Raw genomic sequence first — 56,084 nt, forward strand, 5'->3', positions numbered from 1 at the left:
GCTGGGAGGCGAGCCGGTGCAGGTGGTGCTGGCGACGTCGTCACCGGAGCTGCTGGAGCACGTGTCCCCGGAGGAGGTGCGAGTGTTCTCGCGAGAGCCGGAGGATGGCTCGGTGCGGGTGAGCGCCTCGCCGGAGGACGTGGCGGACTGGCGCCAGCGGCTGGCGATGATGTGAGCGGGCGCCCCTCCGTGTGACGGCTTTACTCGGAGGGCTCTTCGAGAGGCGCTTGCGGCTCCTCCCCCGCGGCGGCCATGGAGAAGGGGTAGAGCGCTCGGTGGTGGATATTGGGGTGATACACGGCGAGGTGGGGTTCCCCTGAGATGGTGATGACGGCCTGTTGGGGGGGCGCGGCCTCGTTTTCGAACCAAGCCTCGGCCTCCTGCTTCGTGGCGAAGGACGCCACGGGCGGGGGCAGCCCGTCTCGAATCCGAGCGCCAAGGAAGTACTCGAGAACGGGGTGGGGGAAGAGGCGGCGGTGCTTCAGCTCTCGGTTGTAGGAGAGCAGGTGGTATCGGTCCGCAATCAGGACGTAGGCCGACGAGGGTGGCTCAGGGAGTGCCTGCAACCAGGCTTCCGCCTCCTCGCGCGTGTCGAACGAAGCCACCACGCGCGGAGGGTCGTTGGAGGCGAGGTGCTGGCGATAGTCCTCGAAGGCGTAGAGCTGGCCCGTGGAGTCGATGAACAAGAGGGCATCGAAGAGGACATCCAGAAGCTCTTGTTGCTCCTCGGAGGGAGCCTTCGCCCGCAGCTCCGCGAGCAACTCCTTGGCCTTGGAGGTGAGCTTGCGAGAGTTCATCGCGGGCCCTCCGCGACAGGAACACCATGCTGGAGTTCCGGGGATGTCATCAGGATTACCGGCGCCAGGACAACGAGCCCCGCGCCTGCGGAGACGACCACGAAGGTCACCCCTGCGATGATGATGACACTTCCCACCAGAAGGCCCGCCCGGTGGCGCTTCAACCAGTCGATGGCCCCGTCCGTCGCCGTGAACTCCTGAGGGCGGAGCCGCTCCAACTCCAGACAGTCGTCATAGGCCTGTTGGCACTCTCCTCGGCAGAACTCGGATTTCCCGCCCCGCTTGCGTGGAGAGGTGAAACCCCCGTACCCAGGAGGAAGCGGGCGATCCATGCATTTGCGGTAACAGTCCTGGTTCTCCTGGTCACAATCCCTCGGCCGAGCTGTTACAGGCACGAACTGACCTACCTGGCTGTCGGGGTGGAGCTGGTAGGCGGAGAGTTCAAAGCTTTCGACGGGGTGCCACACGTGGGTGAGCTGGCCGTCCGGGTGCTCTTGGAGGATGAGCACGAATCGGGAAGGGCTGTCGAGGCTCGTTGAGGACAGGGAGACATGGCGGGTGGCGCTACACGAGGCGAGCAGTGCGCTCACGGTCGCCGCCACGAACTTCTGGAGCGTCATCTCCGGTCCTCGGGTGGGCAGTTGCGAGACGTGGACCGGAGTCACCATGACCGGCCAGTCCGGGGATGCTATCCCGCTCCGAAGCGAGGAGGCAGCCACCGCATGCACCGCAGGCAACACCAGGGTGAGGAGGTGCCGGGCAGGATGCATCCGACGGGCCTGGAGGCGGGCACGCAGGTGGAGGACTGGCGGCTGCTGGGAAGGCACGAGGCAGGCAGCTTCGGGGTGGTGTACCTGGCGGTGCGGGTGGGCGCGGAGGCAGCCGGTCCCTGCGCGCTGAAGCTGGCCCGAGCCCGGGGAGACGCGCGACTGAGCCGGGAGGTGGGGCTGCTGGGGCGGGTACGGCATCCGAACGTGCCTCGGCTCCAGGGACACGGCGAGTGGTACGGCTTTCCGTACGTGGTCACGGAATGGGTGGAAGGGGTGTCCCTGTCGAGGTGGACGCGGCTGTGCAACCCCTCGGGACGGCAGGTGACGCGGCTGCTGGCGAAGCTCGCGGGAGCGCTGGCGGCGGTACACGCGGTGGGCGGAGCGCACCGGGACATCAAGAGCGAGAACGTGTTGGTGCGCCTGGAAGACGGCGAGCCGATGCTGACGGACTTCGGAGCAGGCACCTGGGAGGGAGCCGCCCCGCTGACGGTGAACGGCCCTCCGGGGACGCCGCTGTACTACAGCCCGGAGCGGCTGCGCGCGCACCTGAACCTGCTCCCCCCGGGAGCACCCAGTGGCGCCGGACCGGCCGATGACGTGTATGGCCTGGGAGTAACGGCCTTCCGGCTGCTGACGGACACCTACCCCTTCACGGAGCTGGAAGAGGAGCAACGGACGCAGGAGCGGCTACGGGGTCGGCTGCCACGAGCACCGCACGAGGTGAACCCGGGAGTGCCAGTGGAGCTGAGCGCATGGGTGATGCGACTGCTGGCGGCGCGCCCCGAGGAACGCCCATCCATGTGGCAGGTAGCGGAAGCATTGTCGAAGGCACAGGAGAACACCCCGGAGCAGCCGCTCTTCGCCTGGGAGACGGACCCCGAGCGGTTGGGCCCGGGGCGGCGGCTGGCTTCCCGGATGGAGTACGAGCTGTTGCTGGTGCGAGCGCGGGCGGAGGAGAACCAGGCACGGGTGGCCGCTGAAATCGAGCGAGCCCAGGCGGAGCGGGAAGCACCGCCACCCTCCGAGCCCGAGTCACTGTCGCCCCCACACCCCAAGGAGCGCAAGGCGCGGTCTCGCCGTGCCCGTGCGCAGCAGTCGTGGCTCGCGGCGGTGGGGCTCGTCGTCCTCGCCCTCGGTGTGTGGTGGTCATCGGAGGTGCCGTCGCCAGCGCCAGCCGACGACAAGAGGGATGCGGGGACGGTGGGCCTGGGTGACACGCCACTTCCTGCTCCCTCGCGGGCGGTGTCGTCCGAGTCAGAGCGAAGCGGCATGGGCCTCGACATGCCGATGAAGCCGCTTCCCGGCCAGCGCGGGCCGCCCTGTCGGAAGCCTGCGGTCGAGATCTACGGTGGGTGTTGGGTCGCGATAGAGGAACAGTCCCCGCCGTGTAGTGACGATGCCTACGCCTGGAAGAACCGCTGCTACTGGCCCATTCGAGGCCCCCAGAAACCCGCGACCTCGGACCTTCCCGAAAGCCCAGGCGAACGTTGAGCGATGGCCTGAACTATCGGGAAGGGAGGTCCCACCGGGATGCCCACGCGGGGCGGTCGGGCAAACAAAACCTGTCTGACAACCAGACAGGTTCGGCGGGAGTGCCATGGGGCGGCACCGCTCAAGGCCCACGACTGACGCCCGATAAAACCTGTCTGACAACCAGACAGGTTTGGCGGGAGCGCCATGGGGCGGCACCGCTCGAGGCCCCTGACCGGTGCCCGATAAAACCTGTCTGACAACCAGACAGGTTCGGCGGGAGCGCCATGGGGCGGCACCGCTCGAGGCCCCTGACCGGTGCCTGACGCGGGTCGCCGGGAGGGCAGTGGCCGCGCGCCGGGCCCTACGCGTTGATGGCGACGGTAAGGGTCGCCACATAGCCACCGCTGACGCTGCCCGTGACGGTGGCCAGCTGCGAGTCCGAGCCATCGCTGAACACGTTGTCGTTGGACAGGGTGACCCGCTGCAGGTTGGTGACGCTGCTCTGGTAGCCGGTGGTGGCGTACACGGCGTCGCAGGCATCCTCGGGGAGGGCGAGCTGGGAGGTGGCCAGCTTGTTACCGGCGGAGGTGGCGGAGGCGAGGTTGGGGTAGACCTCGAAGTGGATGTGCGGCCAACGGCCCGAGTAGCAGGCGGGGAAGATGGTGGTGAAGGTCACCTGGCCATTGCTGTCGGTGGCCTGGACGCCGCGCAGGTAGTTCTGGTTGGTGACGCCGGAGGAGTAGAGCGAGTAGCGGCCCTCGCGGTCGCAGTGCCACAGGTAGACGGCATGGCCCGAGAGGGGCGTGCAGCCGTTCGAGCTGTCAACGAGCGTCAGGGTGACGGTCAGCGGGACACCCTCGGCGGTCCCGGTAGCAGAGCCGACGCTGGAGCGGATGTCGCTGCGAACGACGCCGCTCTGGGAGAGGACGTTGGGGCCGTTGGAGCCGTCACCGGGGTAGGGGCCGGCGGTCTCCTCGGGAATCCGGGAGCACGAACCGTCCCCGGGCTCGGAGGAATCGCCGTCGCAGTTGATCAAGGGCAGGAGACTGGCGCCGAGGGCGAGGCGAAGCAGGTCTCTGCGCTCGAGGGAAGCACGGAACAGCTTCAAATCCTGGGCAAGACCGCCATCCTCATGTTCGTCGTGCATGCGAGCTCTCTCTTTCGTTCGCCGAAGGCGATGCAGGGAGAGATTTGACCCGGAGCGCCTTGCGAAAGTCTGAAGCCACGTCGCGTCCACGGTCGGCAATGAACACGGGCATGGGGGAAATGCCGCCTCCAAGACGCCTCGGGTGCGGGCTTCAGCGTTACGCTCGCTTCATGAAGATCGCGAGGAGAGGGTGGCTGCTGCTGTGCATTCTGCTGACGGGATGCGCGGCAACCCAGCCCACGCTGCTGGTGGAGCATGAGGAGAGGGAGGAACGCGTCTCCTTCGACGAGACATGCGCGCGGGACTCGACGCTTCTGGCGCTTTGCGATGAGACCCAATGCGAGTTCCACGCATGCCGTGAGGTGATGAAGCAGCTCACGGCGGGCCAGGTGGTCCTGGCGCGCACGGGAGCAACAGGGCTGCCGGGTCCTGGAAGTTCAGCGCTGAGGTACTGGGGGAGTGCGCAATCACCGCCGAAGAATTCACAGCCGGTGTTCATCATCCCCTTGGGACCGAGAGCACCGTCACGGGAGTTGCCCAGCCAGGCGCGGCTGCTGGAAGAGCTGGAGGCGAAGCGGCGCAAGCCTTACGAGAGGCACCATGTCTTCCCTCAGGAGAAAGGGCTCAAGGCGTGGTTCATCTCCAAAGGAATCGACATCCACGAGTACACGCTGCTGTTGGAGTTGGAGGTGCATCGTCGCATCCATCAGGCACCTCCCCAGGGCGGACCGTGGAATGAGAGGTGGAGGAAGTACCAGCAAGCCAACTTCGGAGCATCGAAGCAGGAGATCCTGCGGTATGCAGGACAGCTTATCTACGAGTTCGAGCTGTGGGGTCCCGTCATTCCGTACCGGAAGAAGCTGATCCCATGAAGTTCTACTGGCTGTGCGACGTGGCGAGCCGACACTTCTCGGGCTGGTACGAGGCCACGCACAAGTGGAGCTTGCCAGGCGCGCATTGCCCGAAGTGTGACGCCATCTGGTCCACCCATGTGGATGCCTATCCCTCGGTTGACCTGTCCGTGCTACCCAACCCGGAGAAGTACGCAGCGAGGTTGGAAGAGGACTATGCTGAGTTCGAGCGCTTGCGCGAGCAGGTGCGCCCGCTAGTTCCAGAAGGAGTCCCGCTCTGGCCAGGGACCGAGTTCGGGCCCCTGGAGGGAGCCGCGAAGGGGGAGTTCAGCCCGCTGGTGCTGTGCTACCCGTGGACGCTGTTGATGAAGCGCGAGGCGGTGGAGCGCTTGCAGGCAGAGGGGCTGGCGGGCCTCAAGGGTTGCCGAACGGAGCTGCGCTTCCGAAAGAAGAACCCACCGGAGTTGCTGGAACTGGAGTTGAGCCCTCTGGGCCAACTGCACCCGGACTGTCTGCCGGAGGGGTGGCCTGGGCCATGTTCGAAGTGCGGCCGGAGCGGCTTCTCCCTCCCGGAAGCGCCCATCCTGGATGCGGCTTCGTTGTCCCGAGCCCCGGATCTCTTCCGACTGGCGGGCTTTCTGTCGTTGATCATCGGAACCGAGCGCTTCGTGGAGGCCGCGCGGCGCCTGGGCTACGAGAAGGACCTCGTCTTCCGCGAGCTGCCCCTGAAGTGAGTCGCCAAGGGCTCAGGGAAGGCCCAGGCGCGCTGGATGTGTGTAGACGTTGAACCGTCCGCCGCGCACGAACGTGGCCAGCGTCACCCCGGAGCGCTCGGCGAGATCAATCGCCAGGGAGCTGGCCGCCGAAACACTGGCCACCACGGGGATGCGCGCCACGGCCGCCTTCTGGACGATCTCGAAGCTGGCACGCCCGCTCACCACCAGCACCGCGGGCGGGCGTTCCGTCCGAGCCACCGTGCCGCTCACCGAGGCCCGCGAGGAGCGCACCGTCCCACCCAGCACCAGCGCGCCCACCACCTTGTCCACCGCGTTGTGCCGGCCCACATCCTCGGCGGAAGAGAGCATCTCCCCGCGCGCATCCAGCGCCACCGCCGCGTGGACTCCTCCCGTGCGAGCGAAGTTCCGCTGCACCTCCCGAAGCCGCTCGGTGGCGCGGGCCACCACCTCGGGAGCCAGCACGAGCCCCATCGCCACCGGAGAACACACCGCCATCAAGTCCTCCACGCTGCGCCGCCCGCACACGCCACAGGCGGCCGTGGTCAGCGTCCCGCGCCGCGCCGCGCTCACGCGCTCCACCTCCAGCACCAGCCCCGGCGCGGGCGTCACCTCGAGGATGTTGCCCCAGCCCTCCTCGCCGGGCCGGCCGCAGTACGCCACGCCGCCCAGGTCCTCCACCGAGCGGATGATGCCCTCGGAGAACAGGAACCCCACGGCCAGCTCACGGTCCTGTCCCGGAGTGCGCATGGTGATGGCCACCGTGTCCCCGCTCACGCGGATCTCCAGTGGCTCCTCCACTGCGACGGAGTCCTCCTCGGGCGCGGCGGCGGCTCCTTCCGAGAAGCGCCGAACCTGGCGTCGCGTGACGCCCTTGTCCTCACGGCTCATGGGCCTGCTCCCGCGCCAACTGGGCGATGAACACCGCGAGCCCCTGCACCTCGGCCGTGCGAAACCGCCGCAGTCCCTCGGGAGCCCCCTCCGGCAGCGCGGGCGCGTCGCTCACCACGGCGAGCACCTCCGGGCGAGAGGCGGCCAGCAGCGGGCCATGGCCCTCGCGCCACACCTCCAGCTTGGGCAAGGGTCCCTCCTTCCACCCCTCCACGAGCACCAGGTCCACGGAGTCCGCGAAGCGCGCGAGCAGCGGCAGCAGCGCGGAGTCGGGGGCCTCCTTCACGGTGAGCTGCACGCCGGCTGGAGTGGCGAACGCAACCAGCGCGGCGCCCGCGCGCTCGAAGCGGGCCGTGTCACTGCCCGAGCGGTGCAGCGGGTGCGGATCCGACGAGTGCTTCACCACGCCCACGCGAAGGCCGCGGGCGCGAAGCTCGGGCACGAGCCGCTCCACCAGCGTCGTCTTCCCGACGCCCGACCAGCCGACGACGCTCAGCGCGGGAGGAGCCTTCATTCCTCCACCGCCACGTAACGGGGCCGGTCGAACAGCTCCACCTCCACCTCGTCCCCGGCGGCGAAGTCCGCGCGGCCGGGAGGGAGCACGGCATGGCCCTCGGCGCCCACGTTCTGGAGGATCTGCCCCGCGCCCTGTGGACGCAAGCGGGCCCAAGGCAGCCCGCCGTCGTCGCGGTGCTCCAAGGTGGTGGTGATGAGATAGGTGAGCCCCGCCTGCTTGTGCCGCTCCTCCGAGAGGCGCGCCCGCACCCGGCGCCGCTCCTCCCGCACGCCCTGGAGCCCGAGCAGCAGCGGCCGGCCGAGCTGATCAAAGGCCACCGTGGCAGCGCCCGGATTGCCCGGGAGCACCACCACCGCCGTGTCGCCCAAGCGGGCCACGGCCACGGGCTTGCCGGGCTTGAGGGCCACGCCATCCACGAAGAAGCGAGCCCCCAGCTCCGAGAGCACCCGCTTCACGCGGTCCTTGTCCCCCACGGAGGCGCCGCCCGTGGTGAAGAGCACCTCCACGTGCGGAGCGAGCCGGGAGAACGCGGCCCGCAGCTCCGAGTCCTCGTCCCGAGCGCGCTCCAGGAACGCCACCGTGGCGCCCGCCTCCTGAGCCAGGGCGGCCACGAGCACGAGGTTGCTCTCGTGTACCTGGTGGGGCAGCGCGGGAGTGCCCGCGGAGACCAGCTCATCCCCGGTGGCGAGCACGGCCACCCGAGGCGCGGGCCGCACGAGCGCGGTGAGCGCCCCCTGGGACGCGAGCACTCCCAGCACGGCGGAGTCCACGCGCTGTCCGGCGGGGAAGAGGAAGGTGCCCTCGCGCACCTCCTCGCCCGCGCGGCGGATGTCATGGCCGGCAGGGACGTGGATGAACAGGAGGACATGGCCATCCGCCTCGGCGCGAGCGGCCTCCTGACGAACGACGGCATCGGCGCCGGGAGGAAGCGGAGCGCCGGTGAACACCCGCGCGGCCTCCCCGGGCTGGAGCGAGCGCGAGGGCAGCGCGCCGGCATAGACCGTCTCCACCACGCGCAGGCGCACGGGCCTGTCGCGGGTCGCGCCCTGGGTCTCCTCGGAGCGTACGGCCCACCCATCCATGGCGGAGTTGTCGCAGCCGGGCAGGGAGCGAGCGGCGCTCACCGGAGCGGCAAGGAAGCGGCCATGGGCGCGAAGCAACTCCACCGGCACGGGAGCCAGGGCGCGGACGGCGTCGAGCGCGGCCAGCCGCGCGGAGGAGAGCGAAGTGAGCGACATGAACTGGAGTGCCAAGCCTCCACCAAACGGGAGGGGCCGCGAAGCTACCGCAAGGAGGGAGCGGCGGGTGCTGGACAGAGCACATGCCGGCTGGAGACGATGCGGCATGCACCCTGCGACGGACGTCACACTGGCGGTGGTGGCGGGAGGGCAGGGCCGCCGGCTGTCCGGAGTCCCCAAGGGGTTGCTGACGCTCGAGGGGCGCACGGTGCTGGAGCGGCTGCTCCAGCTCTCCCCGCTGTTCGCGGAGGTGGTGCTGGTCTCCAACGCGCCCGAGCCCTACGCGCGCTTCCACCTGCGCACCGTCGCCGACGCCGTGCCGGGCAAGGGCGCGCCCGGAGGCGTCCACGCGGCGTTACAGGCCGCCCGCACCGAGTGGGTGCTGGCCGTGGCCTGCGACATGCCCTTCATCACCCCGGAGGCGCTTCAGGTCCTGCTGGAGGCCCGAGGCCCTCAGCTCGACGCCGTCTGCTTCACGGTGGCCGGCCGGGTGGAACCCCTGCTCGCGGTGTACCGCGCCGCACTGTCGGTCCCATGGGGCGAAGCCCTGCGCGAGGCGAACCCCTCGCTGCGAGCGCTGCTCTCCCAGTGCCGCGCCAGGCTCCTGCCCGAGGAGGCCCTGCGCGCGGTGGACCCGCACCTGCGCTCCCTGGTCAACGTGAACACCCCCGAGGACCTCGAGCGCCACGGCCTGGCGCTGCCCTGATCAGGTGGTGCAGTGCGCGGCGACGGTGGCGAACAGGTCGCCAATCTCGAAGGGCTTCTTGAGGATGCCCTGCGCGCCCGGGAGCGGCTGACGCCCACTGGCGGTGACGATGATGACGGGCACGGGGTTGAAGGCCGGGTGTTGCCGCAGGTGGCGCAGGAAGTCTTCCCCGCTCATCACCGGCATCATCAAATCCAGCAGCACCAGACACGGCGGGTGGATCTGCTCGAGCACCTCCAGCCCCTCCAGCCCATTGGAGGCGACGGCCACCTCGAAGCCCTCGCCTTCGAGGAGCTCGGCCATGGCCGCGCGGATGTCTTCGTCGTCTTCGACGATGAGGACGCTGCCTTTGAGGGGGGTGCCAGTGCTCACACGAGAATTGTAGGCAGCCTCTCGGGGATCGGGAGTGCGTGCGCGCGTGCTCTGTCGGATTCCAACCGCCCCACGGGTGTTTCACCGTGTCGACAAGCCGACGCTGGCTCCCACCGAGGCACGAGGCGTGGCATACAGTGCCATTGGCCCAAGCAGCGGGCAGCGGGCAGCCGGAGCGGAAGACTTCATGCGCGAGGGATGGGTTGCCGACGAATCGACGATCGGCGTGAAGAAGCAGAAGAGCAGCGAGCCGGTGGCTCGCCTCGTCCCGGCGCTGACCATCGTCTCGCACCCCATGTCTCAGCGGGTGGGGGAGCGGCTGCTGTTGGAGGCGGTGTTCGCGGGCCGCGAGGTGGCCGTCTCGCGAATCGAACCGGACTTCATGCGCCCGGACGCGGTGCTGGGCTCGCCGCTGGCCGACCCCTTCGTGAGCCGCAAGCCGCTGGTGTTCTCCTCCGGTGCGGGCGGAGGCGTACGGCTGGTGCCCGGAGAGAGCGGCCGGGTGACGCTGGCGGGCGAGCCGCTGCTGGAGCCCTGGGAGTTCTCCCCCGAGGACCTGGCGGTGGGCATTCCGCTGGAGCTGGCCGAGCGGGTGGTGGTGCTGCTGCACTGGGCGGCGCCCACGGCCAGTGACGCGGTGGACGCGCTGGGCATGGTGGGCACCAGCGTGGGGCTGATGCACGTGCGCCGCCACATCGAGCAGGTGGCGGACCTGAACGTGCCGGTGCTGATCCGCGGCGAGACGGGCTCGGGCAAGGAGCTGATCGCGCGGGCCATCCACCAGTGCGGGGCGCGGCGCAACAAGGTGTTCCTGAGCGTGAACCTGGGCGCCATCCCCAAGGAGCTGGCGGCCGCGGAGCTGTTCGGCGCCAGCAAGGGCTCCTACAGCGGCGCGGTGAAGGACCGCGAGGGCTTCTTCCGCGCCGCGCACGGCGGCACCCTGTTCCTGGACGAGGTGGGCGAGGCGCCTCCCGAGGTGCAGGTCATGCTGCTGCGGGTGCTGGAGACGGGGGAGATGTACCCGGTGGGCGAGCGCTCTCCGGTGGAGGTGGACGTGCGGCTGGTGGCCGCCACGGACGCGCACCTGGAGCAGCAAATCGAGGCGGGGCGCTTCAAGGCGCCGCTGCTGCACCGGCTGGCCGGTTATGAAATCAGCGTGCCGCCGCTGCGCGAGCGCCGCGAGGACATCGGCCTGCTCTTCCACCACTTCGCCCGCGAGGAGCTGGCCTCGCTCGGAGAGTCCTGGCGGCTCAAGCCGGAGGACCCATCGATTGAACCCTGGCTGCCCACCTCGCTGGCGGCGCGGCTGGTGCGCTTCACCTGGCCAGGCAACATCCGCCAGCTGCGCAACCTCACACGTCAGCTCATCATCGGCAGCCGAGGGCAGAGCCGGCTGCGGTTGGACCCCCGGCTGGAGAAGGAGCTGTCGGCCGCCATGGCCCCCCGGCCCGGCCGGCCCGTGGCGCTCCCCCCGGTGAAGGCCGTGCTGGAGCCGAAGCCCTCCGTGGAGACCACACCCACCCCGGCGCCCAAGGCCGCCACGCCACGACGCAAGGCGTCAGAGATCTCCGAGGCGGAGCTGCGCGAGGCCATGCGCCAGAGCGAGTGGGACCTCAAGGCCGCCGCGGACCGGCTGGGCATCCCCCGCTCCTCCATCTACGACTTGATCGAGAAGATGCCCACCATCCGCACCGCCGGGGACCTGAGCGTGGAGGAGATTACGCGCTGTCACCGCGAGTGCGGCGGAGACCTGGAGGCCATGGCCCAGCGCCTGGAGGTGTCCCGCCGGGCCTTGGGGCGCCGCATCAAGGAGCTGGGCCTGGAGCCCGACGCACCCTGATCCAACGGGAAGGCGTCCGTCGTGTCGAAACCGCCGTCCGACGCGTCGGAATCGCCGTCCGACGCGTCGAACCGACACAACCAGCCACGTGGGCTACCCGACGGACGTGAAATGGAGGAAAATTCCACCCACCCTCTACGTCTTGCCGTTGGTATCGCAGTTGCTTTGGAGGCGCTGCGGAACGGAGAGGCGCAGGGGGAGGCCCGACCCGATGAGGATCGGACTCAAAAAAGGGCGCCTGCTCCGCCCACTCACAGGAGAACGAAGATGGCCACCGACACCAGCACCACCAAGAAGGACACCACCCAGACGACCGGCAAGGGGGACGTGCCGACGACGAACGGAAAGGATCCTGAGGTGCCGGTGAGCCCCAACTAGGTCCGGCTTCCCGAGGCTCTGTTCGGGTACGGATTGGCGCCGCCACCGGGGGGGTAGCGCGGCGCCACCCCAGACAGAGCCGGGTCACCGAGCCTCCCCACCCGAACCGCCCTGTGGACTAGGGCTTCTTCAGGTGGGGGTTCTTCTCGAGGGCCCGAGTGAGGTCATCGGTCGCCTGCTGTCGCCACGCCTGTCGTGCTTCTTCGCGGGCTTCGAGGTCCGCGCGAGTCGTCCGCAGCTTCGCCCGAAGGAGCAGGGCGCGGGGCCAGTCGGGACAGTCCAGGAGAACCTCTTCGGCCCATGCGAGGCCGCGCTCCAGCTGGGGGGCTGGGGCGCGGCCCATTTCTTTTCTCCACCCCGCCCACGCCTGCTGCAGGGCGCCGCCGTCCAGGCGCGCCTCGAAGGACTCGGGCTCCAGCTCCAGCGCCTTCTCGAAGGCCTGCGCCGCCTTCTCGAAGTCCTCTTCCTTCGCCTGTCCCCGCTGCGCCTTCCACTGGGCCAGGGTGGCGCGCGCGCGGCCCAGCAGCAGCCACGCGCGGGCCTGCCGAGGGCTGCGCTTCAGCGACTGTTGAAGCACTTGCTCGGCGCGCTCCAGGTGGGCCCGGGGGTCCCTTCCGCGCTCCAGCTCGAAGTCGGCGAGCCGTGAGAAGAGCTCGGCCTGATCCGTGAGCAGGAACGCGTCATCGGGTGTGCGCCGCACGGCCTGCTCGAAGGCGATCAGCGCGGCGGCGGTGCTGGCGCGCGGCTCCTGTCCGGCGGCCTGCTGGTAGGTGGCGCGCCAGAGCTGGACCGTGCCCAGGTTGTTGTAGGCATAGGACACCTGCGGCGTGTTGCGGATGATCTCCTCGAAGGTGCCCTGGGCCTGATCGAGCAGGAGGTAGGGGGGCCTGCCCTCCTCCCAGGCCTGCTGGGCCTGGGCGAGCACGGCCTTGCCCAGCTCGTTGCGCAAGGGCGCGTGGAGGGGCTTGGTCTCGAGCCCGGCGTTCAGGAGCTGCACGGCCTGGCTCAGCAGGGGCGAGGCCTTGCCATCGCACCAGTGCAGCCGGGCCTGCTGCGCGAGCACACGGCCTCCGTAGAGGTTGGCCACCACGTGCTTGGGGTTGGCGCGCAGCACCTCCTGGAGCGCCGCCCAGGCCTGCTTCAAGTCCTCCTCCTGCTGGGCGCGGCGCTCGCGGACGGTGGCCGCCAGCGGGTAGGCGCTGCGGTGCAGCAAGGTGCGGCCGAGGTTGATCCACGCCTCGTGGTTGTAGGGGCTGCTCTCGGTGGCCGCCTTGAACGCGTCGATGGCGCGCTGGCGGTGCTCGGCGGAGCTCAGGCCCAGCTCATCCTCGTACTGGGCCCAGCTGGAGAGGATGAGGCCGAGCGTGACGTAGAACTCGTAGTCGCGCTGCGGCGCGGCGACGTGCTCCAGGGACTGCTCGGCCCGCAGGAGCTGCTCGCGCGGATCCTGGCTCTGGTTGAGGTGGTGGCGTGCCCACCAGAAGAAGATGGAGCTCTGCTCCAGGTAGACCTCGCGCGAGGTGTTCCCGTTCTGGAGCGCCTTGCCGACGGCGTCCAGGGCCGTCTGGATGGCGGGCTGGGGGTCCTCGCCGCGGCCCATCTGGTACTCGGCGAGCCGGCGGTGCAGGCGCGCCTCCAGCAGCAGCGAGGAGCGCTCCTCGGGCGAGGCCTTGAGGGCGCGCGCCAGGGCCTCCTTGCCGCGGGTGAAGGGAGGCATCACCTCGCCCTGGCTGTAGAGGCCCAGGACGATGGTGGTGTACTCGAGCTTGGCCAGGGACTGGTGGGTGGCGTGGACGCTCTCACCGATGGCGGCGGCGGCCTGGTAGGCGAGCCTTCCGGCCTCGAGGTCCTCCAGGGCGCCGGGCAGCTCGCCCTGGCTCCAGCGCCGGGCGGCGCGGGTGCGGAGGATGTCGCCGCGCAGCTGGGGCGCCTCGTAGAACCACGGGAAGCGATTGCCCAGCGCGTCCAGCCGCAGCAGGGCCTCCTCGAAGTGGTCCTCGTAGTAGGCGATGAGCGCCTCCACATACTCGGTGGAGTGGACGTCGGCGCCCTTGCTGCGGCGCAGCCAGACCAGGGCCGGGTCGCGGTAGCGGCGCTGGAGCTCCTGCTTGCGCTCCTCGCGCTGCTTGGGCGTGGTGTCGCGCGGGTTCTCGGCCTCCAGCAGCTGCTCCTGGTACTGGTGCCCCATGACGAGGGCCAGGGAGTAGGCGACGCGGGGGTCCTGGAAGCCGCTCTTCCAGGCGGCCTCGAGCAGCTCGTGGGCGCGGGCCTCCTCGCCGAGCGCGAGGTAGCCACGGGCCAGGGCGTAGTTGCCGGGGCCGGCGGCGAGTGGGCCTCCGGCGTCGCGGATCTCGGCCTCCAGCTCGGCCATGTGGGCGCGCAGGTTCTGGCGGTCCTCGCGCGTGTCGTGCAGGGGCGAGAGGGCGGAGTAGCGGGCCAGGGCCTCGATGGTTTCGACCTTCTCGGTGAAGCGGCGCGCCAGCTCCTCGCGCAGGCTGGCCTGGCGGTGGGTGTAGAGCGCGGAGCCGAGCGCCAGGGCCACGGCGAGCAGGGCCACGGCGGCGATGCCCACCACCACGCGGTGCTTGCGGGCCTTCTTGCGCAGCCGGTACCAGAGGCCGGTGGGGCGGGCCAGCACGGGCTCGCCGGCGAGGAAGCGGTCCAGGTCCTCGATGAGGGCGCGCGCCGAGTCGTAGCGGGCCGAGCGGTCCTTCTCCAGACACTTGAGGACGATGGCCTCCAGGTCCGGGGGGATGTTGGGGTTGAGGGCGCGCGGGTGGGGCGGCTCCAGCGAGGCGATGTTGCTGAGGATCTCCAGGCCGTTGTCCCCGGGGATGGGGGGCCTGCCGGTGAGCATGAAGTAGAGCGTGGCGCCCAGGCTGTAGACGTCGGCGCGGCGGTCGAGCTGGCCCACCTCGCCCCGGGCCTGCTCGGGGGCCATGTAGTGGGGCGTGCCCAGCACCGAGCCGGTGGCGGTGGCGCCCTTCTCGCCCCAGTCGTGGGCGAGGCCGAAGTCCATGACGTAGGGCTTGAAGCGCCCATCGTCGGTGCGCTCCACGAGGATGTTGGAGGGCTTGAGGTCGCGGTGGATGAGGCCCGCTTTGTGAGCGGCGTGGACACCCTCGCAGGCGTCGCGCAGCGCGAGCACCTTCTGCTCCACGGTGAGCTCGTCGGACAGCTGGCTCAGGGGCTGGCCGTCCACGTACTGCATGGCGATGTACGGGCGGCCCTGGACTTCGCCGACTTCGTACACCTGGCAGACGCGGTCGTGCTCGACGCGGGCCTGGGCGCGGGCCTCGGAGAGCAGGCGGCGCACGAGCTCGGCGTCATCGCCCCGGACGAACTTCAGGGCGACGTTGCGGCGCAGGCGCAAGTCATAGGCGAGGAACACCTGGCCCATGCCGCCCTGGCCCAGGAAGCGCAGGCCCTGGTAGCGGTCCCAGCCGGGCACGGGGAACTGCGGGTCGACCTTGTGGCGCTCGGAGAGGGTGAGTGCAGGCCCGAGGGTGGCGGCGCCATCCGCGGTGGCGCGGGGCACCAGCGTGGGCTCGACGTCGGCCTGGCGCAGCAGGGCCAGGGACTGCTCGGACACCTGGCCACGCGCCTGGAGGAGCTGGAGGGGGCTCTGGCCTGTGCGGCGCGACTCTTCGCGCAGGATGGCGGCCTCCTCTCGGGAGACGAGGCCCTCGGCCAGGGCCATGCGCAGCTCCGCCTCGTGTTCAGGAGACATCGTTAGAGGCGAGTCATAGCCGATGCAGGGCGCGCTTGCAGGGGGACGTGACGCGGTGCAGCGTCCCTACATACCTGGGGCGTTGAGTCGCACGGGGACGCGGCGGCGGCCGAAGCTACCCGGACGGGTATCGAAGCGGCCCGGCACCGGAGCGTGGCAGCTCGGGCAGGAGCCCTCGGCCGACACCCGGTACTTCAACAACTGGTACCAGTCGCGGACGATGAGCGCCTCGCCGCACCCGCCGCAGAAGGTGGTGTCGCCCTCGGTGTCGTGGACGTTGCCGGTGTAGACGTGGCGCAGCCCCGCCTTGCGGGCAAGCTCGCGTGCTCGGCGCAGCGTGGCGGGGGGCGTGGCGGGGATGTCCCGCATCTTGAAGTCGGGGTGGAAGGCGGAGAAGTGGACCGGCACGTCCGGGCCGAGCTTCTCGTGGACCCACTCGGAGAGCTTCGTGACTTCGGCCTCCGAGTCGTTCTGCCCGGGGATGAGCAGGGTGGTGATCTCGAGCCACACGCGCGTCTCGTGGTGCAGGTACTCGAGTGTCTCCAGCACGGGCTGCAGCTTGGAGAAGGTGACGCGGTGGTAGAAGTCCTCGGTGAAGGCCTTCAAGTCCACGTTGGCCGCGTCCATCTTCGCGTAGAAGGCGCGGCGCGGCGCCGCGTGCATGTAGCCGGCCGTCACCGCCACGGTCTGGATGCCGCGCGCGTGGCAGGCATCGGCCACGTCCATGGCGTACTCGGCGAAGATGACGGGGTCGTTGTAGGTGAAGGCGACGCTCTTGCAGCCGAGCTCCTGGGCGCGCTGGGCGATGGCCTCCGGAGAGGCCTGATCCTGCAGCCGGTCGAACTCGCGGGACTTGGAGATGTCCCAGTTCTGGCAGAAGCGGCAGCCCAGGTTGCAGCCGGCGGTGCCGAAGGAGAGCACGCTGCTGCCGGGGTAGAAGTGGTTGAGGGGCTTCTTCTCGATGGGGTCCACGCAGAAGCCGGAGGAGCGCCCATAGGTGGTGAGCACCATCTGGTCTCCCACGCGCTGGCGCACGAAGCAGAAGCCGCGCTGGCCCTCGTTGAGCTTGCAGTCGCGCGGGCACAGGTCGCACTGGATGCGCCCGTCCTCGAGCGCGTGCCACCATCGCCCCGGGTACTCGCGGCTCATGTCCGCGCCTCCGGCCGGAAGGCGAAGGCGCCGTAGCCCACCACCCGGCTCTTGTCGCCCGCGGTGTCTCCCGAGGAGCGCAGGTCCAACAGCTCGGCGCGAAGCTTCCGCCGCCGCGCGGCCAGCAGCAGCCCGTTGATGGCGCCGGCGCCGCATGCGCGCTCCCCCTCCAGCGGGCCCTCCAGGGACACCACCTGCTCGGCGGTCTCCTGATCCACCTGTCGGGCCTGCGCATAAGAGAGGTAGTGGGAGAGATCCGAGCTGATCACCGGCAGCACGTCGTCCGTCCACAGCGCCTCCAGCACGGAGGCCACCTGCTCGGGCGCGGCGCGGCCCACCACGAGGGGCAGGACGGTGAAGGAGCCCAGGGCGCGCTGCAGGAAGGGCAGCTGCACCTCGAGGGAGTGCTCGCGCCGGTGGGCCTCGGCCGAGGGCACCACCAGCCCGGTAGCCTCTGCGCGCTCACGCAATTCGGCGTCCACGTTCACGGAGCCCAGGGGCGTCTGGAGCACGTCCACGTCGGGGTGGGCCAGGCCGCGCAGGGGGACGAAGTGACACGGCCCCAGGAGCAGCACGCGGGGAGAGCGCCCCTTCCAGCCGCGCAGGTGGGCATAGGCGCTGGCCGCGATGGGCCCCGAGTAGATGTAGCCGGCATGGGGGACGATGAGGGCGGCGGGCCGGGCCTGCTCGGGCGTGGGCGAGCGCTCCAGCCAGCCGTCCACCTGCTGGACGAGGAGCGAGGGATCAGCGGAGTAGAAGGAGCCCGCCACCGCGGGCGCGCGTACGCGAGCCATATCCCCCTATGACTAGCAGCGGTTGTGACGCGGGGCCGGGAGGCTCCGAGGGCCGCCTGCTCCCCGCCCAGCCAGCCCTCGCTGGGATTCACATGGGCTGGCTGAGCATCTCCCGGGCCCACTCGGCGAGCCGCTCGTACTGCTCCTCGGGCCAGGCGCCGAGGTAGATCATCACGATGCCGCCGTCGGAGGCCTGCAGGGAGGCCTCCACGCGGATGTTGGCCTCCACGAAGCTGCCGGGAGGATCGATGTAGCCCTCCTGGTGCTCGAGGTCGAGCGAGGTGAGGCGGGCGCAGGGAAACTCGGCCAGACACATGTCGAGGAAGTCGGGCGCGGGAGGGTGGGGCGGAGGCGTGCCGATGTGCATGCCCCAGGGGTCCATGCGGCGCTCGTGGGTGGTGCGCCGCACCCAGGCGAGCACGGCGCGCTCGTGGAGGGCGCCCACGTGGTCCACCGCTTGAGGGTGGCGCATGCCGTCGCTGCCGCGCAGGTGCAGGGTGTACTGGGGGCGCTCGGCGGCCCACCACCAGCTCAGCTCGAAGCGATCGCCCGGCCCGGACTCGCCGGGCGGAAAGAGCGCCTCCAGGTGTTGGAGGAACTGGACCTCGGTGAGGCGGGTGCGGTGCTCGCGGAGGGCGTGGAAATCGGCGCGGGCCGAGTGCAGCACCCGCGCCCGATACGCCCGCGGATCCATACTCAACAGGTCAAGCCACTCGTCATGACTCATCAGGGCGGAGCAGACTACTCCAGGGCCTGATTTCGCATACATCCCCCCGGGGTTTGTCCTGGAGTGGATGCGATTTGGGCCCGCGAATCCTCGACTCCCGGGGTGCGCTGGCCTGAGGGACGACGTGGTGCGTCAATGCCGGCCGCGCTGCTCTCCGGGGCCCTCCATGTGCTGGGAGAGGTTCTGCGCGGTGGTGATGAGGGCCAGGTGGCTGAAGGCCTGGGGGAAGTTGCCCACCAGCCGGCGGCGCGTCACGTCGTACTCCTCGGACAGGAGCCCCACGTCGTTGCACAGGCCGAGCAGCCGCTCGAAGATTTCCCGGGCCTCGTCCTTGCGGCCGAGCAGCGACAGGTTGTCGGCGAGCCAGAAGGTACACGCGAGGAAGACGCCCTCGCCGGGGGGGAGGCCATCGGCCACCTCGCGGGTGTCGTAACGGTGGACCAGGCCGTCGTGGCACAGCTCGCGTTGGATGGCCTCCAGCGTGCCGTGGACGCGCGGGTCTTCCGGCGGCAGGAAGCCCACCAGGGGAATCATGAGCAGGCTGGCATCGAGCGCCTTGGAGCCGTAGGCCTGGACGAAGGCGTTGCGCTGGGAGTCGAAGCCGCGCTCGCACACCTGGGCGTGGATGCGCGCGCGCAGGGCGCGCCAGGCGTCCAGGGGGCCTTCGAGGTTGAACTGCTCGGCGCTCTTCACGGCCCGGTCCACGGCCACCCAGGCCATGACCTTGGAGTGGGTGAAGTGCTGCCTGCCGCCGCGTACCTCCCAGATGCCCTCGTCGGGAAACTCCCAGGCGCGCTCGATGAAGCGGAGCAGGTGGCGTTGCAGGTCCCACGCTTCGGTGTCCGCGGGCACGCCGGCGCGGCGGGCCTGGTGGAGACAGTCCATCACCTCGCCGAAGACATCGAGCTGGTGCTGGCAGACGGCGGCGTTGCCGATGCGCACGGGGCCAGAGCCCTCGTAGCCGGGCAGCCAGGTCAGCTGCATCTCGGTGAGGCGACGCTCGCCGGCCACGCCGTACATGATCTGGATTTCGGAGGGCTCACCGGCCACGGCGCGCAGCAGCCAGTCGCGCCAGGCGCGAGCCTCCTCGGTGTAGCCGGCATCGAGGAGGGTGAGGAGGGCGAGGGTGGCGTCTCGGAGCCAGCAGTAGCGGTAGTCCCAGTTGCGCACGCCGCCGAGGAGCTCGGGCACGGAGGTGGTGGGAGCGGCGACGATGCCCCCGGTGGGCGAGTAGGTAAGGGCCTTGAGGGTGATGAGGGAGCGCACGACGTGCTCGCGCCAGGGGCCGACGTGGACGCAGCGCTCGGACCACTGGCGCCACCAGGAGCACGTCTCGTCGAGGGCGGCGAAGGCCTCCACGGAGTGCGGGGGGTGCTCATGAGAGGGGAACCAGGTGAGGACGGTGGGGAGCTGCTCCCCGGCGGCCACGGTGAAGTCGGAGTGGACGCGGCCGGCCTCGACGCGCAGGGGGAGGTGGGCGCGCAGCAGGGTGGCGTCGGGGCCGGCCTTGGCGGAGACGCAGGAGGGGGAGGAGCGCAGCCAGGGGGTGCGGTCGCCATAGCCGAAGCGAGGGGCGAGCTCCATGTGGAGGGGGACGTGGCCCTCGAGGCCCTGGACGATGCGGACGATGTCGGGCGCGCTGTTGCGCACGGGCATGAAGTCGATGAGGCGCACGCGACCGTCAGCGGTCTCGAAATCGGTCTCGAGGACGAGGGTGCCGGGGCGGTAGCGGCGGCGCACGGAGCGAACGGGGACGGAGGGGGCGATGCGCCAGCGTCCATGCTCCTCGGTGCCCAGGAGGGCGGCGAAGCAGGCATCGGAGTCGAAGCGAGGCCAGCACAGCCAATCGATGGAGCCGTCCTTGCCGACGAGGGCAGCGCTGTAGGTGTCGCCGATGAGAGCGTAGGCTTCGAGGGGCAGCGCCATGGGAGGAAGGTAGCGAGCCCCCAAGCGCACACGCTCGCCCGCCCCCCCGCTGTGAGTGCGGAGGAGCGAGCGCGCGACTCCTCAGGGCTCAATAACCGAGCCCGAGCTTCTGGGCCTCTTCGGCCAGCTCGCGCAGCACATCCTGGCGGTGCGCATCGTCCTGGCGCTTGAAGGCGAGCAGATCCTCGAAGCGGATGCGCCGGTGGGTGCCGACCTTGTGGAAGGGGAGCTTGCCCTGCTCCAACAGTTGGATGAGGTAGGGGCGGGAGACGTTGAGCAGGTTGGCGGCCTGCTGCGTCGTCAGCTCGGCGTGAATGGGGACGATGGTCACGGCATTTCCCTGCGCCATCTGCTCGAGGATCTTCACGAACAGCTCGAACGCCTCGCGAGGGACGGTGACGGCCTCGGCTTGCCGTTGCCCCTCGGAGCGGATGGTGACGCGAGGCGCCCGCTTCCGGGAGGCCTTGAGGAGGGGCAGCAGCGCGCGTGCGGCCTGGGCCGCCTGCTGAGTGTCCTCCTTGCTGGGAGTGGCGATGTCCTCGAGGTGCAGAGCGTTTCCCATGGTTGGCTCCTGACCCAAGGTGACACTGGCCATCCAGTGGGTCAACCGCAATATCCGCAGCATTCGAAATATCCGCAACATCCAACGTGGTAGGTTGGTAGGATGAAGGCCTATGTCCTTCGTCGTGCTGTACGACGCCTGTGTTCTCTACCCGGCGCCGCTCAGGGACCTGCTCGTTCGGTTGGGCCTCTCGGGGTTGGTCCAGGCGAAGTGGACGGAGCAGATCCTGGACGAGTGCTTTCGAAGCATCGCGCGGCAGCGGCCGGAGCTGGCGCCTCGGCAACTGGAGCGCAGCCGGAGGCTCCTGAGCGAAGCCATTCCGGACTGCATGGTGACGGGCCATGAGGCGCTCGTGGGAGGCCTCTCCGGTCTGCCGGACGCGGATGATCGACACGTCGTCGCCGCGGCCATTCGCTGTGGCGCGCAGGTCATCGTGACCTTCAACTTGAAGGACTTTCCGGGAGAGCAGCTGGCGCGGTACGCGATGGAGGCGCAGCACCCGGATGACTTCGTGCTGAGCCTGATCGATCTCGATGCGGCGGAGGTGGCCCGGGTCATCCGCGAGCAGTCGGCCGCGTTGAAGAACCCTCCGAGGACGGTGGCGGAGGTGCTGGAACTCCTCCGCCACCAGGGGTTGGCCCGCTCCGTTGCGCGACTGAAGGAGTTCCTCGGAGGAGGCTAAGGCCCTCCGTCGCCGAACGTGGTGCCCGCGGTGAGGCCGAGCAGCCCCGGATAGTCGAGCTGCCCGTGGTGGCCGATGATGTGGCTGTAGACGGGCACCTGGAGGTTGAACCCCAGCCGTACGTCCTTCACGCTCCAGGACAGCGTGCCGCCGACGAGCACATCCGTGCGCCCGAGGTTGCCGTCCTGCTGGACGACACCGCCCCAGCGCTCGGGCTGCTCATGAGCCAGGTTCACGCCCGCCGAGAGGTGCAGCGTGTCGACCACCTTCAGCCCGCCGGACAGCCCCAGGCCGAAGCGGTGACCGGCACGGAAGCCATGGGAGTTCTCCGCCAGGGACACCTGTGCCTGGCCCCACCCGCGCACACTCCAGGCGTCCCAGGTGCGTTCGGCCTCCAGCCCCAGCAAGGGCTGCACGGTGCCAGTGCCGAACTGGACGTGTTGGTGTGACAGGCCCGCGTCGCCGAGCGCGAAGGGATCCTCCACCGTGTTGCCGAGGGGCACGGTGAAGCCCGCGCGCGTGGCCAGCCGCACCTCGCCCAGCGAGAAGGCATAGCGCCCCAGCACCCAGGGGTCTCCCAGGCCGAAGAGCGTCTCGTTGCGGTGGTGGATGTTCTCGTAATCGAGCTCGACGGGAGTGCCATCCAACCGCCGGAACTGAATGGTGCTGCGGTTGAGGCGCAGCGGCAGTTGCAGCTCCAGGCCGAGCGCATCCGTGAAGCCATGCTCCACGCCGACGCGCAGCTCGCCAATGGCGAAGCGTTGATCATGGATCTGCGGCGGCTCGTCGCGCTCGTTGCAGATGGGGCCGATGTCCGGGCAGGCCGACTCGTGCATGACGCGCACGGAGGTGGTCAGCAAGGAGAGCTGCACGGCCGTCTGCCCGGACTTCAATCCTGTTTCAGTGGTCCTCCCGACCGGGAGGTTGGGATTGCTTCAACCCGCGCAGGCAGCGGCACGGCTGGGAATGGCGAGCCCGAGCAAACCCACGGCGATGGCGATCCACCTCATCGCGAGGCCCCCTCGGAGATAGCGGCGTCGAGGGCGGAGAGATCAAACCCCGTCACACTGCGCACGGGCTGACCATCCTTTCCATAGACGACGAGGTAGGGGAGGTTGGGCACGCCACCGAGGTAGCGCTTGGCGAGAGGCGACTCCCAGGAGACGACGTTGAGCTTGCGGTAGGCGATGTCCGAGCGCTGGTTGAGCAGGCCAAACACATGCGCATCCACCTTGCGGCAGGGCGCGCACCAGTCGGCGTAGAAGTCGAAGACGGTGACCTTGCCAGGAGCGAGGTGGGCGGTGAGGTCCGGCACATCCTCCCCCTGTGCGGAGAGCCGCTTCAGGTCCGCGTCAGCGGCGAGGACGGGGAGCGGCTCGAAGGAGAGATCCGGATGGCAGATGAAGCACTGGGATTCAGGGACATCGTGCTCGCCGCACCAATCCTTGGCGGCCTTGAAGCGGGAGACGAGGTGGGGATTGCAGCGGGTACAGGTCTCCTGTGGAACGCGGTGTTCACAGAAGGTGACCCCCGGGCCGGAAGCAACGCTCAAGGAGCTGAGCTGGCCATGGGCAGGAGTGGAGGAGGAGGCACAGCCAGAGATGGCGAGCAGAGCGCCACCGAGGAGCAAGGTTTTGAGAATACGCATGAGAAGAACACACCGCCTGCCCGAAGAAGGGCACGGCACAGAGTGAGGATGGACCGCGAAGACACAACGACAGTCTCAACTCACCCGGGGAGGCTGAAAGACGCCGCGAGCATGTGGACTCGAGGGTTTGCTCGGAACCTCCCACCAACCCAGGCGCACGGGAGGCGCGGGCTCCGGGAGCACAGGAGTCAGCTCCGGCACAGGGATGATCAGCCGGGCAAACGGGCAGGCAAGACAGGAGGCCGGGCAAGCATCCCGCTCCTGCTCCCAAGGAGCCCCGGCCGCATCCGAATGCTCCGTGTCCTCACCGCAACCCTGGGAACAGCAATCGGCGGCGAGCGCCTCGGCCCCGGAGAGGGCGAAGGCGAGCACCAGCACGAGCAGCATATGCGGGAGGCGGCGCATGGAGTCACCGAGAGCGTTACCGCGTGAAGCCCCCGGCCGCAAGTGGGAGGCCATGGGCCTCTCAAACGCTCTGCCTGTGCGCTAGCCCTTCACCATGTTCTTCACCACGAACCACAGGTTGGCGGGGCGCTCGGCGAGCCGGCGCATGAAGTACGGATACCAATATTTCCCGTATGGAACGTAGATGCGCACCGGAAACCCTGTCTTCGCCAGCTGCACCTGCAAGTCCCGCCGGATGCCATAGAGCATCTGGAACTCGAAGGCTCCCTTGGGCAGCCGCTGCCGCTCCGCGTAGTCCAGCGTCGCGTCGATCATCCGCTCATCGTGCGTGGCGATGCCGTGATACACGCCGCTGTCCAACAACACCTTCATCACCCGGATGAAGTTCGCATCCACGTCTCGCTTGTCCGGGAACGCCACCCGCGGCTCCTCCAGGTACGCCCCCTTGCACAGCCGGATGCGCACCCGCTCGGCACACAGCGCGCGCGCGTCCGCCTCCGTGCGCCGCAGGTAGCTCTGCAACACCGCGCCCACGTGCGCCTCGCCGAACTCCGCGTGCAGCGCGCGCACCGTGTCCAGCGTGTCCTGCGTCACCGCGCTCTGCTCCATGTCCACTCGCACGAACGAGCCCCGCGAGGCCGCCTCCGACACCACCGCGCGCGCGTTCTCCAGCGCCAACGCCTTGTCGAACAGCAACCCACACTGCGTCAGCTTCAACGAGACATTGGCCCGCACCCCCACCTGGTCGATGCGCGTCATCAACCGGCGGTACTCCCCCACCTCCGCGCGCGTCTCCTCCACCGTCCGCACCGCCTCGTTCAGGTGGTCGAAGCTCGCCATCAGCCCCTGCGCGTTCAGCGCCTTCACCGCCTGCACTGCCTCCTCCAGCGTCTCGCCGGCGATGAAGCGCCCCGCCAACTCCCGCAGCGGACCCAGGCGCGTGGCGACATCCTTCAACCCCTCGCGGCGCGAGAGGAACAACAGAGCGGAGCGGGACAGGTGGGCGGTGGCGAGCATGTGTCTGGGAATACCTAGGTTTGAAAATGTTTCAGGAGAAAAAAGCTCAGGACAGGTGTTGCAACAGGAAGTCGCCGACGAAGGCGTTGAAGGCCTCGGTATGGCTCATGTACGGCAGGTGGCTGGCCTCGCGGAGCACCTCGAGCCGGCCACCCGGAATGCGAGAAGCCACGTCCCGCGCGTAGCTGAGCGGCACCAGGTGGTCTCGCGCGCCGTGAATCACCAGCGTGGGGACGCGCAGGCGCTCCAGCGCGCCCAGGTAGTCGGCTTCCAGCACGTCGCGCAGCCGGCGCAGCAGCTCCATGGGCGAGAGCCGGCGCGCCTCGCGGACAATCTCCGCGCGCCCCTCGGGCGGAAGCCGCCGCCCGCCGAGCACCCGCGCCACGGTGGGGGCGAACACATAGGCGAACGGCTTGGGCATGCGCACCAGCGTGGAGAGGCTCAAGGCCCAGCGCCGCACGCGGTGGACGCTGGCCACCGGGGACACCAGCACCAGCGAGCGCACCCGCTCCGGATGGGCCAGGGAGAAGGCCAGCGCCACGAGGCTGCCGAAGGAGGAGCCCACCAGCGAGAAGCGCTTGGGGAGCTGCGCGGAGGGGTGCTCCAGCGCCTCCACGTTCCACTGCAGCGGCGAGTGCGTGAGCGGCGTGCGCAGCGTGGGCGTCCACAACAGCAGCCGCAGGTGCGGGGCCAGCGGCGCCATGGGCGCGAAGGAGCGTCCCGAGGCCCCCAGCCCCGGCAGGCACACCACGGTGCGCGAAACATCCCGCGTGCCCTCGGGGAAGGTGAACAGGCGCACCGGCGCGCCGCGCACCAGCCGCTCCTCGAGTGGCAGCTCGTAGCCTTGCTGAATGTCCTCCGGCTCGGGGACGAGCCGGGGCGCGTGCGCGGTGGCCTCAAGCATGGCACGCCCTCAAGAGCAGGCGCCGCACGCTGGCGGCCACCCGGTCCCGGAAGGCCCGCAGGCGCGACTCGGGCGCATCCTCCGGAGGCGGCTCGTGTGGCTCGCCCACCGCGAAGGTGAGCCGCACCGGCAACGGCAGCGGCCCCAGCCCCACCACCAGCGGCATGCGGTACTTCTCGCCCTCCGAGAGTCGCACGCACAGCCGCTCCTCTCCCGGCGGGTACAGGAAGGTGTCATCCACCCCGAAGCCCGCGAAGGGGACGATGGGCACCCCGGCCCGCGCCGCCAGCCGCACGAAGCCCAGCGCCCGCTCCCAGCGCAGGGTGTAGCGGTTGTGCGGACGCTTGAACGTCTCATGCGCCCCGCCCGGATAACAGACGACGAGGTTGCCGGCCTGGAGCGCCGCGAGCGCGTTGTCCCGCGTGCCCTCCACTCCGCCGAGCCACGGCAGCACCGTGCGCACCAGGGGAATGCGGAAGAATCCCCGCTCGGCCAGCCCCAGCGGATAGCGCCCTGTCTCCTGGTGCAGCAGGTGGAAGAAGGCGGGCGTCTCGTAGCCCCACACCCCATGGTTGCCCACCAGCAGCACCGGGCCCTCGGGCAGGTGCTCGGTGCCCAGCAACCGGGCGCGGTGGTAGGACGCGGAGAGGGCGGCGCCCGCCTCCGCCAGGCGGAACACGGCACGACGCGCGCTCGTGAGAAGGGTGTCCACGGGGAAGGAAGATGGGGATTCGCCCGCTCGCCGCCAGCCCGCTCCATCCTTGTAGCAGGCGGCCGGACGAGCCCTCCTCCCCTGACTCGCGGGAAGCGCGCGGCCGCCGCCTGAGAGCCTTCAATATGAGACACCTGTAGCGCCGGGTTGAGAGGGTTACCGCCGGTTGTCCCTCGGCCTCTTCATGCCGATGGTTGAGAGGTCATGGGACCTTTCGATCTGCTCACCGAACAGCACCGCGAGCTGGAGGAGCGCTTCGACGCGCTCGAGGCCGAGGAGAGCGCCTCCGAGGCCGAGGAGCGGCGAGAGCAGACCGAGGAGCTGCTGGCCCTGCTGCGGCTGCATTCCAGCCTGGAGGAGCGCTACCTCTACCCGCTGATGGCTCGGGTGGAGGGGCGCGCTCGCGCTCGCGAGGAGGCCGAGGACCATCTGACGATGCGCGAGCTGATGGAGGAGTTGGAGGACCAGTCGCCTGGCTCGCCCGAGTGGTGGGCCTGTTTCACCGCGCTGGAGGACCTCATCGTCGCGCACGTTCGCGAGGAGGAGGCGCAGACCTTCCCGCGCCTGCTCACGGTGCTGGACGAGGGCGAGCAGGACGAGCTGCGCCGAGCCTTCGAGTCCCTGCGTGAGGAGCTCTCCGCGCACGCGCAGGTCTGGCCGCCCGCCAACACGGCTGTGTCAGCGCCGCGCTGGGATGTATGAGCGCCAAGACAACTTTTTGAAATAGAGATTCGACAATCGCTGTCGTGAGAAGTATTGAGGGGCGCGAAAGCGTTCTGAAGCGCTTCAATATCTGTCTCACACGTACCTTTCCGCATACGGAGTTCCCAAGCACATGTCTGTCGACAAAGCGTTCCGAGAGATGATCCGCAACGAAATCGAGGTCCAGCTCAAGCCGCTGCGCGCGGTGATTTCGCGCCTGGAGGCGGGCACCTCGGACCTGGATGCCCTGCGGGACGTGGCGGAGCGGCTGGCGCCGGTGGCTCAGGCGATGGCCCCGCTGTTCGGCGCGCAGGTCGCGAAGCCGGCCAAGCGCGGCCCTGGCCGTCCGGCGAAGGTGGCGGCTCCGGTTTCCTCGGGCGGTGGCAAGCGCCGCGGCCGCAAGCCGTCGGGCGACGCCGGGCGCGACTGCGCCATCATCGGCTGCGGTTCGCCCAGCCGCACCAAGGGCTACTGCGCGGCGCACTACCAGAAGCTGCGCATGCTGACCAAGACCAACCGCCGTCCGTCGGCGTGGGTGGACTACGCCGAGCCCAACAGCGTCGAGGACATCAAGCTGCCCCGTGGTCGCGCCGCCTCCAAGGCGCTGGCCGCGGCCGCCTCCGGTGGCAGCTCGACCTGACAGGTTGGGTTGAACACGTGAAACGTTAAGACAGTCGGCCCCCTGACAATCCCTCTCCTCTCAAGGGGAGCGGTGTCTGGGGGCCGCTGAGTTGTCTCACCGGTGCGGCGCGAGGACCATTGCGCCCGGTGGCGCGTGGGGGCATGAAGGGCCTCCACATGAACAAGCGAGACATGGAGCCTGGCATCCTCACGGAGCTGGCCGGCCACACGACGTACGGGGAGTACCTGCAGCTGGACCGATTGCTGGCCACGCAGGTGCCGCGTTCGCAGCCGCCGCACCATGATGAGATGCTCTTCATCATCCAGCATCAGACGAGCGAGCTGTGGATGAAGCTGCTCATCCACGAGCTGACGGCGTGCATCCGCTACGTGCAGTCGGACAAGCTGGAGCCCTCGTTCAAGATCTTCGCGCGGGTGGGCCACATCCAGCGGATGCTCTTCGAGCAGTGGAGCGTGCTGGAGACGCTCACGCCCAACGAGTACCTGGAGTTCCGCGCGGCGCTGGGGCACGCCTCGGGCTTCCAGAGCTTCCAGTACCACGTGGTGGAGATGCTGCTGGGCATGAAGGAGGCCAAGGTGCTGGGGCCCTTCAAGCACGTGCCGGCGCAGCACGCGGAGCTGGAGCGGATGCTGGAGTCGCCGAGCCTGTATGACGAGTTCCTGCGCCACCTGTCTCGGATGGGGCACCCGGTGCCCGCGGACCGGGTGCAGCGCGACTGGCGCCAGCCGTACGAGCGCAGCGAGGCCGTGGTGGAGGTGTTTCGCCGCATCTACGAGAACACCGAGAAGCACTGGGATGCGTATGAGATGTGCGAGAAGCTGGTGGACACCGAGGAGCGGTTCCAACTCTGGCGCTACCGACACATGATGACGGTGATGCGAATCATCGGCTTCAAGCAGGGCACGGGCGGCTCCTCGGGGGTGACGTTCCTGCGGCGGGCGCTGGACACGCGCTTCTTCCCCGAGCTGTGGGACGTGCGCACGGAGCTGTCGCCCGTGCCGGTCCGCCGCCCCGGGTAGCCCGCCGGGAGACAGATACAACGCTCCAGGTCGTGCGAGGGGCTTCCTACCCATGGGGTTCATGAGTACCCTGGGGTCGAGGAGGCTCTATGTCCGCGCATTGGCGCAATGCGCCCTGCCCGTGTGGCAGTGGGAAGAAGGCGAAGCACTGCTGTGGCTCACGGGCCGACCCGTCGGTGGACGCGCCGGGGGCGTGGCTGCACGGCATGGACGAGCGGCTGGTGGGGGAGATGGTGGCCTTTGGCCACCAGCGCTTCGGGCGGGAATGGCTCACCGAGCCCACGGAGGCGTACTTCCCGCTGCGGCGGTTCGAGCGCGAGGACTTCCAGCTCTTCATGCCGTGGGTGGTGAACCACTGGCGCGTGGAGGGGCGGCCCATGCGCGAGTGGTTCCTGGAGGAGCGGGGGGACCGGCTGAGGGAGGTCGAGCGCGGCTGGCTGCAGGCGCAGGCCGCCGCCGTGGTGACGCTCTGGGAGGTGCGCCAGGTGCGCGAGGGCGAGGGCGTGGGGGTGAAGGACCTGCTGGGGGGCGAGGAGCGCTTCGTCCACGAGGTGCGGGGCTCGCGCATGGTGCAACTCCGGGACGTCATGCTCGGGCGCGTGGTGGACTACGAGGGGCTGTCGGTGTTTTGCGGGATGCACCCGAACACGCTGCCTCCGAGGGCGGCGCACGAGGTGGAGCGCACGGCCCGCCGGGCGCTACGGGTGCGGAGCGGCGGGGTGCCGCACCGCAAGCTCGCGGGCGACGGGGTGGCGCTGGGGCTCATCCACCTGTGGATGACGGAGGTGCTGGAGCTGGAGCTTCAGCCTCCGCCCACGTTGGTAAACACAGACGGTGAGCTGTTGTTGCTCACGGCTGATGATTTCACCTTCTCGGCGAAGGTCCGGACTCGGGTGTTGGAGGCGCTGCTGTCGCTGGAGGGCGCGGAGCTGAACCAGGAGGGCGTACCCGCGGACATTTCATTCCTGAAGTCGGGCAATGCGATGCACGCCTCGTGGGACAACACCCTGGTAGGCAGCGCCCGGGTGGCCGAGGCCTCGCTGCGGCTGGAGACGAACTCGGTGGAGCGTGCCGATGCCTTGAGGGCGCGGGTGGAGGCCGCGTGCGCGGGGCTGCTCACGCACCGCAAGCGGGAGCACTGCGACCCCGAGGCGCTGATGGAGGCCCAGGGCGAGGAGGTCTCGGAATACGAGGCGCCAGAGCCGGAGATGCTGGCGGCGCTGCGCGAGTTCAAGGCGGAGCACTACGCGGCGTGGCTCGACAATCCGCTGCCGGCGTTGAAGGGGAAGACGCCGCGCGAGGCGGTGCGCACGGCGGCCGGGCGTCGGGAGGTGGAGTTGATCCTCAAGGAGTTCGAGCACGGCGAGGCGCTGCTGCCCGAGGAGGAGCGGGCCGACATCCTGGCCCTGCGAGGGGAGCTGGGGCTCACGGAGTAGGGGGCGCGGGCCCTGTTGCCCTCCGACCGTCCGGGCAGGGGGCGTGCATGCGGGCCAGCCTGTGTGCCGCGCCCTACCTTGGAGAGTCAGACATCGCTGCCGCGAAGGAGCCCACCATGGCCGAACACGAGGACCCCAAGCCGCAACCCCGGCTGCCGGAGGATGAAGACCGCTACAAGCGCCAGGCGGGAGACCGGCCCGTGCCCACGCCTGGGCATATCGGCAACGTGCCGGAGGACGCGCCGGGGCCTGGAAAGCCGATTGTCTTCCCGCCCCGTGAGCCCCGCTGAGGCGTGGCCTTGTGTCGGCTGCCTCCTCGCGCCTAAACCCTGAGCATGCTCTCCATCACGCTTGCCCTCGTGCTGTCCGCCACCCCTGCTCCGGCTGTCGAGTCCTGGGCCAAGAAGGCCTGTCCGCTGCCGAAGAAGGAGCCGCAGTCCAACGTCGAGTACAAGGCGCAGGAAGGGGCTCGCGCCGAGTGTCTGAAGAAGGCGATGAACAAGGCGCTCGACAAGGTCATCGTCCCGCTGAAGAAGAAGGACGCGGCCAACTACAAGGCGTGGATGGGGTTGCAGGCTGACTACAACCGCTGGGTGGCCGATGCGTGCGCCGCGGTGGAGGAGGCCTACTGGGTGGATACGGCCACGGGTGAGCGCTCCATGGGCACGGGTTACGGCTCGGCGGAGATGCAGTGCCGCCAGGGGCAGTACGCCTGGCGCGGGTTCTACGCGGATGCGTGGGCGCGCAATGACTGGCAGGCCATCACGAAGGCGCTCGACGAGTACGCGAAGGTGGCGCCCAAGCATCAGGAGCTGCTCGCGAAGTTCACCGAGCAGGCCAAGGCCGCCGCCGAGCGCGCTCCGGCTCAGGTCGAGCAGTCCGACACGCCCATGCAGAAGCTCTCGAAGAGCGACTGGAAGGACTACAACGACCGGCTGGACCGCGCCGCCAGCGCGCCGAAGACGCTGGCCGAGCGCCAGTGCGCCCTGGTGCCCAAGGCCCCCGCCACCTGCGCTGACTCCTTCCGCGCCAGCCTCTTCTCGCAGATGGACCTGAGCGAGGTCATGGGGCGCCCCTCCGAGGGGTAGGCCACCTGGAGGGTTGCTTCCCGAGTTCAAACCTGTGCGGTAGGATGCCGCACATGATGCTTGCCCGAGTCGTCATGTCCGAGAAGCCACGACGCCCCGCAACGTACGAGGACCTGGAGGCGCTCCCGCCTCACCAGGTGGGGGAGATCATCGCCGGGGAGCTGTACGCCAGTCCGCGCCCGGCGACGCCCCATGCGCGCGCGGCTTCACGGCTCGGCGTCAAGCTCGGAGGTCCCTTCGACATTGGAGGGGACAACCCGGGTGGATGGGTCATCCTCCATGAACCCGAGCTGCACCTGGGAACGGACGTGCTCGTTCCGGACCTGGCGGGTTGGCGGCGCGAGCGCATGCCCAAGCTGCCGCGCGTTCCCGCGCTCAAGCTCGCTCCGGACTGGGTCTGCGAGGTGCTCTCTCCCTCCACCGAGGCGCGCGATCGCTCGGCCAAGTTTCCCATCTACGCCCGTGAGGGCGTGCGCCACGTCTGGCTCGTGGATCCGGATGTGCGCACCCTGGAGATCTTCCGGCTGGAGGGTCCGCGCTACACGCTGCTCGCCACCCATGAAGGCGAGGCCTCTGTTCATGCCGAACCTTTCGAGGCGCTCGCGCTGTCTCTGCGCGTGCTGTGGGAGGACTGAGGGTAAGCTGCCGGACCCCTATGTCCGCCGAGCCCCTCATCTTCGAGAAGGCCCACGCCCTCTGCTACCGCATCTATGACATCGCGGACGAGATTGATCTGGAGAAGGCACGCCGCGTGCTCGCCCAGGACGCACGCCGCCTGAAGCTCTCCCGCGAGAACAGTCAATACATCCAGCTCCCCAACCCGCCCGTGGCCTATGAGCTGGGCCGACGCGTGCTCGCCCTCCGCGGCGGGCCCGTCACCGTCGACACCACCGCGCGCCTGTTCGACCATGGCGCCGCCTCCATCGTCCTCGCCGTCCCCATCCCCGAGGGCGCTACCCTCGAGCAGCTCACCGCCATCGCCGATGAGCTCTACGACAGCCAGGCCCTGGAGGCCCTCGCCAGCGAGCTCATCGAGGGCGTGCGCAAGACCATCGCCCCCGCCGTGCGGGAGCGGCGCATGTGGGAACAGAACGAGAGCTACACCGTCCTCTTCGTCGAGCACATCCGTGGCACCCCCTCCGCAGAGGAGCTGCTCCAGCGCGCCGACCTGGCTCGCCTGCTGCTCGGCGAGGTCGGCTCCCGGCCCCTGTCTCGCAACGAGAGCCAGGCCGTCACCCAGCACCGCTTCAGCTACACCGTGGATGACCTCGTCGTCCTCGATTGGAACAGCGCCTTCGTCTACGAGCCCTCCGGCTCGCGAGACATTCCGGACCTGTTGGAGATCGCCAACGCGCAGTTGCTCGAGTTCCGCTTCTACGACGAGCAGCTCGATGGGCACATCTCCCGCATCCATGATCAGGTGCAGACCCGGCGACATGGGTGGACGGCGTTGTTCCGCAGCCCCTATCGCAACCTCGTGCGCGAGACGCTCACCACCCTGGTGGACCTCAACGAGTTCATCGAGCGGGTGGAGAACAGCCTGAAAATCATCGGCGACTTCTACCTGGCCAAGGTCTACGAGGCGGCGGTGAAGCGGCTGCGCATCCCCGCGTGGCAATCCTCCGTCACCCGCAAGCACCAGCTCCTCGCCCAGACGTATGGGCTGCTCAAGGGCGAGGTGGACACGGCGCGCTCCCTCACGCTGGAGGCCACCATCGTCGCCCTCATCGTCCTGGAGATCGCCTTCGCCTTCCTGCGCGTCTTCGAGCACTGAGCCGACGCAACCTCCCGGGGTGGCGGGGTGCGGCGATACCCGGGGGGGTAACAAAGGCGGTTTTTCTCTGGACGTTTGTCGAAACCTCGACTTGTGTGCGCGCCCTGGTATGGACCGGGGGAATACCCCTCCTCGGCCCCACCTGCCCTCACTCCCGAGCCATCGACATTGCCCGGATGGATGATCGCATGACACTGCCCACCTCTTCCTCGACGCGAAAGGGCACGCCCGTGGCCCGCCTGAGCCTCCTCTCCGCGCTGGTGCTCAGCACCACCGCGCTGGCACAGCCCCGCGGCCTGCCCGAGTTCGAAGTGGAGCGCATGGAGTTCAACCCCGGCGGCGCGGGCTCTCTCATCATCAACTCCGGTCAGCTCCTGCCCGAGGGCCGCTCCCGCCTGGCCCTCATCGGTCACTTCGAGAGCAAGCCGCTGTCGCCCGCCCTCACCGACATCACCTCGGAGACCGGTGAGCGCGAGGTGGTGCTCGTCAACCACCGCACCACCGCGCACCTGATGGCCTCCTACGGCCTGGCCGACAACCTCGAGGTGGGCCTGCAGGTGCCCCTCATCCTCAGCCAGGAGCAGGGCGATCTGACCAACTCGCCCTTCGGCGCCCCCGAGGGCGGCTTCAAGCTGGGCACCCCCATCGCCTCGTTCAACATCGGCGTGCTCAACCAGTCCCAGGACATCCCCGTGGACGTGGCCGCCGGCATCAGCGTGGGCTTCCCCCTGGGCAGCCCCGATGCCCTGGCCCGCGAGAACTCGCTGCGCGCCATCCCCCGCATCATGATCGGCCGTGAGACCGAGGGCCTGCGCGCCGGCTTCGAGCTCGGCGCCGCGCTGCGCCCGCGCGTGTCCATCGGCGAGGGCGACAACCGCGAGGCCTACAACACCCTGCGCCTGGGCGCCTCGGTGGCCTCCACCGGCGAGGGCGTGCGCTACGAGGCCAACGTCCTGATGTGGGTTCCCTTCGGCCGTGAGTTCCTCACCGCCGAGACGCTGGTCGGTGTGCGCGGCCCCCTGTCCAGCGACGTCGAGGTGTTCGCCATGGGCGGCCTGGGCTTCGGCGACACGCTGGGCAACCCCGACTTCCGCCTCATGCTGGGCATGGCCTATGGCGGCGCGCCCACCAAGTGCGTGGCCGGCGGCCAGCACAAGCCCGAGCAGTGCCCGGACCTGGATGACGACAACGACAACGTGAAGAACCGCGACGACGCCTGCCCCAAGGATGGCGGCAAGGTGGACGTCAAGGGTTGCCCCCTCCAGGACCAGGACAAGGATGGCGTCGAGGACGCCGCCGACAAGTGCCCCGCCGCCGCGGGTGTGGCCTCCGCCCAGGGCTGCCCGGATCAGGACGGCGACGGCCTGCAGGACTCCGAGGACAAGTGCCCCGCGCTGGCCGGCTCGGCTGACCGTCAGGGCTGCCCCGACACGGACGGCGACGGCCTGGATGACTCGGCCGATCAGTGCCCGAGCGAGGCCGGCCCGGTGGACCGCAAGGGCTGCCCGCAGAAGGACTCGGACAATGACGGCCTGCTGGATGAGGAGGACAGCTGCCCCAAGGAGGCGGGTGCTCCCGAGCTGAAGGGCTGCCCCGCCCAGGACAAGGACAACGACACGGTCGCTGACCACCTGGACAACTGCCCCACCGAGGCCGGCCCCGCCGACAACCAGGGCTGCCCCGCGGCCCAGAAGCAGTTGGTCGCCATCAAGCAGAACCGCATCGAGATCAAGGAGAACGTCTACTTCGACTCCAGCGCCGCCACCATCCAGGCGCGCTCCTTCGGGCTGCTGGATCAGATCGCCAAGGTCATCAACGAGCACCCGGAGATCTCGAAGATCATCATCGAGGGCCACACGGATGACCGGGGCCCGGTGGATCTCAACCGCACCCTGTCGCAGCAGCGCGCGGAGTCGGTGGCCACCTACCTCTCCGGCAAGGGCGTGGCCAAGGAGCGCCTGGAGTCCAAGGGCTTCGGTCCGGACCGCCCGGTGCAGCCCAACACCACCGCCGAGGGCCGCGCCGCCAACCGCCGCGTCGACTTCCTCACCCGCTACGATGCCGAGGGTGCGCAGCCGGCGCAGCCGCAGCCGGCGCCGCAGCAGTAGGCTCCGAGCGGCCGCCCTGCCCTGAAGCGGGGTCCGCGGGTGAAGGCCGAGGTGCCGTGTCCCCCTACAGGGGCATGGGGCCTCGGCCTCTTCTTTTCAGGCACTTCGAGAGCGTGATGCGCCTTGGTGCCGACTCCCTGGGGGGGCAGGGGAGCAGGGACGCCGGAGGGAGTGGAAAGTTTTTGCGCGTCCGGCTAACTAGGGGTGAAGTGATGGATGTCCCCGGGGGGGGGCGTACCACCTTTAGCTCCGAGCCTGGTGCGCCCAGGCACGGTAAACGACCGCCCCGGCTCATTCTTGCTTCCATCGCAGAGAGACCACGCCATGAACGAAGCCACACCGCGTGCAGGCACGCCTGTCGGAGGACTCCGACGCGCGGGCCTGAAGCGCTCCCCGTCTGTCTTGAAGCGACTGCTGGTGCTCTCCGTGCTGCTGTCGGGCGCCTCCGCGCTCGCGCAGCCCGAGGGCCTGCCAGAGATTGAACTGGAGCGTCTGACGCTCAACCCCAGCGCCTCCGGCTCGCTGCTGCTGGGCACCGGTGAGCTGCTGCAGCGGGGTGGCTATCGCCTCTCGCTCACCGGCCACTACGAGAATGATCCGCTCGTGCTCTTCGAGGACGGGCTGCGCGTGGGCTCGGTGGTGAAGCACCGCGTGACGGGCCACCTGTCCGGCGCCTACGGCCTCACCCGGTGGTTGGAGCTGTCCGCGCAGGTGCCCCTGGTGCTGGTGCAGCGGGGCGATGATCTCACGGCGCGCCAGGTGGGTCGGCCCGCGGAAGGGCCGGCGTTGGGCACTCCCTACGTCGGGCTGCGGCTGGCGCTGCTGTCCCAGCGGGACGATGGGGACGCGGTGGACCTGGCGGTGGGCGTGAACGCGGGCCTGCCGGTGGGCAACGCCGACGCGCTGGCGCGCGAGAGCTCGCTGCGCACCGTGCCGAGCATCATGGTGGGTCGCAGCTTCGGGCTGCTGCGCGCCGCGCTGGACGCGGGCGTGGCGCTGCGTCCGCGCACCATCTTCAGCAATGACGCCAACGTGCGCGACGAGGTGGGTGACGAGCTGCGCCTGGGCGCGGCGCTGGCCACCACGGGCGAGGGGCTGCGCGGCGAGGTGAACGTCATCGCCTACATTCCGTTCCGCCGCGAGGGCAACTCGGTGGAGGCGCTGGCGGGCGCGCGGCTGCCGCTGACCGAGTCGCTCGAGGCCTATGCGCTGGCCGGGGTGGGCTTCGACAACGCTCCGGGCACGCCGACCTTCCGCGGCCTGCTGGGCGTGGCCTTTGGCCACACGCCGCCCAAGTGCGTGGCCGGTGGTGACCACACCCCCGAGGAGTGCCCGGACCTGGATGACGACAATGACGGCGTGCTGAACCGCGCCGACGCCTGCCCGAAGGAGGGCGGCAAGGTGGATGCGCAGGGCTGCCCCATCCAGGACGCGGACGGCGACGGCGTGCTGGACTCGGACGACCGGTGCCCGTCGGTGGCCGGAGACGCGGTGCTCCAGGGCTGCCCGGACACGGACAAGGACGGCATCGAGGACGCGGCCGACACGTGCCCGAGCGTCTTCGGTCTGGCGGCCTTCCAGGGCTGCCCGGATACGGACAAGGACGGGTTGCAGGACTCGCAGGACAAGTGCCCCACGGAGGCCGGTCCCGCCGACCGTCAGGGCTGCCCGCCGCGCGACGCGGACAAGGACGGCATCCTGGATGAGCAGGACGCCTGCCCGAACGAGGCCGGCATCCCCGAGCTGAAGGGCTGCCCGGCGAAGGACGCCGACAACGACACGGTGGCCGACCACCTGGACAACTGCCCCAACGAGGCGGGGCCGGTGGACAACCAGGGCTGCCCGGCGCAGCAGAAGCAGCAGGTGGTCATCAAGACGGGCCGCATCGAGCTCAAGGACACGGTGTACTTCGACACCGCCAAGGCGACCATCCAGCGCCGCAGCTTCAAGCTGCTGGATCAGGTGGCGAAGATCCTCATCGAGCACCCGGAGCTGGAGAAGGTGTCGATCGAAGGCCACACCGACAGCCAGGGCAAGCCGGCCGAGAACCTGAAGCTCTCGCAGCGGCGCGCCGAGTCCGTGCGCAGCTACCTCATCAAGAAGGGCGTGGCGGCCGAGCGCCTCGAGGCCAAGGGCTTCGGGCAGGAGCGCCCCATCGCCGACAACAAGACCGCCAAGGGCCGGGCGGCCAACCGCCGGGTCGAGTTCCTCACCACGCAACGCGAGGGCGCGCAGCAGTAAGCGCGGGGGAAGACTGAACATGAAGACTTTGACTGTGAAGAACCTCCTCCGCACCGCGCTCGTGGCGGTGCTCGCCTGCGCGTTGCCCGCCGTTGCCGGACCCGACAACTTCGCGCTCGGCAACGGTCAGGATGGCGCGCTCGCGGTGAGCACGACCAACGTGGTCGTCAACTCCTACACCCAGGTCACCGCGCCCGCGGCGCCGGGAGACACCTCGCTCACCGTGAGCGCCCCCGCGGGCTTCACGGCGGGCAAGCTGGTGATGGTGCATCAGTCGACGGGCGTCGTGCCCGTGCCGCCCTCGGGTGGCTCCAACTCCTATGACCTCATCGCGGCCGATCCGGTGGGGCGCTGGGAGCTGGCGCGCATCGCGAGCGTGAGCGGAAACACGCTCAACCTGACGGCGCCGCTGTTCAACGCGTACACCGCGAACGTGACCCAGCTCGTCCTGGTGCGCGAGTACACCAGCGTCACGGTGGACGCGGGCGCGAGCCTCACCGCGCAGGCGTGGAACGGGACCACCGGTGGCATCCTGGCCTTCCTGGCCACGGGGGACGTGCTGCTCGAGGGTGACCTCTCGGTGGAGGGCAAGGGCTTCCGCGGCGGCGTCTACGTGGCAGACTCCAACGTGAACCGCACGGGCTGCACGGGCATCGACGAGCCGGCGCCCGCGGGTGGCCAGAAGGGCGAGGGCATCGCCAACACGCGCTATGGGGCCGCGGTTACCGGGCGCGGGCAGGTGCTCAACGGCGGCGGTGGCGGTGTGTGCTCCCGCTCCGGTGGCGGTGGCGGCGGTAACGCCGGCGCGGGCGGCCAGGGTGGTAACACCGACTCGGTGTTCGACCCGACGCTGGGCCGGCCGGTGGGCGGCATCGGCGGTGCGCGGCTGCTCTATACGGACGTGTTCAACCGCATGACGTTCGGCGGTGGTGGCGGCGCGGGCCACGGCAACTTCATCGGGACCCGGACCGGCGGCGCGGGCGGTGGCATCCTCTTCATGCGTGCCATGAACCTGGACGGCGGTGGCACCATCAACGTCAGTGGTGTGCAGGGCACCAGCGCGACCAACATCGCCGCGGGCAATGGTGGTGGCGGTGGCGGCACCGCCTACCTGCGCTTCGCCTCGCTGGCCAACTGCTTCGTGCTCGCTCAGGGTGGACCCGGAGGCGGCACCAACGCGGGCTCGCGGTTCGTGGGGCCCGGTGGCGGCGGCGGCGGCGGCTACGTGCTGCTGCAGTCCGGCGTGGGCCTGTGCGCGCTCGGCCTCGATGGCGCCAACGCGGGCCAGACGGCCACGCGTCCCCCCGGTCAGTCGGACTCGTACTATGGCGCGATTGGCGGCAACCCCGGCACTCCCCGCGTGCTGACAGAGGGCTACCCCCTGCTGTCGCCGCCCGTGGTGGTGACGCCGGCCAACGGCTCCGCCACCAACGACACGACGCCCACGTACTCGGGCACGCTGCCCGGCACCTTCCCGGCGGGCACCGAGATCATCATCTATGTGGATGGAGCCCCGGTGGGGACCGTGCCGGTGGATGCCTCTGGCAACTGGTCGTTCACGCCGACCGCGCCGCTGGCGCAGGGTTCGCACACGGTGAACGCCGTCGCCTCCGTTCCGGGGCAGTCGGTGCAGAGCGTCCTGAGCAACACCAACACCTTCACGGTGGACCTCACCGCTCCGACGGTGGCTGTGACGACGCCGGCCGAGGGCTCGAGCACCAACGACTCGACGCCGACCTACAGCGGTACGGTGGAGGCGGGCAGCACCGTCTCCATCACCGTGGATGGCACGGTGCTGGGCAATGCCATCGTGACGGGCACCACGTGGACGTTCACGCCGACGGTTCCTCTGGCCGATGGCCCGCACACGGTGACCGCTACGGCCACGGACACGGCGGGCAACACCGCCACCGACAGCAATGCCTTCACGGTGGATACGGTGGCGACCGTGGCCGTGCTGGTGCCGGCGGATGGCTCGGCCACCAACGACTCGACGCCGACTTATAGCGGCACGGTGGAGGCCGGTAGCACCGTGGTTATCACCGTGGATGGCACGGTGGTGGGCAACGCCACGGTGACGGGTACCACGTGGACGTTTACGCCTGTCGTCCCGCTGGTCGATGGTCCGCACACGGTGATCGCCACGGCCACCGATACGCTGGGCAACACCGCCACCGACAGCAATTCCTTCACCGTGGACACCTTGGTCGCGGTGGACGTGCTGACTCCGGCCGATGGCTCGAGCACCAACGACACCACGCCGACCTATAGCGGTACGGTGGAAGCGGGCAGCACCGTGGTCATCACCGTGGATGGCACGGTGGTGGGCAACGCCACGGTGACGGGCACGAGCTGGACGTTCACGCCGACGGTCCCGCTGGCCGATGGTCCGCACACGGTGACGGCTACCGCCACCGACGCGCTGGGCAACATCGGCAGCGACTCCAACACCTTCACCGTCGACACCCTGGTCGCGGTCGATGTGGTGACGCCGGCCAATGGCTCGACGACCAACGACTCGACGCCGACCTATAGCGGTACGGTGGAGGCGGGCAGCACCGTCGTCATCACCGTGGACGGCACGGTGGTGGGCACTGCCACGGTGACGGGCACGAGCTGGACGTTCACGCCGACCACGCCGCTGGCTGATGGCCCGCACACGGTGACCGCCACGGCCACCGACACGCTGGGCAACACGGGCACCGACTCCAATACCTTCACCGTCGACACCGTCGTCACGGTGAGTGTGACGACGCCCGCCGAGGGCTCGACGACCAACGATTCGACGCCGACCTACAGCGGTACCGTGGAGGCGGGCAGCACGGTCTCCATCTCCGTGGACGGCACGGTGGTGGGCACTGCCACCGTGACGGGCACTACCTGGACGTTCACGCCGACCACGCCGCTGGCTGATGGTCCGCACACGGTGACGGCCACCGCTACCGACACGCTGGGCAACACGGGCAGCGACTCCAATACCTTCACTGTCGACACCGTCGTCACGGTGAGCGTGACCACGCCCGCTGAGGGCTCGACGACCAATGACTCGACGCCGACCTACACGGGTACGGTGGAGGCCGGTAGCACGGTCGTCATCACCGTGGATGGCACGGTGGTGGGCAACGCCACCGTGACGGGCACCACCTGGACGTTCACACCGACCACGCCGCTGGCTGATGGTCCGCACATGGTGACGGCTACCGCCACCGACGCGTTGGGCAACACCGGCAGCGACTCCAACACCTTCACTGTCGACACCTTGGTCGCGGTGGAGGTGCTGGCTCCGGCCGAGGGCTCGACGACCAACGACTCGACGCCGACCTACAGCGGCACGGTGGAGGCCGGTAGCACCGTGGTCATCACCGTGGACGGCACGGTGGTGGGTAATGCCACGGTGACGGGCACTACCTGGACGTTCACGCCGACCACTCCGCTGGCCGATGGTCCGCACACGGTGACGGCCACCGCTACCGACACGCTGGGCAATACGGGCAGCGACTCCAATACCTTCACTGTCGACACCGTCGTCACGGTGAGCGTGACCACGCCCGCTGAGGGCTCGACGACCAATGACTCGACGCCGACCTACACGGGTACGGTGGAGGCCGGTAGCACGGTCGTCATCACCGTGGATGGCACGGTGGTGGGCAACGCCACCGTGACGGGCACCACCTGGACGTTCACACCGACCACGCCGCTGGCTGATGGTCCGCACATGGTGACGGCTACCGCCACCGACGCGTTGGGCAACACCGGCAGCGACTCCAACACCTTCACTGTCGACACCACCGTCACGGTGAGCGTGACGTCTCCGGCGGACGGCTCGAGCACCAACGACTCGACGCCGACCTATACCGGTACGGTGGAGGCGGGCAGCACCGTCGTCATCACCGTGGATGGCACCGTGATCGGCAATGCCACGGTGACGGGCACCACGTGGACGTTTACTCCGACCGTCCCGCTGGCCGATGGTCCGCACACGGTGACGGCTACCGCCACCGACGCGCTGGGCAACACCGGCAGCGACTCCAACACCTTCACGGTGAATACCCTGGTCGTGGTCGATGTGGTGACGCCGGCCGAGGGCGCGGTCATCAATGACACGACGCCGGAGTACAGCGGCACCGTGGGCGCCGGCAGCACCGTCGTCATCAGCGTGGACGGCGTCGTGCTGGGCAATGCCACTGTCACGGGCACCACCTGGACGTTCACGCCGACGACTCCGCTGCCCGATGGCATCCACACGGTGACGGCCACCGCCACCGACACGCTGGGCAACACCGGCAGCGACTCCAACACCTTCACTGTCGACACCGTCGTCACGGTGGATGTGCAGGAGCCGGCCAATGGCTCGGTCACCAACAACGCGACGCCGACCTACAGCGGTACGGTGGAGGCGGGCAGCACCGTCGTCATCACCGTGGATGGCATCGTGCTGGGCAGCGCCACCGTGACGGGCACCACCTGGACGTTCACGCCGACCACGCCGCTGGCGGATGGCGCCCACACGGTGACCGCCACGGCCACCGACACGCTGGGCAACACCGGCAGCGACTCCAATACCTTCACCGTCGACACCATCGTCACGGTGAGCGTGACGACGCCCTCCGAGGGCGCCACCGGCATCGACCCGCTGCCGACCTACAGCGGCACGGTAGAGGCGGACAGCACCGTCGTCATCACCGTGGACGGCACCGTGCTGGGCAATGCCACCGTGACGGGCACCACCTGGACGTTCATCCCGACCACGCCGCTGGCGGCCGGTCCCCACTCGGTGACCGCCACGGCCACCGATGCGGTGGGCAACACCGCCAGCGACACCAACGCCTTCACTGTCGGCAGCATCGCCCCGGGCATCCCCGTGGTGACCTACCCGACCCCCGGCCTGGTGACGAACGACCCCACGCCTCCCTACGCCGGAACCGCCGACCCGGGCAGCATCGTCACCATCATCGTGGACGGCAATGTGGTGGGCACCGTCACGGCGGACGAGACGGGCCACTGGACGCTCGACGACTCCACCGTGGTGCTGCCCGATGGCCCGCACACCGTAACCGCCGTCGCCACCGACCCCGACACTAACGAGACCACCGAGTCCGCGCCGGTGGACTTCGTCGTCGACACCACGCCTCCGGACACCACCATCGTCTCCGGACCCTCGGGCGAGACGAACAGCCCGGACGCCACGTTCGACTTCAGCTCCCCCGAGCCCGGCGTGACGTACGAGTGCAGCCTCGATGGCGGCGACTTCGTCCCGTGTTCCGACCCCGTCACCTTCGAGGACCTCGAGGAGGGTGACCACACCCTCGTGGTCCGCGCGCGCGACAGCGCCGGCAACGTGGACCCGACGCCCGAGACCCGCACCTGGACCTATCGCCGCATCGTCGACCGCGACTTCCTCGGCGATGGCATCGGCTGCGCGGCCACCGGCGGTGATCCGTCGTCCCTGGCGATGATGGGCATGGCGGTGCTCTCCGCGCTGCTCGCCCGTCGGCGCCAGCGCTGATGCCTCCACGCCAGCCCCTTCCCCTGCGAGGGGGCTGGCTCCAGGGCCCCGGTGACACCCGCCGGGGGCCTCGCATGTAGGACAGGGGCCCGACTCAGAGGGTGGGGACCCCTGCTCCAGAGCCGGTCGCTTCACCCGCAGTGCTGTCGAGCGCTCTCGGATGCCGAACCGACCCGTCAGGTCGGATTCGTCGGAAATTGGACGAAAGGACAGGGCGAGAGGAAAGGAGTCGGCGAGGGGGCCGGAGGCTTCGCGCCGTGCTTCTGTGGCTGCCCGTGTCGGACCCGGTGCGGTAGGCTCCGAAGTCCATGAAGGGAGTTTCCCCGCCACCCCCCCTCTGGGTGGCAGAGTCCCGCCTTGATGAGTGCCTCCAGTCCCCTCTTCGGTGACCTCCTGCTCAAGCTCGGGCTCGTCACGCCCAGCCAGGTCCAGGAGGCGCTCGCCCTACAGGCCCTCACCGGCCAGCGCGTGGGCGAGGCCCTCATCTCACTGGGCTACGTCACCCGCGAGCAGATCCAGGACGCGCTCGGCGAGGCCCTGGGCCTCACCAGTGACAAGGCCCCCTCGCACCCGCCCCTGGGCGAGCTGCTCGTGGGGCTCAAGTACATCTCCCTCGGTCAGCTCGAGGAGGCGCTCGCCTTCCAACGCAAGGACGGGCGCAAGCTCGGCGAGATCCTCGTCGAGATGGGCCACTGCACCTACAAGCAGATCTACGAGGCGCTCAGCCTCCAGGGCCGCATCTCCGGCAGACAGGAGGCGCCTCGGCCCTCCACCGAGGGCAAGCACCGCGTCATGGTGGTGGATGACAGCCCCCTGGCCTGCGCCTTCGTGCAGGAGGGCCTCGAGGCCCTGGGTTATGAAGTGGTTTCCTTCCAGGACCCATACGCCGCGCTGGACCGAGTGACGAAGGTGCAGCCGGCCATCGTCCTCACGGACCTGGACATGCCTGGGTTGGACGGCGTCGAGCTGTGCCGCCGGCTCAAGGACGGGCCCGCGCGGCAAGTGCCCGTCATCATCCTCACCGCCAACGACAGCGAGACCGAGCGCGTGCAGGGCCTGCGCGCCGGCGCCGACGACTACGTCAACAAGTCGGCCTCCATGGATGAGCTGTCGGCGCGCATCGAGTCCGTCATGCGCCGTACCGGCGAGACGGAGCGCATGCGCAAGCTGTTCGCGCGCTACACCTCCGACGCCGTGGTGGAGGAGATTCTCAAGAGCCCCGACACCGTGGTGCTCACCGGTGAGAAGCGCGAGGTGACGGTGCTCTTCGCCGACATCCGCAACTTCACTGGCCTCGCCGAGAGCCTGCCTCCCGAGCAGGTGGTGGGCGTGCTCAACCAGGTGCTCGGGCGGCTGTCGGACGCGGTGCTCACCTGCGGCGGCACGCTGGACAAGTTCCTCGGCGATGGGCTCATGGCCGTGTGGGGCGCGCCCGTGCATCGGCCGGATGACGCGCTGCGGGCGCTGCAGGCCGCCAAGATGATGATGCTGGCCATGATGGAACTGCGCCAGGAGGCCGAGGCGGAGATGGTCGCCAACGGCTACGAGGGCAAGCCCCTGGTGCTGGAGCTGGGCATCGGTATCAACTCGGGCGTGGTGGTGGCCGGCAACATCGGCGGCTCCATGCGCACCGAGTACACCTGCATCGGCGACGCGGTGAACGTGGCCGCGCGCCTGTGCGCCCTGGCCGGCGGTGGAGAGATTCTCGTGGGCGAGCGCACGCACTGGCTCGTTCAGGGTAAAGAGGTCACCTTCGAAGAGCTGCCTCCCGTGCTCCTGCGCGGTAAGCAGCAGAAGGTCCCTCTCTTCAAGCTGGTGACATGAGCAACCCCCCGACTCGTTCCTTCCCCATCGGCCGCGTCATCCTGGCGGTGGTGGCGCTCTGTGTGGTGGTGCTCGTGGCGGCGCGCGGGCTGCGTGGCCCGAAGGACCCCTCCTGGAGCGCCATCCACACGGACTTCAATGCGCTGAAGGCCGCCCTGGAGAAGTACCGCGCCGACGGTGGCTCCTTGCCCGAGGAGGGCGCGCTGGACTTCCTCGTGCCCAAGTACCTGCCCGCCATCCCCGTGGACCCGTGGGGCCGGCCCTACGTCTACTCGAGCAATGGCACGGTGGTGTTCCTCGCCTCGCTCGGGCAGGACGGGCTGCGCGGCGGCGCCGGGGCCGACCAGGACCACACCATTCACGATGGCCACCAGCCTTGAGCTGGGGAACCTCGAAGGCAGCACCTCGTGTAAACTGGGACTCCAAGTGAAGGGAGTCTCACCGAGATGCCAAGACGCGGACTGAGGTGGATGTCGATAGGGCTGTTCCTTGGGAGTGCGGTGGCCAGCGTTGGCTGCGGCGCCCCCCCGCAGGACGCTGTGGCCACGGAGCCGGGAGAGGCCCGTCACGAACTCGGCGTGGCCAGCACCTGCACCTACTCCCTCTGGGGCTGGGGCATGAAGGTTCTGCGGGATCAGCGGACCAACCTCATCAACTACGAGGGAGATCTGGAGCTCGCGGTGCGCTACAGCGCCAACGGAGTCACCTTGCCCAGGTACCCGGAACCCTCGGAGGGCGTCTCCTATTACAAGGTCCCGTACCCGGAGCACTACAACCGCCCTGGCTACATCACCGACGTCGTCTCTTCTGTCGAGGCTCCCGTCACCATCACGCTCACCGCCGAAGTCTGGGAGATTGAAAACGGGCTGCAGGGCGACACGGATTACGGCGTCGCGTCGATCCCCATGACGTTGAACTGCGTCGACACGAGCATCTCGGGAAACATCGACGTCAGCGTTCCCGGAGACAACAACAAGGAGAGAACGGGGCTCGTCCAGGTCTGGATCGACGCGTTCAGATGATTCCTAACCCCTTTCAGCACAGTTGCCGAAGGTGCTGAGCGATGGCCATCGTTTCCGTGGAGGCAGAGCGATCAGGGCTTGAGCGCCTGCCCAGGGCGGGGGCTGAGCAAACCTGTCAGACATCAGACAGGTTGGGCAGAAGCGCCGCCGGGGCAGCCCCTAATGCAAGACCCGGAGCCAACTTTCCACTGCGCAGCCTTCAGCACCTGGCGGAAGCGCCTGAGCGGCGATGCACACGAGAGGCGGCGGTCCTCTCTCGGGAACTGGGTCTTCACTCACTTACCTGAAGGGGATTAGGAGTTCGTTTAGACCTCCTCGAATCTCGTGCCCGTGGCGCCCATGCGCTCCAGGGCGTCCTTGAGCTCCTCGGAGACGATCAGAACGACCTCCCAGCCGTCAGGACGGAACACCTTGGCGTTGCCCACCTTCGCCTTGTCGATGCGCAAGCGATCCACGCCCATGTATTGCCCGACCTTCTCGGGCACCCCATGCTCTGGCTTCCAGAAGCTCACCTCGGACGCCTCTTCGTCGATGCAGCGGATGAGGCGCGTTGCCACGAGGACGAGGTACTGATCCGGTTGGCCCTCGATGTCCGCGGGGATCAACTGCACGTCGCTGGGAGCCCGCTCCGCCAGCATGGCGGCCACCTTGACGTGGACGACGGGAGTCCTGATTCCTGCTTCTGAGAAGTCCAGCGGTCTGCCTTCAACCTCGATGGGGATCTTCAGCCGGCCCGTCACCTGCACGGGCGCTCCTCGCTTGAAGTCCCAGTCGCGCAGCTTGCGGCCCTGAGGGTCGATGGGCGTATCCAGATGCCAGCGGTGGGGGACATGGACGTCGTCGGCGAGCCTGAAGAAGCGCGGGGACATGGGGAAGTTCTAGCGTCATTGCCCCAGGGTCACGAGTCGGTTCAACTCCGTTCCGGGGGTCGAGATCCGTTTGGCGCGCCGCGCGCCGCCATCGCCACCGCGCTCGGTGCCAGCGCCACGCTGAAGCCCTCGGTCGACACTGTCACCGACTCCGCCGCGCTCACCTCTGACAACAGGATGCCTTCGCGGCTCGCAGCCTGCATCTGTAGAGCGTCTGGGCATCCACCCAGAGAATGAGCCCCACGGTCGTCGGCGATGAACTTGGTGACGGGCTCGGGCATCGCGAGCAGCGTCACGGCTGTCACCATCGCTGCCTGCATGACGGCCCGCCTGCTCACCCTCTCGCCCAGCGCCTTCTCGAACTCCTCCAGCACCACCCGGACACCTGGCGAGGTCGCGATGCACCCGACCAGCAGGGCAAGAGTCAGCGCTTCGGTCTTCCACAGCAGCTGCCACGGCCTCATGGAGCACCCCTTCAGGAGTCGGAGACATCGCATGAAGCGAGCGAGCGGGCTCGGGCTCCTCGGCCTGGATGCTCGACGCGCGAGCCCTGCGCCCATTTCTGTCTCTTCTCACTGTCGGAAGCAGGATGACATGTACGGCGTCGCCGTCGCGGTCTCGGAGGCCTGGAGGAGCTCGCCATGTCCATCATCTGCGCCACCAACCTGTCACCGGAGTCCCAGCACGCCGCCACCGTCGCGGGGACCTTGGCGGCTCGGCTCAAACAGCCTCTGTGCCTCTATGGCGTGGCGGAGCACGCGGGCTCGGTTCAAGAGGCGCCCGTGGACGCCTCGGGCCTGAGCGCTCGGCTGGAGGGGGAGGCCGTGCGCCTCCGCGCCCTGGGCATCACCGTGCGCATCGTCATGCCCGAGGGAGGCAAGGACGAGGCGCTCATCTCCGACGAGGAGTGCCAGCGCGCCCGGTGGATGGTGGTGGCCGCGGAGGGCTGGCCCGCCCACGCGCTCTGGCGCCGCGCGCCGCTGCCCGAGCGACTGGCCCGCCGCGCCTGCGCTCCGCTGCTCGTGGTGCGGCGCTCCTTCGGCCTGGTGGACTGGGCCCGGGGACGGCGGCGCCTGCTGGTGCTGGCGGGGATGGATGTCTCGGGCGGCGAGGAGAACGGCCCGGGCGCCTTCCTCCAGGCGCTGCGCGAGGTGGGGCCGTGCGACATCATCGCCACCTACGTGTGCTCGCCCGCCGAGGAGCGTGAGCGGCTGGGCATCCACTCGCCCGTGCATGTGGAGATGTTGGATCCGGTGGTGCGCCGCATCGAGGCGGTGGACCCCGAGGTGTCCCGGGTGCTCTTGAGAGACCTGCGCGAGCGCGTGGGCTCGCTGCCCGGCGAGGGCTCGGTGGAGCTGCACGTGGAGCCCGGCTATAGCAAGCGCTCGGACCACCTGCTGCACGTGGCGCACGAGCGCCGCGTGGACCTGATGGTGGTGGGCACCCACCAGCGCATGGGCCTGCAGCGGTTGTGGCACGGCTCCGTGTCCGCCGAGGTGCTGCGCCAGGCCGAGCAGCCCGTGGTGTGCGTGCCACCCACCTATGCCCAGCCGAAGCGGGCCTCGCCGCCCCGGAGCGTGCTGGTGCCGGTGGACTTCTCCGAGTCGAGCGTGCGCGCCATCGCCCAGGCCCGCACCCTGGTGGGCATGGGGGGCCGCGTCCACCTGCTGCACGTCCACTCGCGCCGGCTGAGCGACCCGGACTGGACGGACCACTATGGGGTGCTGCCCGAGCCGCCGGCCGAGCGAGACGAGGTGCTGCGCCGGCTCTGGGCGCTGGTGCCCGCCGAGGACGAGCGGGTGCGCTGGAGCGTGGAGGGGGTGAGCGGCACCGACGTGGCCCAGGCCGTCTGCCAGGCCGCCGACCGAGAAGGGGTGGACCTGGTGTGTGTGGGCGCCGAGGAGGGCCACCGCCGGGGCGGGGGCGGCAACCTGGGGCGGGTGCTGATGATGCGCTGCAAACGCCCCGTCCTGGTCGTTCCTTCTCAACAAGTGGGAAGAGAACCCCCGGAGTGGGGCGGAGCGGACCTTCACGGGAGGTGAAAGCCCGTTCAGCCCTCGGTGGCGAGGCCCGAAAATCGGCCTGATAGGAGCCACTGCGATTCGACGTCCAACCCGTGGGGGCGTTAGACTCTCCCCAACCTGTTTTTCAGGGAAGGATGGTCTGACGTGGTGATACCCCGCGGATATCGCGAAGAGGAGCTCGTCACCAACCGCGCGTCCCTGTTGCTCTACGGAGGCACGGAGGAAGAGCGGCGCTCGTGGGCGCAGGAGACTGCGTTCCACTTCGAGCACGAGGGCGCGCTGCTGGAGGTACGCCAGGCTTCGGAGCTGGGCGAGGCGCTCAAGCGTCCCAAGGGCGTGGTGTTCATCTCCGACGTGTCGAAGCTGGGGCGAGAGGCGCAAGGCCAGATTCTGCGCTGCCTGCAGATGCAGGAGGAGCGGCCCAAGCTGGTGCTGGGGATGACGGGCTCGGCGGAGGGCGCGCTGGAGCGCGGCACGCTGCGCGAGGACCTGCACTACCGGCTGCACCAGGCGCAGGTGGACCTGACGGCGCCGGGGCTTCGCGAGGCGCTCAAGAAGCGCTGGGCGACGCTGGCCGAGAAGCGCGCGGCGAAGGCGGCCGCGGAGCGGGAAGAGGCCGAGCGCGCGCGGCAGGCGGCGCTGGTGCGCAAGCCCGGCACGGTGACGCGGCTGATGCCCGAGCAGCGCAAGGCGCAGGGGAAGGCGTCCTCCACGTCGACGAAGACCGCCCCGCGCAAGGCCAGCCGCCGCTAGCTCGCGCCCTGGGGCGGGCCGTGCGCCACGACGGGTCCGGTGAGTCGTCTCCTCCCGGGCCCGCCGCGAGACTCCTTTATTTCTCCGCGCCGCCGAGCGGGTAGGCCATGAGGCTGAAGCCGCCGCTCACGAGGTTGAAGCCCAGGCGCTCGCCGCGCTTCACCACCGCCTCCAGCGTCGTGTAGCCCACCAGCATCTTGAAGCCGAGCCGCTTCGCCTCGTGGACGCAGCCCATCACCACCGCGTCCACGGCGAGGCTGCGCTCCACTTTCTCCAGGCCGGGCGCGGCGATGATGCCCTCGAGCCACGCCACGGAGCTGTCGGTGCGGTAGACGAACGCGGCGGCCTTGCCGGGGACGACGCAGCCCGTCTGCGGCAGCAGGTCCAGGGTGAGCACCTCGTTGCGACCCTGGTACCAGGACTTGAGCTGCTCGAAGTGCTGCGCCGGGTCGAAGAGCACGGCCTGGAATCGCTGTTCGGACATGAGGGCTCCAATCGGGGGCTGCGGCAGTCGTAGCCCAGGTGCCCGGGATGTCCAAGAGCGTGCGCGCCCCTGGCCCCGGTGGGCAGCGCCTGACTCGCTCGAATGAGCGACTGGGCCCGCGCGCCGCCGTTCCCCAACTTGCAGCTCTCGTATGGCTGGGCTCACGCCAGCCGCAGGGGGGGAATCGATGACCAGCGCCGAGCTCTTTTCGGGAGAGGACTTCGAAGCCGAGGCCGGGATGGATGAGTTCTCCGAGTTCTCCGATGCCTTCGAGGACTTGGACGGCTTCGAGGAGGAGGACGCGTTCGGCGAGCTCGACGGTTTCGAGGAGGACGGCTTCGAGGCGCTGTTCTCCGACGAGGGAGACGGCTTCGAGCAGGACCTGGCCACCGGGCTCTATGTGCCCTCGGCGCGGCCCCGCCTCGTTACCGGCCCCGCCGCCATGGTGCTCGCCCGGAGCCTCAACCCGTTCGTGTTGGACTCCATGGACTCGGATGACGCCGAGGCGTTCTTCCGGCGCATCGCCCGCGGGGTGCGGGGCGCCGTGCGCGGCGTCGCCCGGGGCGTGCGGCGGGTGGGCCGGGTCGCCATGCCCATCCTCCGTCGCGCCGCGCCCCTGCTGCGCCGCGCGCTGCCCATCATCCAACGGGTGGCGAGTGTCGCCGGGCCGTGGGGGCGAGTGGTGTCCGCGGGCATCGGCGCCGCGCAGGGGCTGCTCCAGGGCCGAGGGCTGCGCGGCGCGGTGGCGGGCGCCGTGGGCGGGCTGATTCCCGGGGTGGGCGGGCGCATCGCCAGCTCGCTGCTGCGCGGGGATGGCGCGGATGACGACGCCTCGCTGGATGCGCTGGCGGACATGGCGGACGCGCGGCAGGTGCCCGCCGCCGTGGCGCTGCCGATGGGCGCGGGGCTCGCGGCGCGTGTGGTGGCTCGGCAGGCGGTGCCTCCGGGCACGCCGATGGGCGCGGCCGCGCAGGGCGTCATCCGCGCGCGCACGCGGGGGCTGGAGCAGTACCTGATGCGGGTGGCGCAGCAGGTGCAGGGCTCTCCGGGTCGGCGCCTCCGGGTGCTGCGGACGCTGGCCCAGCTCGCGGCGCGCAACCTGCGCCGGCGGGGTCCGGGGGCGGCCATCAACGCCCTGCCCCAGGTGACGCAGGCGGCGGCGCGGCGGGTGCTGGCGCGGGCCCACCAGTCGCCTCGGGCGGGCACCGTGCCCCCGCAGGTGGCGGCGCAGCGGTTGATCGCACGGCAGCGGGTGTTGCGCCGCGTTCCCGTGGCCACGGTCAGCACCGCCAGCGCCCGCCAGGCGCTCACCTAGGCCGGAGCGGCCGCCCACGCATTCACACCATTTCCAGGACACGAAGGAGGAGTCGCGATGCAGCAGCCTTTCGAGGATGAGTTTTCCGGGCAGGCCGATGAGATGTCCGACCTGATGGCCGAGGGGGAGGAAGGCATGGACGAAGGCTTCGAGGCCGAGGGCTTCGAAGGTGAAGGCTTCGAGGGTGAGGGCTTCGAGGGCGAAGGCTTCGAGGCCGAGGGCATGGATGGGGAGGGCTTCGAGGGTGAAGGCTTCGAGGGTGAGGGCTTCGAGGCCGAGGGCATGGATGAGGAGGGCTTCGAGGGTGAAGGCTTCGAGGGTGAGGGCTTCGAGGCCGAGGGCATGGATGGGGAGGGCTTCGAGGGTGAAGGCTTCGAGGGCGAGGAGGCGCACGCGCTCGAGGACGCCTTCGCCTCGGCCATGGACGCGCAGGACGAGGACGAGTTCCTGCGGCGCCTGAGGGGCGCGTTCCGCACGGCGGCGCGCGTGGCCGGGCCGACGCTGCGGCGCATCGGACGCAGGGCCATGCCCATCGCCGTCCGGCTGATACGGCAGGCCGCTCCGCAGGTGGGCGGCATCGCGGGCCAGGAGATCGGCCGCACCGTGGCCGGGCTGCTGCGCGCCGATGCCATGGACGCCTTCGCGGACGTCGCGGCGGACTACGCGGATGAGGACCTGGACGGGTTCACCTCCGTGCTCGGCGGGCTGGCGGCGCGCCACGTGGTGCGCTCCACCATCCCGCCGCAGCGTCGCCAGCAGCAGCCGCAGCAGGTGCGGGCGCTCGGCCGGGCCGTGGGGCGGATGACGACGCAGATCGCCCAGCGCATCGCCCAGCGCCACGGCACGCGGGCGCTGCCGGCGGTGACGCGCGTGGTGCGCCAGGTGACGCGCATGGTGCGCCAGCAGGGCGCCAGCCCCCAGGCGGTGCCGAGGATGATCCGCCGCATCGGCAACCGGGTGGCCGCGAGCTCTCGGGCGGTGCGCCGGCTGGCCCGGCCGACCCAGGCCGCGCGGCAGCTCCGGGCGCGGGCGGGGATTCGCCGCACGGGCGGCGTGCGGCCTCCGATGGGCGGCGGCATGGGCATGGGGCCGGGCATGGGGCCGGGCATGGGGGGCCGCAGGTTGCGCACGGTCACCCTGCGCGGACCGGTACGAATCGTCGTGAGGTGAGAGTCCTTGGGAGGGGTGGGGGGAGCACATGGCCGACACGCTTCAGCAGTTCCTGCGGGCCAAGGTCCTGAACGTCTCGTTCCGGGCGGGGAGGCTCTCGCGCCTCACCCCTCGGGACGTGGGCATCCGTCCGCAGGATGTGCCCTACGCTCCCTCCGCCTCCCACTTCGCCGCGGCCAACGCGCGGCTGCAGGAGATTGATCAAGGCGTGCGCCGGGCGCTGGCGAACGTCTCCGGAGCGCTGAGCGACTCGCTCCAGGACTCGGGAGAGGTGCTGCGCCGCACCGCGCTGCTGGAGCGGGAGATCGACCGGGCCCGCCGCGCCTTCGGCCTCTTCTTCGACGTCTTCTGCCAGCGAGGCACCCGGTTCGCCCCCGCGCTGGCCGCCTGTGACGTCATCGCCGCGGACTGCTTCCGCATCGTCCGGAGGACCGCGCCCGGGCTGCTGGGCAGCCCGCTGCTCAAGCCGCTCACGTACCTGGAGCACGGTTTCTCGCCGGCCACCTTCCGGCGCGGCGTGTTGCTGCGCCGGCTGCTGGGCGAGCGCAACCCGTTCCCATTGATTCGCGTGCCCTACGAGCGCGTGGAGGCGCCCTGGGGCATGGGCGTCATCCTCCATGAGATTGGACACAGCCTGCAGGCGGACCTGGGCGTCTGGCAGGAGACGGAGACGGCGCTGCAGCGCCGGGTGCTCGGCGTCACGGGAGACCCGTGGCTCACGCGCCTGTGGGGGCGCTGGCACAAGGAGATCTTCGCGGACCTCATCGCCTGCGTGCTGGGCGGGCCCGCCTCGGTCCACTCGATGAAGGACTTCCTGGCCTACCCGCCCGCGCGCGTGCTGACGTTCCACCCGCTCAGCGTCCACCCCACGCCGTACGTGCGGGTGCTCATCCAGGCGGAGATGCTGCGGCGGATGGGCTTTCCGGATCAGGCGCGAAGGGTGCGCAACAACTGGAACCAGCTCTATCGCGGGTACCTGCCGGCTGCGCGGATTCCCGAGCGGCTGCTGCGCACGGCCTCCCAGGTCATCCCCCACGTGGTGGATGAGATTGCCTACCAGCCCCGCCGGAACATGGGGCAGAGCGCGCTGGTGGACGTGGTGCCCTTCCAGCCGACGGATCAGGAGCGAATCCTTCGGGCCGCGGAGGCGCTGGGGCGGGGGAGCCTGCCCGAGGGGCTGCCGCCGCGCTTCGTGGTGGGGGCCAGCCGAGAGGCACTCGAACGGAGGCTTGCCTCGCCCGAGCGCATTTCGAGCACGGTGCTCAATCATCTGGCGAGGCTCGGCTCGCGGGGCGCGCGGGCGCCAGGCGTGAGCGCCACCATGGCCGCATGACACGACTTCAGGGGGAGGGACGATGTACGAGAATGTGAAGGGACGCAGTGCCACGGCCTCGCTGGAGCTGGCCGCGAGCGCGAAGACGAAGTTCGACGAGTTCCTGCGGCGGCAGCTGGGCATCAGCAACGCGCAGGATCCGGCCTCGGTGGTGGGCGCGCTGCGCAAGCTCTACCCGTCCACGGCCGCGCGGCTGGACGATGAGAGCCGGGGCGTGGCCATCCGCCAGGGGGGCGAGCCCGAGCGCCTGACGGTGGCGCCCACCGGCGGCATGGGCTCGCCGGGCGTGCTGCGCTACCAGCTGGTGCGCCAGGCGCTGGAGGCGGACCTGGGCCATGTGGTGGAGCACCCCTCCAACCGCGACTACAAGGCGCCGCTGACGGGCTGGAAGGACGCGGTGCTCGCCGAGCTGTCCGAGGGAGAGTCGGCGGCGTACCGGGCGGCGGACCCCGCTCAGCGGGACCGCACCTTCTATAGCGTGCGCAAGCTGGGGGACTACGCGCGGGTGGCGCGCATGGCGGGGTTGCTCAACCCGGTGCTGGACGCCGAGTTCCGCCGGCTGGCCTCCACCATGGACGAGGCCGCCATCGTGCTCCGGGTGCTCGCCGGGGAGACGATGTTCCGGGCGGGCTTCGACGAGGGCGGCACCGTCTTCCAGGTGGCCTTCGAGGACCTGCGGCAGCGCCGCGAGACGCTGATCGGCGCGCTGGAGCGCTTCACCTCCGCCACCCACGAGGGGGAGGAGGACTGGGGGGATGGCGAGGCCTCCTACGGGGCGCTGCTGCGCGTGCTGAGCGAGCAGGGCCACTCGGAGCTGCGCGCCATCATCCGGCCAGAGACGATGACGCGGCTCTTGGATGTGTTGCTGGACTCGGTGCCCCAGCAGCAGCCGGACTACCTGCGGGGCATCGCCTCGACGGTGCCGCTGGAGATGGTGCAGCTGCGGCGGCTGCGCGCGGTGGCCACCGAGCTGCTCAAGGGGCGGGGTGGTAGGAACCAGGCGGCCTCCGCGCCGCTCAGCGCCTTCGTCCAGGCGCTCACGCTGTTCATCGACGCGTTCGCCGAGCCGGGCACGGGCTCGCGGCTGCTCAACATCTCCCTGCCGGCGCCCTTCGCCTCGCTGCAGCTGGCGCGCGCCGACAAGGGTGGTGACATCGTCCGCGCCCTGTTCCATGTCCGCACGCGGCTGCAGGTGGAGCTGGATGCCATCCACGCCGACCCGAACGTCGATCCCCTCGACTGGCCGCTCATCGTGAAGCTGGACCGGGTGCTCTACGATTTGGACCGGGCCATCGACCTGTACCTGATGGGCGGGGGCAACAACCTGGATGGCTTCGAGGAGCGCCGCGCGCGCATGTACGCGGTGATGCTGCAGCGGTGGCTGGACCAGAAGCAGGCGACGGCGCCGGGCGATGACTGGAACCAGATCGAGCCGGAGAACAGCGCGAGGCAGCAGTTGCGCCTGGAGCTGCGCACGTTGGTGCAGACGGCGGTGGTCGAGCTGAGCAAGCCCCCGAAGCTGCCGCCGGCCGACGAGCAGGAGCAGTTCCTCCAGGAGCAGCGCCTGCTGGAGGCGGAGTGGCGGGCGCTGGCGGTGGAGCTCACCCAGGTGGCGACCGGCCGCCAGACGCTGGTGGACCTGGCGGGCACGCTCTACGTGGGGGTGAAGGGCTCGCTCGACGCGCAGGAGAAGATCGACCTGTCGCTCACGCCGTCGGAGCGCGTGTCCGCGCAGCTGCTGGTGAAGCGGCACGAGGAGTTGATCCGCAAGGTGGGCGAGACCAACCACGCGCTGAAGCCGCTGTATCAAATCAAGGAGCTGCCCCGCCTGGACCTGGAGATCGACCGGCTCACCCAGGAGCTCGAGCAGGAGCGCAAGGCCCGCCAGGAGCTGGAGCAGAAGCTGGCGGGGGCGAGCGGCGTGGCCAAGGAGTCGCTGCGCGTGCCGACGCCGCGCTCGCCTGGAGCGGGGAGGACGCGGCGCAACCGGAAGGCGGACTCGCGCAAGGCGCCCCGCGCCCACTCCCCGGAGGCTCCCGAGAAGACGCACTAGTTCGCGCCGCTCTCGGAACCATTTCGTCAACGCACTTCACGTAGGTGGCACGCCATGAGCCTTGGTACGGCAGAAGCCCTTCAGCGACTCTTGTCCCAGTGGAAGCGAGATGTCCTCGCCAACGTTCCTCCCGAGCAGCGCGCGGAGCTGCAGAAACAAATCGAAGCGCGAGCCGACGAGCTGATCACCCGCGCCTCGGACGGCTCGACCGGGTCGCTGTTCTCGGACCTGATGGGGTTGGGCAAGGGAGGAGCCCCCTCGTTCGATGACGTCAGCAAGCCGGTGCTCGTCCAGGACTTCGACGAGTCGGTCATCCAGACGCAGCTCCACGCCGCCGCGGAGCTCTATTACATCTACCAGCACGAGCGGATGAAGGTGTTCCAGGTGGCGGGAGCCCTGCTGCGGCTCTTCCACGATGGGCGCATGCGCATCCAGCGCGGCCCCGGCGCCCGCGCCCTGTACCTGCTGGAGAAGCACCACCCGCTGCGCTACAAGCCGCGGGACCGGCAGCTCGCCTACCGGCGCGCGTTCAACTACGGCGCGCTGGCGGCGCCTCCGGGCGCGGTGGTGTTCCGCAACTTCCACCGCGAGTTCGTCGCCTTCGTGGCCGCCCTCGCCCAGTACTTCCGGGACTTGCTGATCGGCGAGGTGATTCGCGGCTCGCAGACGCTCAACGAGCGGCCCTTCGCCAGCCAGGCCACGATTCAACGGCTGGGCACGGACATGCGCTGGCAGTTGGACCGGGCCACC

49 protein-coding genes and 1 pseudogene (2 of these 50 cut by a window edge) are annotated in these 56,084 nt (G+C 69.6%); 29 read left to right on the forward strand and 21 right to left on the reverse strand.

The features are described from left to right. Positions 1-175, forward strand: the end of a protein-coding gene (locus SYV04_RS33150) for an AAA family ATPase (protein WP_321549997.1). 689 nt of this gene lie to the left of the window's left edge; the window shows 175 of its 864 coding nt (coding positions 690-864); its start codon lies off the left edge, out of view; its stop codon occupies positions 173-175. A 25-nt stretch (positions 176-200) separates the two neighbouring features. Here SYV04_RS33150 and SYV04_RS33155 read toward each other — a convergent pair whose 3' ends face one another. Then, on the reverse strand, positions 201-797 hold the full coding sequence (locus SYV04_RS33155) for a head protein (RefSeq protein ID WP_321549998.1): 597 nt from the start codon (positions 795-797) through the stop codon (positions 201-203). Next, positions 794-1,465 (reverse strand): hypothetical protein, encoded by a 672-nt coding sequence (locus SYV04_RS33160; protein WP_321549999.1) that lies wholly within the window; start codon positions 1,463-1,465, stop codon positions 794-796. The genes SYV04_RS33155 and SYV04_RS33160 overlap by 4 nt, the downstream gene beginning before the upstream one ends. Positions 1,466-1,519: 54 nt before the next feature. Between SYV04_RS33160 and SYV04_RS33165 the strand changes: the two genes are divergently transcribed. Then, positions 1,520-3,058 (forward strand): serine/threonine protein kinase, encoded by a 1,539-nt coding sequence (locus SYV04_RS33165; RefSeq protein WP_321550000.1) that lies wholly within the window; start codon positions 1,520-1,522, stop codon positions 3,056-3,058. 343 nt (positions 3,059-3,401) lie between these two features. Here the strand turns inward: SYV04_RS33165 and SYV04_RS33170 are convergent, their stop codons facing one another. Further along, positions 3,402-4,187 (reverse strand): intradiol ring-cleavage dioxygenase, encoded by a 786-nt coding sequence (locus SYV04_RS33170; protein WP_321550001.1) that lies wholly within the window; start codon positions 4,185-4,187, stop codon positions 3,402-3,404. A 170-nt stretch (positions 4,188-4,357) separates the two neighbouring features. Here SYV04_RS33170 and sitA6 point away from each other — a divergent pair, with 170 nt between their 5' ends. Further along, positions 4,358-5,059 carry a SitA6 family polymorphic toxin lipoprotein gene (gene sitA6 / locus SYV04_RS33175; protein WP_321550002.1) on the forward strand — a complete coding sequence of 234 codons (702 nt, stop codon included), beginning with the start codon at positions 4,358-4,360 and terminating at the stop codon, positions 5,057-5,059. Then, positions 5,056-5,772, forward strand: a complete 717-nt coding sequence (gene sitI6, locus SYV04_RS33180; RefSeq protein ID WP_321550003.1) for a SitI6 family double-CXXCG motif immunity protein — start codon at positions 5,056-5,058, stop codon at positions 5,770-5,772. The genes sitA6 and sitI6 overlap by 4 nt, the downstream gene beginning before the upstream one ends. A 12-nt stretch (positions 5,773-5,784) precedes the next feature. On the opposite strand, the gene fdhD is transcribed toward sitI6, so the two are convergent. From fdhD to SYV04_RS33195, 3 genes are read right to left on the reverse strand one after another with little or no spacing between them, the layout of a single operon-like run. Then, positions 5,785-6,663, reverse strand: a complete 879-nt coding sequence (fdhD, locus tag SYV04_RS33185) for a formate dehydrogenase accessory sulfurtransferase FdhD (protein ID WP_321550004.1) — start codon at positions 6,661-6,663, stop codon at positions 5,785-5,787. After that, entirely contained in the window at positions 6,653-7,177 is a 525-nt protein-coding gene (gene mobB / locus SYV04_RS33190; protein ID WP_321550005.1) for a molybdopterin-guanine dinucleotide biosynthesis protein B, read from the reverse strand. The genes fdhD and mobB overlap by 11 nt, the downstream gene beginning before the upstream one ends. After that, the gene (locus SYV04_RS33195) at positions 7,174-8,418 is read right to left on the reverse strand and encodes a molybdopterin molybdotransferase MoeA (RefSeq protein ID WP_321550162.1); all 1,245 of its coding nucleotides are present in this window, start codon (positions 8,416-8,418) and stop codon (positions 7,174-7,176) included. Before SYV04_RS33195 ends, mobB begins: the two co-directional genes overlap by 4 nt. A 106-nt stretch (positions 8,419-8,524) precedes the next feature. On the opposite strand from SYV04_RS33195, the gene mobA reads away from it, so the two are divergent. After that, a complete protein-coding gene (gene mobA / locus SYV04_RS33200) occupies positions 8,525-9,124 on the forward strand; it encodes a molybdenum cofactor guanylyltransferase (protein WP_321550006.1) in 600 nt (199 codons plus the stop codon). Here mobA and SYV04_RS33205 read toward each other — a convergent pair whose 3' ends face one another. Then, entirely contained in the window at positions 9,125-9,496 is a 372-nt protein-coding gene (locus SYV04_RS33205; RefSeq protein WP_321550007.1) for a response regulator, read from the reverse strand. 187 nt (positions 9,497-9,683) lie between these two features. Here SYV04_RS33205 and SYV04_RS33210 point away from each other — a divergent pair, with 187 nt between their 5' ends. Further along, complete coding sequence (locus tag SYV04_RS33210; RefSeq protein ID WP_321550008.1) at positions 9,684-11,336, forward strand: sigma-54 dependent transcriptional regulator; 1,653 nt, start codon at positions 9,684-9,686, stop codon at positions 11,334-11,336. A gap of 496 nt (positions 11,337-11,832) precedes the next feature. Here the strand turns inward: SYV04_RS33210 and SYV04_RS33215 are convergent, their stop codons facing one another. From SYV04_RS33215 to SYV04_RS33240, 6 genes are all read right to left on the reverse strand, one after another. Beyond that, positions 11,833-15,444: a protein kinase domain-containing protein gene (locus SYV04_RS33215; RefSeq protein ID WP_321550009.1), complete on the reverse strand. Its 3,612-nt coding sequence runs from the start codon at positions 15,442-15,444 to the stop codon at positions 11,833-11,835. 66 nt (positions 15,445-15,510) lie between these two features. Then, entirely contained in the window at positions 15,511-16,593 is a 1,083-nt protein-coding gene (gene amrS / locus SYV04_RS33220) for an AmmeMemoRadiSam system radical SAM enzyme (RefSeq protein ID WP_321550010.1), read from the reverse strand. Further along, positions 16,590-17,387, reverse strand: coding sequence for an AmmeMemoRadiSam system protein B (gene amrB, locus SYV04_RS33225; protein ID WP_321550011.1), 798 nt, complete (start codon positions 17,385-17,387; stop codon positions 16,590-16,592). Before amrB ends, amrS begins: the two co-directional genes overlap by 4 nt. Positions 17,388-17,475: 88 nt before the next feature. Next, the gene (locus SYV04_RS33230) at positions 17,476-18,081 is read right to left on the reverse strand and encodes a hypothetical protein (protein WP_321550163.1); all 606 of its coding nucleotides are present in this window, start codon (positions 18,079-18,081) and stop codon (positions 17,476-17,478) included. 165 nt (positions 18,082-18,246) lie between these two features. Continuing rightward, positions 18,247-20,040: a glycoside hydrolase family 15 protein gene (locus SYV04_RS33235; RefSeq protein ID WP_321550012.1), complete on the reverse strand. Its 1,794-nt coding sequence runs from the start codon at positions 20,038-20,040 to the stop codon at positions 18,247-18,249. Positions 20,041-20,128: 88 nt separating this feature from the next. Beyond that, positions 20,129-20,602 (reverse strand): helix-turn-helix domain-containing protein, encoded by a 474-nt coding sequence (locus tag SYV04_RS33240; protein WP_321550013.1) that lies wholly within the window; start codon positions 20,600-20,602, stop codon positions 20,129-20,131. A gap of 112 nt (positions 20,603-20,714) precedes the next feature. Between SYV04_RS33240 and SYV04_RS33245 the strand changes: the two genes are divergently transcribed. Beyond that, the gene (locus SYV04_RS33245) at positions 20,715-21,284 is read left to right on the forward strand and encodes a PIN domain-containing protein (protein WP_321550014.1); all 570 of its coding nucleotides are present in this window, start codon (positions 20,715-20,717) and stop codon (positions 21,282-21,284) included. On the opposite strand, the gene SYV04_RS33250 is transcribed toward SYV04_RS33245, so the two are convergent. Both SYV04_RS33250 and SYV04_RS33255 read right to left on the reverse strand, forming a co-directional pair. Continuing rightward, a complete protein-coding gene (locus SYV04_RS33250; RefSeq protein ID WP_321550015.1) occupies positions 21,281-22,156 on the reverse strand; it encodes a hypothetical protein in 876 nt (291 codons plus the stop codon). The two genes, SYV04_RS33245 and SYV04_RS33250, sit on opposite strands and share 4 nt — an antisense overlap. A 134-nt stretch (positions 22,157-22,290) precedes the next feature. Further along, positions 22,291-22,599, reverse strand: coding sequence for a thioredoxin family protein (locus SYV04_RS33255; protein ID WP_321550016.1), 309 nt, complete (start codon positions 22,597-22,599; stop codon positions 22,291-22,293). On the opposite strand from SYV04_RS33255, the gene SYV04_RS33260 reads away from it, so the two are divergent. Continuing rightward, complete coding sequence (locus tag SYV04_RS33260) at positions 22,579-23,364, forward strand: hypothetical protein (protein ID WP_321550017.1); 786 nt, start codon at positions 22,579-22,581, stop codon at positions 23,362-23,364. The genes SYV04_RS33255 and SYV04_RS33260 overlap by 21 nt on opposite strands. Positions 23,365-23,418: 54 nt before the next feature. Here SYV04_RS33260 and SYV04_RS33265 read toward each other — a convergent pair whose 3' ends face one another. Genes SYV04_RS33265 through SYV04_RS33275 form a run of 3 tightly spaced genes read right to left on the reverse strand, consistent with a single transcriptional unit; the run spans position 23,419 to position 25,937 of the window. Then, on the reverse strand, positions 23,419-24,354 hold the full coding sequence (locus SYV04_RS33265) for a proline dehydrogenase family protein (RefSeq protein WP_321550018.1): 936 nt from the start codon (positions 24,352-24,354) through the stop codon (positions 23,419-23,421). A 46-nt stretch (positions 24,355-24,400) separates the two neighbouring features. Beyond that, positions 24,401-25,258: an alpha/beta fold hydrolase gene (locus SYV04_RS33270; RefSeq protein WP_321550019.1), complete on the reverse strand. Its 858-nt coding sequence runs from the start codon at positions 25,256-25,258 to the stop codon at positions 24,401-24,403. Continuing rightward, a complete protein-coding gene (locus tag SYV04_RS33275) occupies positions 25,251-25,937 on the reverse strand; it encodes a lysophospholipid acyltransferase family protein (RefSeq protein ID WP_321550020.1) in 687 nt (228 codons plus the stop codon). Before SYV04_RS33275 ends, SYV04_RS33270 begins: the two co-directional genes overlap by 8 nt. Positions 25,938-26,174: 237 nt before the next feature. On the opposite strand from SYV04_RS33275, the gene SYV04_RS33280 reads away from it, so the two are divergent. The 14 genes from SYV04_RS33280 to SYV04_RS33345 all read left to right on the forward strand — a co-directional run bounded on the left by SYV04_RS33280 (position 26,175) and on the right by SYV04_RS33345 (position 45,333). After that, the gene (locus tag SYV04_RS33280) at positions 26,175-26,672 is read left to right on the forward strand and encodes a hemerythrin domain-containing protein (protein ID WP_321550021.1); all 498 of its coding nucleotides are present in this window, start codon (positions 26,175-26,177) and stop codon (positions 26,670-26,672) included. 133 nt (positions 26,673-26,805) lie between these two features. Continuing rightward, positions 26,806-27,312, forward strand: coding sequence for a cell wall protein (locus SYV04_RS33285; RefSeq protein ID WP_321550022.1), 507 nt, complete (start codon positions 26,806-26,808; stop codon positions 27,310-27,312). A gap of 158 nt (positions 27,313-27,470) precedes the next feature. Further along, positions 27,471-28,334 (forward strand): tryptophan 2,3-dioxygenase, encoded by an 864-nt coding sequence (locus SYV04_RS33290; protein ID WP_321550023.1) that lies wholly within the window; start codon positions 27,471-27,473, stop codon positions 28,332-28,334. An 89-nt stretch (positions 28,335-28,423) separates the two neighbouring features. Next, entirely contained in the window at positions 28,424-29,770 is a 1,347-nt protein-coding gene (locus SYV04_RS33295; protein ID WP_321550024.1) for a DUF7986 domain-containing protein, read from the forward strand. Positions 29,771-29,886: 116 nt separating this feature from the next. Continuing rightward, positions 29,887-30,060, forward strand: a complete 174-nt coding sequence (locus tag SYV04_RS33300; RefSeq protein WP_321550025.1) for a hypothetical protein — start codon at positions 29,887-29,889, stop codon at positions 30,058-30,060. A gap of 45 nt (positions 30,061-30,105) precedes the next feature. Further along, positions 30,106-30,858: a hypothetical protein gene (locus SYV04_RS33305; protein ID WP_321550026.1), complete on the forward strand. Its 753-nt coding sequence runs from the start codon at positions 30,106-30,108 to the stop codon at positions 30,856-30,858. 53 nt (positions 30,859-30,911) lie between these two features. After that, positions 30,912-31,493, forward strand: a complete 582-nt coding sequence (locus SYV04_RS33310) for a Uma2 family endonuclease (protein ID WP_321550027.1) — start codon at positions 30,912-30,914, stop codon at positions 31,491-31,493. 20 nt (positions 31,494-31,513) lie between these two features. Further along, positions 31,514-32,632 (forward strand): hypothetical protein, encoded by a 1,119-nt coding sequence (locus tag SYV04_RS33315; protein ID WP_321550028.1) that lies wholly within the window; start codon positions 31,514-31,516, stop codon positions 32,630-32,632. Between the two features lie 188 nt (positions 32,633-32,820). Further along, positions 32,821-34,740 (forward strand): OmpA family protein, encoded by a 1,920-nt coding sequence (locus SYV04_RS33320; RefSeq protein WP_321550029.1) that lies wholly within the window; start codon positions 32,821-32,823, stop codon positions 34,738-34,740. Between the two features lie 324 nt (positions 34,741-35,064). Next, complete coding sequence (locus SYV04_RS33325; RefSeq protein WP_422723998.1) at positions 35,065-36,981, forward strand: OmpA family protein; 1,917 nt, start codon at positions 35,065-35,067, stop codon at positions 36,979-36,981. 19 nt (positions 36,982-37,000) lie between these two features. Continuing rightward, positions 37,001-42,487: an adventurous gliding motility protein AgmC gene (gene agmC, locus SYV04_RS33330; protein ID WP_321550031.1), complete on the forward strand. Its 5,487-nt coding sequence runs from the start codon at positions 37,001-37,003 to the stop codon at positions 42,485-42,487. Positions 42,488-42,847: 360 nt separating this feature from the next. Further along, the gene (locus SYV04_RS33335; RefSeq protein ID WP_321550032.1) at positions 42,848-44,311 is read left to right on the forward strand and encodes an adenylate/guanylate cyclase domain-containing protein; all 1,464 of its coding nucleotides are present in this window, start codon (positions 42,848-42,850) and stop codon (positions 44,309-44,311) included. Then, a complete protein-coding gene (locus tag SYV04_RS33340) occupies positions 44,308-44,691 on the forward strand; it encodes a type II secretion system protein GspG (protein ID WP_321550033.1) in 384 nt (127 codons plus the stop codon). The genes SYV04_RS33335 and SYV04_RS33340 overlap by 4 nt, the downstream gene beginning before the upstream one ends. 237 nt (positions 44,692-44,928) lie before the next feature. Further along, positions 44,929-45,333, forward strand: coding sequence for a hypothetical protein (locus SYV04_RS33345; RefSeq protein ID WP_321550034.1), 405 nt, complete (start codon positions 44,929-44,931; stop codon positions 45,331-45,333). 305 nt (positions 45,334-45,638) lie between these two features. Here the strand turns inward: SYV04_RS33345 and SYV04_RS33350 are convergent, their stop codons facing one another. Both SYV04_RS33350 and SYV04_RS33355 read right to left on the reverse strand, forming a co-directional pair. Continuing rightward, a complete protein-coding gene (locus SYV04_RS33350) occupies positions 45,639-46,202 on the reverse strand; it encodes an imm11 family protein (RefSeq protein WP_321550035.1) in 564 nt (187 codons plus the stop codon). Between the two features lie 65 nt (positions 46,203-46,267). Beyond that, positions 46,268-46,576, reverse strand: a pseudogene (locus SYV04_RS33355) (AHH domain-containing protein); the annotation flags it as partial. Between the two features lie 267 nt (positions 46,577-46,843). Here SYV04_RS33355 and SYV04_RS33360 point away from each other — a divergent pair. Beyond that, entirely contained in the window at positions 46,844-48,244 is a 1,401-nt protein-coding gene (locus tag SYV04_RS33360; RefSeq protein ID WP_321550037.1) for a universal stress protein, read from the forward strand. A gap of 129 nt (positions 48,245-48,373) precedes the next feature. Further along, positions 48,374-48,979 carry a Fis family transcriptional regulator gene (locus SYV04_RS33365; RefSeq protein ID WP_422724000.1) on the forward strand — a complete coding sequence of 202 codons (606 nt, stop codon included), beginning with the start codon at positions 48,374-48,376 and terminating at the stop codon, positions 48,977-48,979. A 76-nt stretch (positions 48,980-49,055) separates the two neighbouring features. Here SYV04_RS33365 and SYV04_RS33370 read toward each other — a convergent pair whose 3' ends face one another. After that, positions 49,056-49,463 (reverse strand): hypothetical protein, encoded by a 408-nt coding sequence (locus tag SYV04_RS33370; protein ID WP_321550039.1) that lies wholly within the window; start codon positions 49,461-49,463, stop codon positions 49,056-49,058. Positions 49,464-49,650: 187 nt separating this feature from the next. Between SYV04_RS33370 and SYV04_RS33375 the strand changes: the two genes are divergently transcribed. The 5 genes in view from SYV04_RS33375 to SYV04_RS33395 are tightly spaced (at most 57 nt apart) and all read left to right on the forward strand, a layout consistent with a single transcriptional unit that may run on beyond the window. Then, positions 49,651-50,778, forward strand: a complete 1,128-nt coding sequence (locus SYV04_RS33375; RefSeq protein ID WP_321550040.1) for a hypothetical protein — start codon at positions 49,651-49,653, stop codon at positions 50,776-50,778. A gap of 57 nt (positions 50,779-50,835) precedes the next feature. Continuing rightward, a complete protein-coding gene (locus SYV04_RS33380) occupies positions 50,836-51,948 on the forward strand; it encodes a hypothetical protein (protein WP_321550041.1) in 1,113 nt (370 codons plus the stop codon). Positions 51,949-51,976: 28 nt separating this feature from the next. After that, entirely contained in the window at positions 51,977-53,281 is a 1,305-nt protein-coding gene (locus SYV04_RS33385; RefSeq protein ID WP_321550042.1) for a hypothetical protein, read from the forward strand. Between the two features lie 22 nt (positions 53,282-53,303). After that, positions 53,304-55,334 carry a hypothetical protein gene (locus SYV04_RS33390; protein ID WP_321550043.1) on the forward strand — a complete coding sequence of 677 codons (2,031 nt, stop codon included), beginning with the start codon at positions 53,304-53,306 and terminating at the stop codon, positions 55,332-55,334. Positions 55,335-55,388: 54 nt separating this feature from the next. Then, positions 55,389-56,084, forward strand: partial view of a hypothetical protein gene (locus SYV04_RS33395; RefSeq protein WP_321550044.1) — the 5' portion only. The gene runs 396 nt beyond the window's last position; 696 of the gene's 1,092 nt are visible here — the first part of the coding sequence; its start codon is at positions 55,389-55,391; the stop codon falls past the right edge of the window.

Origin of the sequence: Hyalangium ruber (assembly GCF_034259325.1) — a bacterium.
GTDB classification, from domain to species: domain Bacteria; phylum Myxococcota; class Myxococcia; order Myxococcales; family Myxococcaceae; genus Hyalangium_A; species Hyalangium_A rubrum.

Bases quoted from the DNA above. Each gene is read 5' to 3' on its own strand.
- SYV04_RS33155 (WP_321549998.1), bottom strand. From the start codon at position 797: ATGAACTCTCGCAAGCTCACCTCCAAGGCCAAGGAGTTGCTCGCGGAG.
- SYV04_RS33160 (WP_321549999.1), bottom strand. From the start codon at position 1,465: ATGGTGACTCCGGTCCACGTCTCGCAACTGCCCACCCGAGGACCGGAG.
- SYV04_RS33165 (WP_321550000.1), top strand. From the start codon at position 1,520: ATGCACCGCAGGCAACACCAGGGTGAGGAGGTGCCGGGCAGGATGCAT.
- SYV04_RS33170 (WP_321550001.1), bottom strand. From the start codon at position 4,187: ATGCACGACGAACATGAGGATGGCGGTCTTGCCCAGGATTTGAAGCTG.
- sitA6 (WP_321550002.1), top strand. From the start codon at position 4,358: ATGAAGATCGCGAGGAGAGGGTGGCTGCTGCTGTGCATTCTGCTGACG.
- sitI6 (WP_321550003.1), top strand. From the start codon at position 5,056: ATGAAGTTCTACTGGCTGTGCGACGTGGCGAGCCGACACTTCTCGGGC.
- fdhD (WP_321550004.1), bottom strand. From the start codon at position 6,663: ATGAGCCGTGAGGACAAGGGCGTCACGCGACGCCAGGTTCGGCGCTTC.
- mobB (WP_321550005.1), bottom strand. From the start codon at position 7,177: ATGAAGGCTCCTCCCGCGCTGAGCGTCGTCGGCTGGTCGGGCGTCGGG.
- SYV04_RS33195 (WP_321550162.1), bottom strand. From the start codon at position 8,418: ATGTCGCTCACTTCGCTCTCCTCCGCGCGGCTGGCCGCGCTCGACGCC.
- mobA (WP_321550006.1), top strand. From the start codon at position 8,525: ATGCACCCTGCGACGGACGTCACACTGGCGGTGGTGGCGGGAGGGCAG.
- SYV04_RS33210 (WP_321550008.1), top strand. From the start codon at position 9,684: ATGCGCGAGGGATGGGTTGCCGACGAATCGACGATCGGCGTGAAGAAG.
- SYV04_RS33215 (WP_321550009.1), bottom strand. From the start codon at position 15,444: ATGTCTCCTGAACACGAGGCGGAGCTGCGCATGGCCCTGGCCGAGGGC.
- amrS (WP_321550010.1), bottom strand. From the start codon at position 16,593: ATGAGCCGCGAGTACCCGGGGCGATGGTGGCACGCGCTCGAGGACGGG.
- amrB (WP_321550011.1), bottom strand. From the start codon at position 17,387: ATGGCTCGCGTACGCGCGCCCGCGGTGGCGGGCTCCTTCTACTCCGCT.
- SYV04_RS33230 (WP_321550163.1), bottom strand. From the start codon at position 18,081: ATGGATCCGCGGGCGTATCGGGCGCGGGTGCTGCACTCGGCCCGCGCC.
- SYV04_RS33235 (WP_321550012.1), bottom strand. From the start codon at position 20,040: ATGGCGCTGCCCCTCGAAGCCTACGCTCTCATCGGCGACACCTACAGC.
- SYV04_RS33240 (WP_321550013.1), bottom strand. From the start codon at position 20,602: ATGGGAAACGCTCTGCACCTCGAGGACATCGCCACTCCCAGCAAGGAG.
- SYV04_RS33245 (WP_321550014.1), top strand. From the start codon at position 20,715: ATGTCCTTCGTCGTGCTGTACGACGCCTGTGTTCTCTACCCGGCGCCG.
- SYV04_RS33265 (WP_321550018.1), bottom strand. From the start codon at position 24,354: ATGCTCGCCACCGCCCACCTGTCCCGCTCCGCTCTGTTGTTCCTCTCG.
- SYV04_RS33270 (WP_321550019.1), bottom strand. From the start codon at position 25,258: ATGCTTGAGGCCACCGCGCACGCGCCCCGGCTCGTCCCCGAGCCGGAG.
- SYV04_RS33280 (WP_321550021.1), top strand. From the start codon at position 26,175: ATGGGACCTTTCGATCTGCTCACCGAACAGCACCGCGAGCTGGAGGAG.
- SYV04_RS33285 (WP_321550022.1), top strand. From the start codon at position 26,806: ATGTCTGTCGACAAAGCGTTCCGAGAGATGATCCGCAACGAAATCGAG.
- SYV04_RS33290 (WP_321550023.1), top strand. From the start codon at position 27,471: ATGAACAAGCGAGACATGGAGCCTGGCATCCTCACGGAGCTGGCCGGC.
- SYV04_RS33295 (WP_321550024.1), top strand. From the start codon at position 28,424: ATGTCCGCGCATTGGCGCAATGCGCCCTGCCCGTGTGGCAGTGGGAAG.
- SYV04_RS33300 (WP_321550025.1), top strand. From the start codon at position 29,887: ATGGCCGAACACGAGGACCCCAAGCCGCAACCCCGGCTGCCGGAGGAT.
- SYV04_RS33305 (WP_321550026.1), top strand. From the start codon at position 30,106: ATGCTCTCCATCACGCTTGCCCTCGTGCTGTCCGCCACCCCTGCTCCG.
- SYV04_RS33310 (WP_321550027.1), top strand. From the start codon at position 30,912: ATGATGCTTGCCCGAGTCGTCATGTCCGAGAAGCCACGACGCCCCGCA.
- SYV04_RS33315 (WP_321550028.1), top strand. From the start codon at position 31,514: ATGTCCGCCGAGCCCCTCATCTTCGAGAAGGCCCACGCCCTCTGCTAC.
- SYV04_RS33320 (WP_321550029.1), top strand. From the start codon at position 32,821: ATGACACTGCCCACCTCTTCCTCGACGCGAAAGGGCACGCCCGTGGCC.
- SYV04_RS33325 (WP_422723998.1), top strand. From the start codon at position 35,065: ATGAACGAAGCCACACCGCGTGCAGGCACGCCTGTCGGAGGACTCCGA.
- agmC (WP_321550031.1), top strand. From the start codon at position 37,001: ATGAAGACTTTGACTGTGAAGAACCTCCTCCGCACCGCGCTCGTGGCG.
- SYV04_RS33335 (WP_321550032.1), top strand. From the start codon at position 42,848: ATGAGTGCCTCCAGTCCCCTCTTCGGTGACCTCCTGCTCAAGCTCGGG.
- SYV04_RS33340 (WP_321550033.1), top strand. From the start codon at position 44,308: ATGAGCAACCCCCCGACTCGTTCCTTCCCCATCGGCCGCGTCATCCTG.
- SYV04_RS33345 (WP_321550034.1), top strand. From the start codon at position 44,929: ATGAAGGTTCTGCGGGATCAGCGGACCAACCTCATCAACTACGAGGGA.
- SYV04_RS33350 (WP_321550035.1), bottom strand. From the start codon at position 46,202: ATGTCCCCGCGCTTCTTCAGGCTCGCCGACGACGTCCATGTCCCCCAC.
- SYV04_RS33360 (WP_321550037.1), top strand. From the start codon at position 46,844: ATGTCCATCATCTGCGCCACCAACCTGTCACCGGAGTCCCAGCACGCC.
- SYV04_RS33370 (WP_321550039.1), bottom strand. From the start codon at position 49,463: ATGTCCGAACAGCGATTCCAGGCCGTGCTCTTCGACCCGGCGCAGCAC.
- SYV04_RS33375 (WP_321550040.1), top strand. From the start codon at position 49,651: ATGACCAGCGCCGAGCTCTTTTCGGGAGAGGACTTCGAAGCCGAGGCC.
- SYV04_RS33380 (WP_321550041.1), top strand. From the start codon at position 50,836: ATGCAGCAGCCTTTCGAGGATGAGTTTTCCGGGCAGGCCGATGAGATG.
- SYV04_RS33385 (WP_321550042.1), top strand. From the start codon at position 51,977: ATGGCCGACACGCTTCAGCAGTTCCTGCGGGCCAAGGTCCTGAACGTC.
- SYV04_RS33390 (WP_321550043.1), top strand. From the start codon at position 53,304: ATGTACGAGAATGTGAAGGGACGCAGTGCCACGGCCTCGCTGGAGCTG.